The organism is Serratia sp. 1D1416 (genome assembly GCF_003641105.1).
GTDB lineage: Bacteria > Pseudomonadota > Gammaproteobacteria > Enterobacterales > Enterobacteriaceae > Serratia > Serratia ficaria.
This window is the reverse complement of record NZ_CP032738.1, coordinates 1,832,061-1,889,731: the sequence shown is the minus strand read 5'-3', so window position 1 is coordinate 1,889,731 and position 57,671 is coordinate 1,832,061. Positions and strand designations below refer to the sequence as shown.

At 59.1% G+C, this 57,671-nt stretch carries 48 protein-coding genes, 1 tRNA gene and 3 pseudogenes (2 of these 52 cut by a window edge); 16 read left to right on the top strand and 36 right to left on the bottom strand.

Annotated elements, in window-relative coordinates:
* The 6 genes from D7I37_RS08950 to D7I37_RS08925 form a co-directional block, all read left to right on the top strand.
* Positions 1 to 209: the end of an anaerobic C4-dicarboxylate transporter gene (locus tag D7I37_RS08950; RefSeq protein WP_095095405.1), read on the top strand. 1,093 nt of this gene lie to the left of the window's left edge; the window shows 209 of its 1,302 coding nt (coding positions 1,094-1,302); its start codon lies beyond the left edge, outside the window; its stop codon occupies positions 207 to 209.
* A gap of 108 nt (positions 210 to 317) precedes the next feature.
* Positions 318 to 641 (top strand): divalent cation tolerance protein CutA, encoded by a 324-nt coding sequence (gene cutA, locus D7I37_RS08945; protein WP_061800724.1) that lies wholly within the window; start codon positions 318 to 320, stop codon positions 639 to 641.
* The gene (locus D7I37_RS08940) at positions 617 to 2,329 is read left to right on the top strand and encodes a protein-disulfide reductase DsbD (RefSeq protein ID WP_129543569.1); all 1,713 of its coding nucleotides are present in this window, start codon (positions 617 to 619) and stop codon (positions 2,327 to 2,329) included. Before cutA ends, D7I37_RS08940 begins: the two co-directional genes overlap by 25 nt.
* A 158-nt stretch (positions 2,330 to 2,487) precedes the next feature.
* Complete coding sequence (locus tag D7I37_RS08935) at positions 2,488 to 3,063, top strand: transcriptional regulator (RefSeq protein ID WP_061800727.1); 576 nt, start codon at positions 2,488 to 2,490, stop codon at positions 3,061 to 3,063.
* Positions 3,064 to 3,222: 159 nt separating this feature from the next.
* A tRNA-Phe gene (locus D7I37_RS08930) sits at positions 3,223 to 3,298 on the top strand.
* 660 nt (positions 3,299 to 3,958) lie between these two features.
* Positions 3,959 to 4,762 carry a DUF4225 domain-containing protein gene (locus tag D7I37_RS08925; protein WP_095095195.1) on the top strand — a complete coding sequence of 268 codons (804 nt, stop codon included), beginning with the start codon at positions 3,959 to 3,961 and terminating at the stop codon, positions 4,760 to 4,762.
* Here D7I37_RS08925 and D7I37_RS08920 read toward each other — a convergent pair.
* The 4 genes from D7I37_RS08920 to D7I37_RS08900 all read right to left on the bottom strand — a co-directional run bounded on the left by D7I37_RS08920 (position 4,740) and on the right by D7I37_RS08900 (position 8,321).
* Positions 4,740 to 5,054 (bottom strand): hypothetical protein, encoded by a 315-nt coding sequence (locus tag D7I37_RS08920; RefSeq protein ID WP_129543568.1) that lies wholly within the window; start codon positions 5,052 to 5,054, stop codon positions 4,740 to 4,742. The two genes, D7I37_RS08925 and D7I37_RS08920, sit on opposite strands and share 23 nt — an antisense overlap.
* Positions 5,055 to 5,495: 441 nt before the next feature.
* On the bottom strand, positions 5,496 to 6,848 hold the full coding sequence (locus D7I37_RS08910; RefSeq protein ID WP_242502887.1) for an ATP-binding protein: 1,353 nt from the start codon (positions 6,846 to 6,848) through the stop codon (positions 5,496 to 5,498).
* Positions 6,817 to 7,485, bottom strand: a complete 669-nt coding sequence (locus tag D7I37_RS08905) for a response regulator transcription factor (RefSeq protein ID WP_242502885.1) — start codon at positions 7,483 to 7,485, stop codon at positions 6,817 to 6,819. The genes D7I37_RS08910 and D7I37_RS08905 overlap by 32 nt, the downstream gene beginning before the upstream one ends.
* A 17-nt stretch (positions 7,486 to 7,502) precedes the next feature.
* Positions 7,503 to 8,321: a MipA/OmpV family protein gene (locus D7I37_RS08900; protein WP_242502883.1), complete on the bottom strand. Its 819-nt coding sequence runs from the start codon at positions 8,319 to 8,321 to the stop codon at positions 7,503 to 7,505.
* Positions 8,322 to 8,580: 259 nt separating this feature from the next.
* On the opposite strand from D7I37_RS08900, the gene D7I37_RS08895 reads away from it, so the two are divergent.
* From D7I37_RS08895 to D7I37_RS08875, 5 genes and pseudogenes are all read left to right on the top strand, one after another.
* Complete coding sequence (locus D7I37_RS08895; RefSeq protein WP_207205558.1) at positions 8,581 to 8,811, top strand: YtcA family lipoprotein; 231 nt, start codon at positions 8,581 to 8,583, stop codon at positions 8,809 to 8,811.
* 27 nt (positions 8,812 to 8,838) lie between these two features.
* Positions 8,839 to 9,902 (top strand): annotated as a pseudogene (mdtN, locus tag D7I37_RS08890) (multidrug transporter subunit MdtN).
* Entirely contained in the window at positions 9,880 to 11,982 is a 2,103-nt protein-coding gene (locus tag D7I37_RS08885) for an FUSC family protein (RefSeq protein WP_129543564.1), read from the top strand. The pseudogene mdtN and the gene D7I37_RS08885 overlap by 23 nt, the downstream one beginning before the upstream one ends.
* Complete coding sequence (locus D7I37_RS08880; RefSeq protein WP_129543563.1) at positions 11,979 to 12,515, top strand: TetR/AcrR family transcriptional regulator; 537 nt, start codon at positions 11,979 to 11,981, stop codon at positions 12,513 to 12,515. The genes D7I37_RS08885 and D7I37_RS08880 overlap by 4 nt, the downstream gene beginning before the upstream one ends.
* Positions 12,516 to 13,019: 504 nt before the next feature.
* Positions 13,020 to 13,826, top strand: a complete 807-nt coding sequence (locus D7I37_RS08875) for a DUF4225 domain-containing protein (protein WP_129543562.1) — start codon at positions 13,020 to 13,022, stop codon at positions 13,824 to 13,826.
* Here D7I37_RS08875 and D7I37_RS08870 read toward each other — a convergent pair.
* From D7I37_RS08870 to D7I37_RS08850, 5 genes and pseudogenes are all read right to left on the bottom strand, one after another.
* Positions 13,820 to 14,131, bottom strand: coding sequence for a hypothetical protein (locus D7I37_RS08870; RefSeq protein ID WP_129543561.1), 312 nt, complete (start codon positions 14,129 to 14,131; stop codon positions 13,820 to 13,822). The two genes, D7I37_RS08875 and D7I37_RS08870, sit on opposite strands and share 7 nt — an antisense overlap.
* A 160-nt stretch (positions 14,132 to 14,291) precedes the next feature.
* Positions 14,292 to 14,508: pseudogene (locus D7I37_RS27155) on the bottom strand (IS3 family transposase); the annotation flags it as partial.
* Positions 14,509 to 14,536: 28 nt separating this feature from the next.
* On the bottom strand, positions 14,537 to 15,688 hold the full coding sequence (locus tag D7I37_RS08860) for a M20 peptidase aminoacylase family protein (protein ID WP_061799668.1): 1,152 nt from the start codon (positions 15,686 to 15,688) through the stop codon (positions 14,537 to 14,539).
* A 23-nt stretch (positions 15,689 to 15,711) separates the two neighbouring features.
* The gene (locus tag D7I37_RS08855) at positions 15,712 to 16,179 is read right to left on the bottom strand and encodes a YjiG family protein (RefSeq protein WP_061799669.1); all 468 of its coding nucleotides are present in this window, start codon (positions 16,177 to 16,179) and stop codon (positions 15,712 to 15,714) included.
* Positions 16,172 to 16,855: a nucleoside recognition domain-containing protein gene (locus D7I37_RS08850; protein WP_061799670.1), complete on the bottom strand. Its 684-nt coding sequence runs from the start codon at positions 16,853 to 16,855 to the stop codon at positions 16,172 to 16,174. Before D7I37_RS08850 ends, D7I37_RS08855 begins: the two co-directional genes overlap by 8 nt.
* A gap of 375 nt (positions 16,856 to 17,230) precedes the next feature.
* Between D7I37_RS08850 and D7I37_RS08845 the strand changes: the two genes are divergently transcribed.
* Positions 17,231 to 18,127, top strand: coding sequence for a LysR family transcriptional regulator (locus D7I37_RS08845; RefSeq protein WP_095095192.1), 897 nt, complete (start codon positions 17,231 to 17,233; stop codon positions 18,125 to 18,127).
* A 160-nt stretch (positions 18,128 to 18,287) separates the two neighbouring features.
* Here D7I37_RS08845 and D7I37_RS08840 read toward each other — a convergent pair whose 3' ends face one another.
* Positions 18,288 to 19,616, bottom strand: coding sequence for an MFS transporter (locus D7I37_RS08840; RefSeq protein ID WP_095095189.1), 1,329 nt, complete (start codon positions 19,614 to 19,616; stop codon positions 18,288 to 18,290).
* A 267-nt stretch (positions 19,617 to 19,883) separates the two neighbouring features.
* Here D7I37_RS08840 and D7I37_RS08835 point away from each other — a divergent pair, with 267 nt between their 5' ends.
* The gene (locus D7I37_RS08835; protein WP_129543560.1) at positions 19,884 to 20,801 is read left to right on the top strand and encodes a LysR family transcriptional regulator; all 918 of its coding nucleotides are present in this window, start codon (positions 19,884 to 19,886) and stop codon (positions 20,799 to 20,801) included.
* Between the two features lie 54 nt (positions 20,802 to 20,855).
* Here the strand turns inward: D7I37_RS08835 and D7I37_RS08830 are convergent, their stop codons facing one another.
* The 10 genes from D7I37_RS08830 to D7I37_RS08785 form a co-directional block, all read right to left on the bottom strand.
* Complete coding sequence (locus D7I37_RS08830) at positions 20,856 to 21,149, bottom strand: hypothetical protein (RefSeq protein ID WP_095095183.1); 294 nt, start codon at positions 21,147 to 21,149, stop codon at positions 20,856 to 20,858.
* Positions 21,150 to 21,409: 260 nt separating this feature from the next.
* Positions 21,410 to 21,955 carry a LuxR family transcriptional regulator gene (locus D7I37_RS08825; protein WP_061799676.1) on the bottom strand — a complete coding sequence of 182 codons (546 nt, stop codon included), beginning with the start codon at positions 21,953 to 21,955 and terminating at the stop codon, positions 21,410 to 21,412.
* A 146-nt stretch (positions 21,956 to 22,101) separates the two neighbouring features.
* Entirely contained in the window at positions 22,102 to 23,052 is a 951-nt protein-coding gene (locus D7I37_RS08820; protein WP_129543559.1) for a PapG chaperone-binding domain-containing protein, read from the bottom strand.
* A 167-nt stretch (positions 23,053 to 23,219) separates the two neighbouring features.
* Positions 23,220 to 23,717, bottom strand: a complete 498-nt coding sequence (locus tag D7I37_RS08815; protein WP_161990708.1) for a fimbrial protein — start codon at positions 23,715 to 23,717, stop codon at positions 23,220 to 23,222.
* A 10-nt stretch (positions 23,718 to 23,727) separates the two neighbouring features.
* Positions 23,728 to 24,315, bottom strand: a complete 588-nt coding sequence (locus D7I37_RS08810) for a fimbrial protein (RefSeq protein WP_129543557.1) — start codon at positions 24,313 to 24,315, stop codon at positions 23,728 to 23,730.
* Entirely contained in the window at positions 24,308 to 24,922 is a 615-nt protein-coding gene (locus D7I37_RS08805) for a fimbrial protein (RefSeq protein ID WP_129543556.1), read from the bottom strand. The genes D7I37_RS08810 and D7I37_RS08805 overlap by 8 nt, the downstream gene beginning before the upstream one ends.
* 48 nt (positions 24,923 to 24,970) lie before the next feature.
* The gene (locus D7I37_RS08800; RefSeq protein WP_129543555.1) at positions 24,971 to 25,720 is read right to left on the bottom strand and encodes a fimbria/pilus periplasmic chaperone; all 750 of its coding nucleotides are present in this window, start codon (positions 25,718 to 25,720) and stop codon (positions 24,971 to 24,973) included.
* A 57-nt stretch (positions 25,721 to 25,777) separates the two neighbouring features.
* Positions 25,778 to 28,309: an outer membrane usher protein gene (locus D7I37_RS08795; protein WP_129543554.1), complete on the bottom strand. Its 2,532-nt coding sequence runs from the start codon at positions 28,307 to 28,309 to the stop codon at positions 25,778 to 25,780.
* Between the two features lie 17 nt (positions 28,310 to 28,326).
* A complete protein-coding gene (locus tag D7I37_RS08790) occupies positions 28,327 to 28,872 on the bottom strand; it encodes a fimbrial protein (RefSeq protein ID WP_095095171.1) in 546 nt (181 codons plus the stop codon).
* A gap of 86 nt (positions 28,873 to 28,958) precedes the next feature.
* On the bottom strand, positions 28,959 to 29,519 hold the full coding sequence (locus D7I37_RS08785) for a fimbrial protein (RefSeq protein WP_129543553.1): 561 nt from the start codon (positions 29,517 to 29,519) through the stop codon (positions 28,959 to 28,961).
* Between the two features lie 458 nt (positions 29,520 to 29,977).
* Here D7I37_RS08785 and D7I37_RS08780 point away from each other — a divergent pair, with 458 nt between their 5' ends.
* Positions 29,978 to 30,739, top strand: coding sequence for a winged helix-turn-helix domain-containing protein (locus tag D7I37_RS08780; protein WP_061799687.1), 762 nt, complete (start codon positions 29,978 to 29,980; stop codon positions 30,737 to 30,739).
* 69 nt (positions 30,740 to 30,808) lie between these two features.
* Here D7I37_RS08780 and D7I37_RS08775 read toward each other — a convergent pair whose 3' ends face one another.
* The 13 genes and pseudogenes from D7I37_RS08775 to fes all read right to left on the bottom strand — a co-directional run bounded on the left by D7I37_RS08775 (position 30,809) and on the right by fes (position 47,439).
* Positions 30,809 to 31,297, bottom strand: a complete 489-nt coding sequence (locus D7I37_RS08775; protein WP_061799688.1) for a hypothetical protein — start codon at positions 31,295 to 31,297, stop codon at positions 30,809 to 30,811.
* A complete protein-coding gene (locus tag D7I37_RS08770) occupies positions 31,278 to 32,057 on the bottom strand; it encodes a winged helix-turn-helix domain-containing protein (RefSeq protein ID WP_061799689.1) in 780 nt (259 codons plus the stop codon). The genes D7I37_RS08775 and D7I37_RS08770 overlap by 20 nt, the downstream gene beginning before the upstream one ends.
* A gap of 193 nt (positions 32,058 to 32,250) precedes the next feature.
* Positions 32,251 to 33,723: a SulP family inorganic anion transporter gene (locus D7I37_RS08765; protein WP_061799691.1), complete on the bottom strand. Its 1,473-nt coding sequence runs from the start codon at positions 33,721 to 33,723 to the stop codon at positions 32,251 to 32,253.
* Positions 33,701 to 34,348 carry a carbonic anhydrase gene (locus tag D7I37_RS08760; RefSeq protein WP_231922109.1) on the bottom strand — a complete coding sequence of 216 codons (648 nt, stop codon included), beginning with the start codon at positions 34,346 to 34,348 and terminating at the stop codon, positions 33,701 to 33,703. Before D7I37_RS08760 ends, D7I37_RS08765 begins: the two co-directional genes overlap by 23 nt.
* A 382-nt stretch (positions 34,349 to 34,730) precedes the next feature.
* Positions 34,731 to 35,360, bottom strand: coding sequence for a DUF2238 domain-containing protein (locus tag D7I37_RS08755; RefSeq protein ID WP_095095161.1), 630 nt, complete (start codon positions 35,358 to 35,360; stop codon positions 34,731 to 34,733).
* Positions 35,361 to 35,478: 118 nt separating this feature from the next.
* Positions 35,479 to 36,543, bottom strand: a complete 1,065-nt coding sequence (locus D7I37_RS08750) for a YncE family protein (RefSeq protein WP_061799693.1) — start codon at positions 36,541 to 36,543, stop codon at positions 35,479 to 35,481.
* Positions 36,544 to 36,623: 80 nt separating this feature from the next.
* Positions 36,624 to 37,478, bottom strand: coding sequence for an isochorismatase (locus D7I37_RS08745; RefSeq protein WP_129543552.1), 855 nt, complete (start codon positions 37,476 to 37,478; stop codon positions 36,624 to 36,626).
* Between the two features lie 3 nt (positions 37,479 to 37,481).
* Positions 37,482 to 39,109, bottom strand: a pseudogene (locus D7I37_RS08740) ((2,3-dihydroxybenzoyl)adenylate synthase).
* 7 nt (positions 39,110 to 39,116) lie between these two features.
* Positions 39,117 to 40,322, bottom strand: coding sequence for an isochorismate synthase (locus D7I37_RS08735; RefSeq protein WP_095095158.1), 1,206 nt, complete (start codon positions 40,320 to 40,322; stop codon positions 39,117 to 39,119).
* A gap of 143 nt (positions 40,323 to 40,465) precedes the next feature.
* On the bottom strand, positions 40,466 to 41,719 hold the full coding sequence (entS, locus tag D7I37_RS08730; RefSeq protein WP_061799698.1) for an enterobactin transporter EntS: 1,254 nt from the start codon (positions 41,717 to 41,719) through the stop codon (positions 40,466 to 40,468).
* A gap of 174 nt (positions 41,720 to 41,893) precedes the next feature.
* The gene (locus tag D7I37_RS08725; RefSeq protein ID WP_371415259.1) at positions 41,894 to 45,790 is read right to left on the bottom strand and encodes an enterobactin synthase subunit F; all 3,897 of its coding nucleotides are present in this window, start codon (positions 45,788 to 45,790) and stop codon (positions 41,894 to 41,896) included.
* Positions 45,791 to 45,869: 79 nt separating this feature from the next.
* Positions 45,870 to 46,076: an MbtH family protein gene (locus tag D7I37_RS08720; protein ID WP_073970349.1), complete on the bottom strand. Its 207-nt coding sequence runs from the start codon at positions 46,074 to 46,076 to the stop codon at positions 45,870 to 45,872.
* Complete coding sequence (fes, locus tag D7I37_RS08715; RefSeq protein WP_129543550.1) at positions 46,051 to 47,439, bottom strand: enterochelin esterase; 1,389 nt, start codon at positions 47,437 to 47,439, stop codon at positions 46,051 to 46,053. Before fes ends, D7I37_RS08720 begins: the two co-directional genes overlap by 26 nt.
* A 285-nt stretch (positions 47,440 to 47,724) precedes the next feature.
* Here fes and D7I37_RS08710 point away from each other — a divergent pair, with 285 nt between their 5' ends.
* On the top strand, positions 47,725 to 50,007 hold the full coding sequence (locus D7I37_RS08710) for a TonB-dependent siderophore receptor (RefSeq protein ID WP_095095149.1): 2,283 nt from the start codon (positions 47,725 to 47,727) through the stop codon (positions 50,005 to 50,007).
* Positions 50,008 to 50,066: 59 nt separating this feature from the next.
* Here D7I37_RS08710 and D7I37_RS08705 read toward each other — a convergent pair whose 3' ends face one another.
* The 3 genes from D7I37_RS08705 to D7I37_RS08695 all read right to left on the bottom strand — a co-directional run bounded on the left by D7I37_RS08705 (position 50,067) and on the right by D7I37_RS08695 (position 56,417).
* Positions 50,067 to 51,299, bottom strand: a complete 1,233-nt coding sequence (locus D7I37_RS08705) for a YncE family protein (protein WP_061799702.1) — start codon at positions 51,297 to 51,299, stop codon at positions 50,067 to 50,069.
* Between the two features lie 47 nt (positions 51,300 to 51,346).
* Positions 51,347 to 54,235 carry a condensation domain-containing protein gene (locus tag D7I37_RS08700; RefSeq protein WP_129543549.1) on the bottom strand — a complete coding sequence of 963 codons (2,889 nt, stop codon included), beginning with the start codon at positions 54,233 to 54,235 and terminating at the stop codon, positions 51,347 to 51,349.
* Positions 54,236 to 54,323: 88 nt separating this feature from the next.
* The gene (locus D7I37_RS08695; RefSeq protein ID WP_061799705.1) at positions 54,324 to 56,417 is read right to left on the bottom strand and encodes a TonB-dependent receptor; all 2,094 of its coding nucleotides are present in this window, start codon (positions 56,415 to 56,417) and stop codon (positions 54,324 to 54,326) included.
* A gap of 535 nt (positions 56,418 to 56,952) precedes the next feature.
* On the opposite strand from D7I37_RS08695, the gene D7I37_RS08690 reads away from it, so the two are divergent.
* On the top strand, positions 56,953 to 57,671 hold the 5' portion of the coding sequence (locus D7I37_RS08690) for a condensation domain-containing protein (RefSeq protein ID WP_095095140.1). 892 nt of this gene lie beyond the right edge of the window; only the first 719 of its 1,611 coding nucleotides appear in the window; its start codon is at positions 56,953 to 56,955; the stop codon falls past the right edge of the window.

Sequence of the window (57,671 nt, the reverse complement as noted above, 5' to 3'; positions counted from 1 at the left end):
CGCTGACCGCCGTCGCCTCTTTCGCCGCCGTATCCGGCCTGTTCATCCTGCCGACCTACCCGACGCTGGTCGCCGCGGTGCAAATGGACGACACCGGCACCACGCGCATCGGCCGCTTCGTGTTCAACCACCCGTTCTTCATCCCCGGCACCATCGGCGTGATATTGGCGGTGGTATTCGGCTTCCTGCTGGGCAGCCTGATGTTGTAATCCCCGACCGGGGCTGCGGCCCCGGTTTCCCCTTTGGCGATAAACTCGCCTTCTAGCCAATCCGCCTTCGGGGTATAGTGCCCACACGACTCAATGAGAGGGCTGAAGATGTCTGATTGCGAAGCTGTCGTCATACTTTGTACCGCACCCGACGAAGCCAGCGCCCAGGAACTGGCGGCGCGGGTACTGGGCGAAAAGCTGGCGGCCTGCGCCACGCTGCTGCCCGGCGCGACGTCGCTGTATTACTGGGAAGGGAAACTGGAACAGGAATACGAGGTGCAGATGCTGTTCAAAAGCGATCGCCGCCATCAAGAGGCTCTGCTCAACACCCTGAAACAACATCACCCGTACCAGACGCCCGAACTGCTGGTGCTGCCGGTGATGGCCGGAGATAAAGACTACCTGTTATGGATCAACGCCTCATTAAACTGATTTTGCTGCTCTGCAGCCTGTTTTTCCTGCCGCAGGCGGCGCAGGCCTCGCTGTTCGGCCAGAGCGGCGGCAGCCAGTTCGTGCCCGTCGATCAGGCTTTCGCCTTCGATTTCAAACAGCAAGGCAGCCAGCTGACGCTGAACTGGCAAATTCGCCCCGGCTATTACCTGTATCGACAGCAGATCAAGCTGGTGCCGCAGCGGGCGGAGCTGGGCGCCTTTACGCTGCCGGACGGGCTGAGCCACCGGGATGAATTCTTCGGCGAGGTCGCCATTTTCAAGCAGCAGCTTAACCTGAGCATTCCGCTGCGGCAGGCGGCGGCCAACGCCAGCCTGAGCGTCACCTATCAGGGCTGCGCCGAGGCCGGCTTCTGCTACCCGCCGGAAACCCGCACGATCCCGCTGGATGCGGTGAGCGCCGCCGTACTGCCGACGCCCGTACCCGCAGAGCCGGCGCCCGCCAGCCTGCCGTTCTCGCCGCTGTGGGCGCTGCTGATCGGCATCGGCATCGCCTTCACCCCCTGCGTGCTGCCGATGTATCCGCTGATTTCCGGCATCATCCTCGGCCGGGAAAGGCCGCACGGCAGCGGGCGCATTCTGGCGCTGGCGCTGGTTTACGTGCAGGGCATGGCGTTGACCTACACCCTGCTCGGGCTGGTGGTCGCCGCCGCCGGGCTGCAGTTCCAGGCGGCGCTGCAGCACCCCTACGTGCTGATCGGCCTGTCGGTGCTGTTTATCGCCCTGGCGCTGTCGATGTTCGGCCTGTACTCGCTGCAGCTGCCTTCCGCGCTGCAGACCCGCCTGGCCAACTGGAGCAACACCCAGCGCGGCGGCTCGCTGGCCGGAGTATTCCTGATGGGCGCGCTGGCCGGGCTGATTTGTTCGCCCTGCACCACCGCGCCGCTGAGCGCCATCCTGCTGTATATCGCCCAGAGCGGCAATATGTGGGCCGGCGGCGGCACGCTGTATCTTTACGCGCTGGGAATGGGCATTCCGCTGGTGATCGTCACCCTGTTCGGCAACCGCCTGCTGCCGCGCAGCGGCCCCTGGATGCAGTATGTCAAAGAGGCCTTCGGCTTCGTGATCCTGGCGCTGCCGGTCTTCCTGCTGGAGCGGGTGATCGGCGAGCTGTGGGGATTGCGGTTGTGGAGCCTGCTCGGCCTGGCGTTCTTCGGCTGGGCCTTCGCCCTGAGCCTGAAATCTTCCCGCGGCTGGGCCAGAGCGCTGCAGCTGCTGTTGCTGGCGGCGGCGGTGATCGCCGCACGGCCGCTGCAGGACTGGGCGTTCGGCGCCACTGGCGCGCAACAGGCCAACCTGCCGCACCTGAACTTCACCCGCATCGAGAACGTCGGGCAGCTCGACCAGGCGCTGCAGCAGGCGCAGGGCAAGCCGGTGATGCTGGATCTGTACGCCGACTGGTGCGTCGCCTGCAAGGAGTTCGAGAAATATACCTTCAGCGATGCGGCGGTTCAGGCTAAGCTGGCCAACGTGGTGCTGCTGCAGGCGGACGTTACCGCCAACAACGCCGAACAGGCGGCGCTGCTGAAGCGCCTGCAGGTCCTCGGATTGCCGACCATTCTGTTCTTCAACGGCGCCGGCCAAGAGCTGACCGCACAGCGGGTCACCGGCTTTATGAATGCGCCGGCGTTTAACGCGCATTTGCAGAAAGCGGTGCGACATACGCTATAGCTTTCGAGTTGCAGCTAGGCGGCAAGCACGGGAGTCCCCAGGAGCTTACTAAAGTAAGTGACTGGGGTGAGTGTGAGCAGCCAACAACGCTGCGGCTCGAAAGATGACGGGTATAGTAAATAACACTGATGATCTGAACCGAATTGGAGGAAGCACAAGTGCAACGTGAACACGTCCTTGATACGGCACTGGGGCTGTTGGAACAACAGGGCCTGGCGACCACCACGCTGGAGATGCTGGCGGAAAAACTTGCGGTGCAGCCCAGCGATCTCAAACGGTTTTGGCCAGACCGCGAAGCGCTGCTGTATGACTGCCTGCGCTATCACGGCCAGCAGATCGACACCTGGCGCCGCCAGCTGCTGCTGGACGAAACCCTGAGCCCGCAGCAAAAGCTGCTGGCGCGCTATGACGTGCTGGCGGAATACGTGCAGCATGACCGCTATCCCGGCTGCCTGTTTATCGCCGCCTGCAGCTTCTTCCCGGAAACGGATCACCCTATCCACCAGCTGGCGGAACAGCAAAAGCTCACCTCGCTGGAGCTGACCCGCGACCTGCTGCGCGAAATGGACGCCGACGACGCCGATATGGTGGCGCAGCAGATGGAACTGATCCAGGAAGGCTGCCTGAGCAAACTGCTGGTAAAACGCCAGCTCCAGGACGTATCGGTCGCCAAACGGCTGGCCGAAGACATCTTGCAGGTGGCGCAGTGCCGCAGGAACGGCGCTCTGGGCTGAGCGGCCGATTCACCCGGGCCAATCGGCCCGCGGTTACGGCCTGTGCGGGCGCATTTTTACGCCCTTTGACTGAAAAGCCAGCAACCGGACGCATTTTCAGGTATTTCACGCATAAAGCCGTTGACGGCCCCCGGCCAATACGGTTTAATGCTGCCCGTTGCCCGGATAGCTCAGTCGGTAGAGCAGGGGATTGAAAATCCCCGTGTCCTTGGTTCGATTCCGAGTCCGGGCACCATATTTAGAAGAACCCGCCCATGGCGGGTTTTTTGCTTTCTGGGCCGCGGACTCTCCATCGAACTTCGTTCGATTATTCGGCCTGAAGGCCTCCCCCTGCGGGCCAACGCTGAAGCGTTGTTCAATCCGGCGCACAGCGCCGGTTTTCCGAGTCCGGGCACCATATTCAGAAGAACCCGCCCATGGCGGGTTTTTTGCTTTCTGGGCCGCGGACTCTCCCTGCGGGCCAAGGCTGCGGCGTTGTTCAATCCGGCGCACAGCGCCGGTTGTCCGAGTCCGGGCACCATATTTAGAAGAACCCGCCCATGGCGGGTTTTTTGCTTTCTGGGCCGCGGACTCTCCCTGCGGGCCAAGGCTGCAGCGTTGTTCAATCCGGCGCAAATTCCGACCATCATTTCTCTGATGTTGTTCGGTACCGCAGGCCTCGCCAGTGGCTGATACTCCGGCAGAGTTAAACGGAGCCTGTATAAAGACGAGGATCTCTAGTTTTGGTTTGCACTGAATTTGGACCAAGGTCAGGAGATCAGAAGCACGCGGAAGCGTTATTGGCTCGTAGAAACTTCCGCTACGCCGGACCTGCGCCGCAAGAACATATGCGAACGAACACACCTTGTTATATGCTTTTGGCCGACGCTATCACAAATCGTTAATAAGGATATAAATGGATATTTCACTCCTTACAGGACAACGGACTAACGCTTGGTCGGCGACCATGATTAATCTGGAAGCTCGAAAACTCATTAATACCGCGAACATGGTGGCGGCTAATCACCTCCAGGATGGGCTCACCAGAATTCAGTTTATGGAAGACATTAAGTCTTTCATCACTCAGCAATTTTCTCTTGCCCGCAAAGCGAAGTCCGACGAAGAAGGTATTTCCTATTTAAAAAATCTAAGGGCAGAGAACGAAAGCCTCCTTGAACAGGCTCGCTTACTCAAGACGAAAGCAGCACAGCTTTATGCCAAGGTTGAGTTCATCAAAGAAGACAACAACGTTGTTGGCTATGTAATCTCAGCAGTACAGGTTGTTTTAGCTGGCCTGCAGGCTGCAGGTGGGTTGATCCTTGTGAGTTCCATGACACCTGTAGGCGTCTTGTTAGGCGCTACACTCGTGGTCGACGCAGCTAATACCGTATCCAGAGAAGTGAATCACCAATTGTTGAACAAAACTGACTCGCAGGGATTTGTTGCGGACACAGCGATGTCTGTAGCGGAATTTATGGGGTTTCGTGGAGATAGTGGCCTGGCAGCCTATAAAACGGTAAGTCTTGCTGCGAATGCGTACAGTGTTTTTGGTTTACTTCGAAAACCTGGTGCCTGGCGTTTGTTCTATTTTGTGCGCTCGGATTTTTACAGAAAAATGGACTCAATGAGCCGACCAAAACTTACCATGAAAGTCATCGGATACGGTATAAACGCAAAAATCGTTTTTGACTTGCTGACTATCGATAATAACCCCTCTTAAAACGCCAGGCTTTGTAAGCCAGTTTGAGTGGGGTCATCCAGCAGAAGATACCAAAGATAAACAGTACTGAAACACCCGATGAGATAATATTTTCTGGGGAAGCGAAGCATACCGCCAGAATGAACAAAGCCATAAGTATGGCTGAGAGAATACCAATCCCTTTGAAACGATTTGCAAGCGCAGGGAGCAAAATATCAAGTGTAGAACCTTGAGAGTCCATATAGTACCTGAGTTTTTGCAACTCTTCTTTTGTGAAACCAGACCTAAGCAATGCTTCTTCAGTTATCGTCACGCAATACCCCCTCCCTGTCAGCAAAGCCAGTATACCGTGATCTTAGTAAAAAAACCGGCCTACTGGCCGGTGGTTTATGCTGTAATCCCTAACAAGCCTAATTGCTCCCAAATCTCTCGCACAAATCGCCCAGGTGGAGCAACAGATACATCACATCAGCTACATCCGGCACGGTGAGATATCCGCACGGGTGGTCATATTCCTCCGGCTGGGGCCATAACGGGCTAAAAAAACCAACATTTAACAACTTAACAACAAACGCAGGAATTGAAAATCCCCGTGTCCTTGGTTCGATTATTCGGCCTGGAGGCCTTCCGCGTCACTGCGATATCCCACTATGAGGCCACCCTAATTAGAGATTATGGGCATGAAAAGCGCTGAGGGCATTAGAGTCGAACCTTTGCGGTCAAATAAGCAATCACGTGGAATCGCGATAAATAATCAGTTCATCACCACCATGATCAATCCCGGGTGGCCGTTCCGTGCCGATAGCGACCATTCATGCGCTAACGCTATTTCCCGACATATCGCCAAGCCTAACCCCGCGCCAAGATCCCGCCGATGGTCGCCTCGCCAAAAGCGTGAAAATATCAAAGATAGCTGCTCAGGCTCAACGCCGGGCCCCCTATCCCGAATGCCGATGCCGTTTGAGTTTATTTCGATCGAGATTTCTGTCGCAGCAGGCGCATGTTGAATTGCATTTTCTATTAAATTCTTCAGCAGCGTGAATAGCGCCCCGCGATCGGCCTGCCACTGGATTTTTTCGCACCGGTTTCTGATGATAAGTTTTACGTTCGCATCGTCGGCAATTTTTTGTAAAAAGAAGACGGCATCATGGGCAACTTCGCCAACGTCAACATCCTGAAAACGGTAACTGAGGGGTTCACTTACCTCAGCCAACAATAAAATCTGTTGCACATGCCGAGCAAGGTGCGCCACATGCATCAGTAACGGCTCTTGCGGCGACGTGTCTCCTTCCATCGTTTCCACTTCAGCCCGAATCAAGGTCAGGGGAGTTTTCAACTCGTGCGCCGCTTTAGCTAAAAAATCTTGCTGAAGCCGATATCCTTTCTCGAGCCGATCAAGGGCGTGATTAAAACTGTTAATCAACGGGACTATCTCAGAGACAACACATTGGGTGGGCACTCTGTCACTGAGCGATTGCGGCGTGATCGAGGCAGCAATCCGCGAGGCTTCACGCAAGGGGCTTAAGGCGTATTTCAGGCTTACATAGGCGCAAAGAGAAAAGACAAAAAGCAACAGCACGCTGAAGACCGTGATACCGAGCCGGATAAAAGGCAAGGCAAATTCTTGGTGAAGAAAGCTGACGATCCTTGAACTGACCGTCAATTGCATAAACCAGATTTTTCCATTGTATTCAAATGGTTCAGTAGCACCTTCATAGAAGACGCCGTGGTGGGTGAATTCAAAGCGGCGCCGCTCCCGTTCAGCCATTGACGCAAGGTCCGGCCAATTTTTTACCCCTGGGGACATCAGCACGATATCGCCGCGATCGTCCATAACCCTAAACGCCGTCTCCTCACTCAGGCTATCGTAGAGCCAGTGTGGATGCTCCGCATCGCCTCTAAAACCGATGGGCTTACCCTTTCCGTCGAACTCCAGCTTTCGCACCAGATGAATTGTGCGTTCCGCCAGATCCATTCCGGGCAAACGATCTTTTACCATCGCCCCGAACAGCAGTAAAAAACCAATGCTCAACAGGATACCGCTGACAAAAGTCAGTAAGATCCTAAGGGATAAGCTATTTATCCACAGCGTTTTTGCCAAGAGCATAGCCATACCCCCTTATATTAATAATCTGCAGGCTGGAACCTACGGCCGTAAGCTTGCGTCGTAAACGATGTAAAGCCACATCAAGCGCGTTGGGAGTGATAGCCACGCTCAATCCCCATCCAGCGGCTTCCATGGCACTACGGCGCAACACCTCGCCTTGCCGCTGGATTAAAGCCAACATAATTTGCATCTCGGCGGGCGCAAGCGTGATGCTTTTATCACCGCATCGCATTGCGCCTGCTTCCAACGACAAAATCACATCTTTATAAGTGGGCTGAAGCGATTGATTGATGGCGGGGCGGCGCAGCAGCGCCCGAACACGCGCAACGAGCTCGGCCATCGCAAAAGGTTTCGGCAGGTAGTCGTCCGCCCCCGCCTCAAGGCCTTCGACACGATCGTGCAGGGCGTCTCTGGCGGTAAGAATCAGGCAAGGAATGAGGAAGCCGGCCTGACGCAAGCGCCGCAGAAGAGATAATCCATCGCCATCGGGCAGTCCCCGGTCAATGATCAGCCCCTGATAGGACATTTGCTGGGTTGCTATCCATGCCAATTCGCTCCGGCCCACCCGATCGGTAGCGATCCCCGCAGCGCCTAATCCCTTGCCGATCAGTTTCCCTAACTGCTCGTGATCTTCCACTATTAGAATTCTGCTCATCAGAAGTAGTACGCGTATCCCAGGAAAAGGCGATTTTCAGTTGTTCGGTCTGTTAAGGGACTATTCGCTATCTCGGAAGATAGGCGTATCGCCTGCATGTCTAGCATTATCGAGTGATGTTTATTGAATGCGTAGAGTCCCTGCACGCCAATTTCAACGTCAAGGCTGGAGGAGGCTCGATAGGCAGGCCTGTCGATACGGACTTCATCTGACCGCACGCCATAATAGTAATCAGTATATTTACCGTCACGCCAGGCCATGCCTATGCGGGGAGTAAGAGTAAAATCGTTGCCTATCAGCCAAGATTGGTTTGCCTCTAACTTGACCTGCTGGCCCTTGCTGTTACCCGAGACGTCATGCGTCCAATCGGCGCGTACGTTGGCGAAAGCGGTTTGCCATTCAACTTTCACTCCCGCCCAAAGCCCCCCTTTTCTCTCTGCCATGCCGGCCAACGCCGGCGAATCGCCAGCTTTATAACCTGAACCCTCGTATCGCCCGATTAGACCAAAATTAAGCCGCTGAGTTTCACTCAACGCCAGCTCAGGCAATTTGGCCTCTATTCCGGTTCCAAAGAAACGGAAGTACGGGTTATCAAGATGGAGCAATGGGACTGGCGTGGTGTCGCGATCTATAGATTTATAAGCCTTTTGGGTGCTGGCGACGCCAACGCCCAATCCCCAGACATTTTTTTGCTCGGGAGCCTCCGCGTTCGCCATAACCGCAAAAGGAGCGCAACAGAACAGAGCGAACGCGATGCCTACGGCATGTCGCCTGGCAGCGATACGGCTGCCCATTAACGGGCAAAATAGAAAGCTCATGGTGGTCCTCCTGAATGCAAGTGGGCCCATCATCAGGAGATTTTTCTTACGCTTTACTTACTGAAGCCAGGCGGTCGCAAATAAAGTAGAAAATTTCAATGTATTCATTGGAAAAGAGGGAGCAGAGCAGTGCACGCACTCAATAGCCTTACCATATACAAGGTTGTATGTTGCGAAAAACTTGGCGTATGATGCCGACCCTCTTTCCCGTTCACTGGCCTATTAGTAAATGATACGCAAGCTTATTCGGAAAGCAGGAATGGTGATGCTGCTCAGCGGCTGCCATTCCCGCCCCCCCTCGATCAACGTCCTCGGCGCCTACTTCCCTGATTGGCTGTTTTGCATTTCTGGCGGTTGCCTCACCGCGGCAGCGATTTATATGCTGCTGACGAAACTGAAAAGAAAAGAGTGGCTTTCTCCTTACATCCTGACCTATCCCCTGCTGATCGCCTTTTTCTCAATGGGTTACTGGATCCTTTTCTTTTATTAATGAAGCTGGTTTTTCAAGGAAATAAAGATGTTGTCTAACCTGGGTAGCGCCATTAAAAAACGTTTGTTCGTCATCCTGCTGGCGGTAATTACGCTGGCGATCTTATTCTGGGTGATCAAGGTGTTCGATGAAGCCCCGCGAACCGATGACGCTTATGTGTATGCGGATACCATCAATGTCGCCCCTCAGGTCAACGGCCTGATTATTGATATGCCGATTAAAGAGAACCAACTCGTTAAAAAAGGCGACGTGTTGTTCCGGATCGATCCACGGCCGTATCAAGATGCGCTAACGCGCGCGACGGCGAGCCTGGCCCAACTGGAACAACAAATTATCCTGGCCCAGCGCGACGTGAACGCGCAACAATTTAACGCTCAGGCCGCGGAGAAACGCATTGATGCCGCCCGCGCCACGGCTGAACAGGACGCCAATACCCTGCGCCGCATGGAGGCCCTGCGCCCGCAAAACTACGTCTCCAAAGAGGCTCTCGACCAGGCGCGTGCCGCACAGCGCGCATCAACGGCCCAACTGCAATCGGCCAAGCTGCAGGCGCAGCAGGCCAACGCCGCCGTCAGCAGCGTTGCGGCGCTAATGGCGCAGCGTGAAGTCATCAAGGCCGATATCTCCACCGCGCAATTCAATGTGGGACACACCGTCGTCAAAGCCCCTTCAACGGCCGCATTGCGTCGTTAAAAACCACCGCGGGCCAATATGCCGGCATTGGGCAGGCGGTATTTACCTTGATTGACAGCAATACCTGGTACGTGGTGGCTAATTTTCGCGAGTCTGAACTGGAGAACATTCACGACAACGCCAGGGTCGACGTTTACTTGATGAGTCACACCGGCAAGACCTTTAGCGGCGTGGTCGACTCCATCGGTTACGGCGTCTACCCGGATGACGGCGGCGCTATCCAAAGTGGCCTGCCGAACGTATCGCGCAATATCAACTGGGTGCGCGTAGCCCAGCGTTTCCCGGTTCGGATCCGCATCACCACCCCGGACACCGGCATATTCCGTATGGGAACCTCCGCCGTGGTCAGCATTCGTTCCGGCGAAATTGTCCCCCATGAGCAGGATAAGGCACTATGAATGCGCCGGCTGCCTCTGGCATGCCCCCGGCTCCCTGCGCCGCTTTCTGCAACAGGAGTTGAGCGTTTTTCCCGGGCGTTACAACGCGATGCTGCGTTACCTGCTCTCGTCGGTGATTGTCATCGTCATTTCGATGGCGCTTAACGTCCCACAGCTGTCTTATTCTCTGTTGGTGATATTTTTCGCCACGCAGCACAATATCGTATTAACCCGGATGATTTTCCCGTTGTTCATCCTCGTTAATACGGCGGCGGTCGGATGCGCGATCCTCATTCTGAAATTCACCATCGATTACCCGATGCTGCGCTTGCTCTCGGCGGCGATCACCTTGCTGCTGCTGCTGTATCTGATGCGTTCGTCCAAGAAATGGGGCTTTTTGTATTTTGGCGTGGCCATCACCGTCACCTATGCGCAAAGCTTTGTTGATCTGAGCTCAAACGGCGAAATGTTGGTACGCAATTGCCTGTGGACCTGGGTCGCCGGCTGTTATGCCACCGTGGTGGCGCACATCGTCAATACCCTGTTCCTGCCGGTTGAACCCGTCAGGCAGTTAAAGCAGGAGATGGAAAGGATACTCACCGTGGTAAGCCGCGCGCTCGATGCCACCGCGGCGGGCAAGCCGGTAGCGACAATCGGGTTGGAAGAGATCCAAAACAGCGTGCTGACGTTACATAAATTCCTGAAGTTTTCGGTGATGCGCGATGCCGGCTACCGTGAAAACGAAGGTACCCATCTGGCTGAAATCGCCACGGCCGAGCGGCTCTATTCCGCCACGCGTAATTTGCATCGGCTGGCGGCCGCGCGGCTGCCTGCGCAGGTTGCCGACCATTGTCACCTGTTGGCGCAAGAGTGCCGCGCTTTGCTCCAGAGCATACAGCACGACGAAGCCTACCGGCTGCGGCTGCAGCAACGCGAGCAGATTAAGGCTCTGCCAGACTGCCTGCAAGAAATGTATAGCGCCCTGTTCAGCATCTCCTTACTGGCTGAACATGAGCAGCAACCTGCGGCCTCAGGCGGCCCGGTCCCTGCACCGGCAAATCCCAAGAGCGGGATTGCCTATGATTACATCAAGTACGGGATCAAAACGTTACTCTCGGTCGCCCTCTGCTACATATTTTATACCAGCGTAAAATGGCCAGGCATTCATACCTCTATGCTCACCTGCATCATCGTGGCCTTGCCTGGGCTTGGCGCATCCGTGCAGAAAAGCCTGTTGCGCATCGGCGGCTGCCTGGTGGGCAGCGCATTGGCGTTATTTTGCACCGTCTTCATCCTGCCGCATATCGACTCGATCACCGGATTATTGCTGATGGTAACCCCGGTGATTGCCCTCAGCAGTTGGGTGGCTGCCGGTTCAGAGCGCAGCAGCTATGCGGGGATCCAAATCTTGTTCGCCTTTTCACTTGCCATGTTTACCCACTTTGGCCCCAGCCCGGACCTGCCGGAAATCCGCGACAGGCTGATCGGCATTCTGCTGGGTATCATCGTCGCGACGCTGATACACAGCCTGATCTGGCCAGAAACGGAAGGGAAAACGTTGCGCCAGTCTCTCGCCGGCTTGTTCGTTTACTTTGCCGAAAAGATGAGCCCGATTATGCTGGACAAACATGCGCGGGCCAATGGTTGGGCGAAACTCGACGCCACGCAAACCCTGCTGGCGCAGGTCGCGCTGGAGCCGAACTGGCGCAGTAACGATAATGAACAGCTGACGCTGACCTGCCAAACGTTGCTGGGTAAACTACGCGAATTGCACGTGGCGCTTTACCGGCTGGAGATCGAATATGCGTTAGCGGCCGAAGACGCACAGCAAAGCGCGCTGCTGGCACCGATCGAGCGCATCATGCAAAGGCTTGCGGCGGGTATGAAGGCCTACGGTGAAGGTTTGCAACAGGACCCCGTCATCTCGGCCAGGGTGTGCGGCAGCCTGGGGCAGGAGTTAGAGGCCGCATCGGCCGGCGTCGCGGTCGCGGGGAATACACCGCTTTTGCTTAGTGCTCAAGAGGTTATTACTATATGCAGTTCTATTCCCGCCTGGCCGGAGGACGGTGAGGTGATTTTATCCAGAGTGAGATCGTCATGAAGATAGACGCGATTCGCCGCAACGCCGACGAGACCAAAAAAAAACTGCTGCTCGCCGCAAGAAATGTACTTGCCGAGGAGGGTTACATTGCCTTCAGCGAAAATAAAATTTGTGATTTGGCCGGCGTGACCCGTGGAGCCCTGCGGCATCACTTCCCGGCTGGGCGCTATGACCTGATTAAGGAACTGACATGGTCGTTTTTCCAGCAAATACCGGCCAGCGCAACCCAGGATGGCAAGGCGCGTATTATGGAACTGATCGCGTTTATGCATCAACAGCCCGAGCAGAACCCGTTGGTATTGATTATGGAGATTTGGCTGGCCAGCTTTGCCGACGAACGCCTGGCGGCGTCGGTGAAAGAGGCATTTGATCAACGCTACCGAATATTCTTCAACGTTGATTCGCTGGATGAGCTGCCTGACGATCTTATACCTTACCGGTTCATGTTTTGGGGCGCTATTTTATCGATGCACCATCAGGGTAAAGACAACCGCAGTTTACCCAAGGTGCTAGATTTCCTCGAAAAACATTGAGTGAGGGGGAAGACCAAACTCCTGCGGAGTCTCGCAAATAACCATGGGTTGTTATTCAAGCTATAGTGGCGGAAGGATCTAACAAGATTTATTTAGATGAACCCGCCTATGGCGGGTTTTTTTGCTTTCTGTGGGACGACTCTCCATCGAACTTCGTTCGATTATTCGGCCTGAAGGCCTCCCCCTGCGGGCCAAGGCTGCAGCGTTGTTCAATCCGGCGCAAATTCCGACCATCATTTCTCTGATGTTGTTCGGTACCGCAGGCCTCGCCAGTGGCTGATACTCCGGCAGAGTTAAACGGAGCCTGTATAAAGACGAAGATCTCTAGTTTTGGTTTGCATTGAATTTGGACCAAGGTCAGGAGATCAGAAGCAACGCGGAAGCGTTATTGGCTCGTAGAAACTTTCGCTACGCCGGACCTGCGCCGCAAGAACATATGCAAACGAACACACCTTGTTATATGCTTTTGGCCGACGCTATCACAAATCGTTAATAAGGATATAAATGGATATTTCACTCCTTACAGGACAACGGACTAACGCTTGGTCGGCGACCATGATTAATCTGGAAGCTCGAAAACTCATTAATACCGCGAACATGGTGGCGTCGCACCATCTGCAGGATGGACTTACAAAGATTAAATTCATGGAAGACATTAAGTCATTCATCTCACGGCAATTTTCTCTTGCTCGCCAGGCAAAATCGGATGAAGAAGGCGTTTCCTATCTAAAGAACCTAAGAGCCGAAAATGAGAGTCTGCTCGAGCAGGATCGTTTGCTCAAAACAAGGGCGGCACAGCTGTATGCGAAGGTCGAATTTATTAAGGAAAATAACAAAATCGTAGGCTATGTCATCACTGCGGTTAACGTCGTCCTCGCTGGGCTGGAAGTAATGGGGGGATTTGCGATAGCAGCCACGGGAACCCCTATCGGGGTCATGGCTGGAGTAATTCTCATTGCCGACGGTTTCAATACTCTTTCGCGAGAATTCGAACAACAGGTACGAGATAAGCCTGCATCAGAAGGTATTATCGCGAATGGTGCAATGGCGACAGCTGAGTTTATGGGATTCAGTCGTGATAGCGGTCTCGGCGCTTTTAAAGCCGTATCCCTCGCGGCTAACGCTTACAGCATCTTCGGTCTACTAAAAAGGCCAGGAACATGGCGACTGTTCCACTATATCCCCACTGATTTTTATCGCAAAGTCGAAACCATGAACAGACCTATGCTAACAATGAAAATTGTGGGGTATGGACTGAAGGCAAAAGTTGTATTCGATTTAATGACGACGAAAACAGATTCAGCTCACTGATTCTGTTTTCTGAAGCGCCAGGATTTATACGCCAAGCCTGCGGGGACAGTGAACCAACCGATTGCCAACACAAATAAACCAGCAAACACGCCAGATAGGGCGCTGTCAACGGAGCCTAGAATCAGCGCTATCAAACACACTACAAAAACACCCAACGTCACCCAAACATTGACCAAAAATCGGTTTGCCAAGTCTGAAACGATGACATCTACCGTTGAGCCATAATTGGCACTATTATTCCTGAGCTTCTGTATATCCTTCGCCGTAAAGCCTGACTTCGATAATGCTTCTTCAGTTATCGCCACGTCCACCCCCTCCGATAATCCAAGCCAGTATACCGCTATCCTGACAAAAAAACCGGCCTACTGGCCGGTGGTTTATGTTGTAATCCCTAACAAGCCTAATTGCCTCCAAATCTCTCGCACAAATCGCCCAGGTGGAGCTGTAAGCTCACCCGATTTAGTTCTACACACTTTTTGAGGTTTCCGGTTTTTCTGTCATCAGCCGGTACTCTTCCGGTGTCAGGCTATTCAGGGATTCATGAGGCCGCTCGCTGTTGCATTCCGTCAGCCAGCGCTCTGTGATTTCCCGGTTTGATAAATTCCAGCATCACGCCATGCTCTTCGGCCCACTGCGCCAGCAAGACCAGTTCCGGGCCGTTGTCCATCCGCAGTTTCAGCGGATAAGCGTTTGCCTCATCCGGCAACAAATCACTGCTTATTTTTCAGATCGTGGACCGAAGGCGCAGCGTCGCCGGATCGGCCCAGCACATCCTGAACACAGGCTTTAAACACTTTAACGCCGAGCGCCAGTGCGTCGCGATCAAAGTGCATTTCCGGGTGATGCAGCCCTGGCGTCAGGTTGGCTCCCAGCCCCCAAAAACCGCCCTTAACCTGCGGGCGCAAACGCAGGTAGTGGAAGAAATCTTCACTGCCCGGTGTCGATTTTGGCGCGGTCAGCCCGGCGTCTCCGAACACGCTGCGAATAGCGCGGGAGACAACTTCGGTTGCCTCGTCATCAATGATCGCTGCCGGCATCTCTTTCAGAATACGTATTTCAGCCCGTGCGCCGTAGGCTGCTGCACTACTCTCGATAGCGCGCAACACCTGCGGTTTTAACGCATCCATGGCTTCGTTTTCAGCCGCTCGCAGATCCCAGCACACCAGCGCTTTGTCCGGAATAGAGTTGGTGACCCCGGCATCGCAGAGAAAACGCGTGGCTTTCGCGCTCCAGGTCAGCGATGGCGCAAGGTGAATACCGTTGACCGCCTGTACCGCATGAGCGGCAGCATCTAGCGCATTCACGCCAAGATGAGGGCGCGCGGCGTGCGCTGCTTTTCCATGGAATATAACTTCAACGGTGGCTGAGGCTGAGTAATACATCGCCGGCACCGCCTGCCCCAGCGGGCACTCTTCCAACGGGCGCAGGTGGAAACCGAGCAGCATATCAACATCCTCCAGTACGCCGCCCTCGGTCAGGGCGATTGCACCGGTGCCCAGCTCCTCGGCCGGCTGGAAGATAAACTTCAGTTTGCCCTTTTTCACCAGGCCCTCCGCTATCACTTCCTGGGCGGTGGTCAGCACCACAGAGGAGTGACCATCGTGGCCGCAGGTATGGCGCGCCACATGCTCGCCATCAATAATATGTCCGAGCGCATCCATATCGGCACGCAGCGCCAACACTGGCCCCGGTTTGCCGCTATCCAGAACGGCCATGATACCGGTAGTTCCATTAACCTGGCGCGTGACCTGGTAGCCCACGGCCTCCAGTACCCCCGCGATATACGCGGAGGTTTTATACTCTTCGAACCCGAGTTCCGGGATCTGATGCAGGTAATTAAAGTGATCTAGTGTGCGTGACACGTCTTACTCCTTATGTGCTTCATTCAAGCAATAACTCGCATTATCAGCATAGAGATAACCGCGTTGAGAATGCTGACGACCATCAGTAGCGGCCAGTACTTCTTCGGGACATCGGCTACCCCCAAAAGACGGCCCATATACTGTAGCTGCGAACCCATTAAAAAAATGGCTGGCGCGAGGATGGTGATCTGCCCGATATCCAGCGTGCCTTTGCTCAGCAGGCTGATAGCAACGCCAGTGCCTGCCGACGACGAGAGCCAGGCCGTCAGCAACACGGAGATAGCTTCGCCCGGCAGGCCGAACACCCCCATTAACGGCGAAAAAATATGACCGATGGCCTGCATCACGCCGAGTAAATTCAGCATTTCAGCAATCACATATGCCATTAATACATTCGGCATCAGGTTATTGATGGCGATATTAAATCCTTTACGCGCACCAATAACAAAAATATCGAACGGGTTACCAGAGACTTTTGTGGTATTACTCATTGTCGAAATCCCCCCTATACACAGTATTTAATGCCAGGCGAACCATGACGGCGCCAACGAACTTCATAACGAACATCAGCACCAATGGAATAATTATCGGGATGGTCAGCGAAGCGAACATAGCCGAACCGATGGAGAAATAGTTGTTAATTAACCCGGCACCTGAATATTGCCACGCCCCCATAATCACCACGTCTTTACGCGTAATTTTTTCGCTGTCATACAGCTCTTTAGTCAGTGCCGCGCCGGCATCGGTACTTTGCAAATCGGTGATCAACGCCAGCCCGGTGTAACCCGGGATCCCGAGCAGCGGTTTCAGTAGCGGTGTCAGCAACTTATGCGCCGCACGGATCGCTCCGTAGTGGGTGAAAATTTCCAGCAACCCCAGCGCCAACATCACCGTGGGCACCAGCGACAGCGCAAAAAGAAAACCGGCTTTCGCGCTGATGCCGCCGCTGCCGATAAAGGTGTTGGTTTCCGGTGACTTCATGGTGCCGAACGCGCCGCCCAGCGTAGTGAAGTCGAACGCCCCCAGCCACGCCATACCCTCGACTTTGAAAAAGAAGCCGGAGAAAACCAGCAGGACAATAACCAGGGAGAGCCAGGCGCCAGGCCCGACTTTCCACTCATCAGCAGGCTCTTTTTCGGGCTTCTCCAAGATTTTCGATTCGCTCATAACATCTCTCTTCAAAATAATCAGATGACAATCCCCTGTTACCAAGCAGGATCCGTGCCTGAATAGCCGGTAGATAAAATTAAAACCTTTTTCCGGGATTTTTTACGCGACAACCCCCTCCCATAAAATACAGAGAACAAAAAGAAACATTAACGAAAAATCATTTAAAAAACGCCGAACACACGCTCTAACAAAATGCCCGCTCACCATTGCCGGGCCCCCTTTTGGGGCGAATCGGTTTTTTCAGCAGTGTATTTTCATTCATATCAAGAAGTGAGCGGTTAATTCGATTATCACCATTCAATCATGATGATAAATATCCGATTAATGATGTTATTGTTGCCCTCAGGTCAACGATCGGGGAGGAAGGTAAAAATGTATCAGGACAGACAGGTCGGCTATCTGTATGAAGTTGGCAACCAGGGCGGTATCCGCCGTGCGGCAGATATTCTTGGCGTTAACCCGTCGGTGATTAGCCGACAGATTGCCCAACTGGAGCGGGCGCTGCAGTTGCCGCTGCTGGAGCGGCGTGGGCGAAATGTGGTACTGACCGAAGCTGGCCGCTTGCTGGCAGAGGACCATTTTACCAGCCGCCAGAGACGTGAGAAGTTGGAAAGCCAGCTCAAAGACCTACGCCATATGCGCGGAGGTACCATATCCGTACGCATCGGCGGCGGGCTTATCAGCGCATTTATCGAAGGGGTGATGCGTGAGTTTGCCCGGTCTTATCCTCAGGTTTTTGTCGACATAGTGGTCGGCAGCATGCAGGAGATGCTCAACGATATTGTCAGCGGCGAAGCCGATATGGCTCTGGCATTCGGACCGATTGGCACGCCGGAACTTAAACGGCACAGCGTTCAGTGGGGGCCAATCTGCGCGGTAGTCTCGCCGCAGCACCCGATTGCCGGGCGCAGTAGCATTACCATTGAAGAGCTGGTCGATTATCAGCTGATTGCGCTGACGGAAAATTTCGGTCTTCAGCGGCACATGAATGCGATGTTCAAAAGTCTGGGCTTGCAATTTCACCCGGCGTATCGCTGTAATCAGTTTTCCACCGCCATGGGGCTGAGTCAGGCAGGGTTGGGGATTTCGTTTATGACTGCCTATGCCGCCGCCGATCCTGTCCGGCAGGGTTCTCTGGTGGCGGTGCCGCTCGATCACCCCATCGCCAGCAGCGCCCAGTGCCATCTGCTGCGCAGCTCTGACCGGCGCTTTACCCCGGCGGCTCATCATATGTGGCGACTGCTGCACAATGCATTTCGCGACAGGTAACGCAGGGTGATATACCGGCTTGAGGGCCAACGCTGAAGCGTTGTTCAACCCGGCCAAACACTGGTCGTCCGGGTCCGGTCGCCCTATTTAGCACAACCCGCTTAGGGCGGTTTTGTTGCTTTCCGGGGTATGGCATCGCCATAAGCCCCCCATGGCACTTTCAGGATGCCGCCAGCCGCGGATTGACGAAAAACAGGCAGACGGCCGCCAGCAGCGAAGGCAGTGCGAAAGCCATAAAGTTTTGCTGCAGCGTCAGCTCCCCGTCAATCAACAGGCCGCCAACGAACGGCCCCAGAATGGCGCCAATGCGGCCAATGCCCAGCCCCCATCCCAGGCCCGTTGAGGTCATGGTTCCGGGGTAAAAACGCGCGACATAGGAGCTCATCGCTATTTGCGTACCAATGGTGCTGGCACCCGCAACAATCAGCAGCGAATACAGCATGAGTATCGGCGCCTGAATGCCCAGCAGCAACAGAGTGATGGCCCCCAGCAAAAAATAGCCGATGAGCACGCGCCTGCCGCATAGCCTATCCATCAGCCAGCAGCTGCTCAGCGCGCCGGCGATGGTCCCCAGGTGCAGGGCAAACAGGAACGACAGGCTCGAACCTAATGGGTAACCGGCCTGCAGCATCAGCTTGGGCAGCCAGGAGGTCATGCCGTAAATGACAAACAGCGACATGAAAAAGACCAGCCAGAACATCAGGGTGCTCAGGCCCCGGCGCTGCGCAAACAGGTCCTTCAAGGTTGCCCTTCCCGGCTTTAGACCCGTTGCCGACGGGTTGATAAACTCGGTCCCGGGCTGATGGATATAGTCGGGGGCTATCTTTTCCAGCAGGCACTTTAAACGGTCAACCTGTCTGGTTTTAACCAGAAAGGCGGCAGACTCAGGCAGGTGGATCAGCATCCAGGGCAAGAAAATAAGGGGTAACGCCGCAATATAAAATATAGATTGCCAACCGGCGAGCGGAATTAAATAGATACCGCACAGGGCGGCGAGCATCCCGCCGATAGAATAACCGCTGAACATTAACCCAACCATCAGACTCCGTTTGTTTTTAGGTGAATATTCGCTCGTCAGGGCCGTCACGCTGGGCATTACGCCCCCCAACCCCATGCCGGCGATAAAACGACACCAGCCGAATTGGCCGGCATTAACGCTAAAACCGCAAAGAAAAGTAAACAGGCTGAAGATAATAATGCAAAGACTGATGGTTTTCTTTCTGCCTATTTTGTCTGAGAGCGGGCCTAAAAAAATCGCCCCGAGCATCATGCCAACCAGCGTATAGCTGCCCAGCAGGCCGGCCTGTACGGCGGTGATGCCCCAGTCGGCCATCAGTCTGGGCAACACCACCCCCAGCACAGCGAGGTCGAAACCGTCAAAAACAATAATAAAAGCGCACCAAAACACCGTCAGTCGGTGCGTATTATTCAGCTTTGCATTATCTATTATTGGGTTAATATCCACGAAACATATATCATCCTGAGACATAACGGCTCCTGAGCAGTGCATCCGCGCCCAACCATGAACACATCGCAAATAATAAATAACAGGTTGAACTTATACGTTCCATTTATATATAAAAAGAGTAAACATTAACGATGATTTTACTCTGTAGTAAAAGCCAAAAAACGCCTATGATGAGTTGATCAATTCCTGGGTTAATTAGCCCTACCCGTGCATTCACGACGATATCGCCCACGGCGGCGCTCGTCTAACATTCATTTTGCATCGTATTGATACCTTGAAGGCATAATCGTGGAGCTGCGTCATTTACGCTATTTTATCGCCGTCGCCGAGGAACGGAATTTCAGCCGCGCGGCGGAACGCCTGCATATCAGCCAACCGCCGCTCAGCCGGCAAATTCAGCAGTTGGAAGCCAGCCTGGGGGTGACGCTGTTTGAACGCGGTTCCCGCCCGCTGGCGCTGACCGAGGCCGGGCGCTTCCTCTATGGGCACGCGCTGCAATTTCTGGCCCACAGCCTCGAATTGAAGACCATGACCCAACGCGTGGGGCTGGTAGAGCGCCCGCTGTCGCTCGGTTTTGTCGCCTCAACGCTCTACGACATTCTGCCGCGGCTGATACGCCGTTTCCGCACCACCCACCCCGAGGTGGGCCTGACGCTGCATGAAATGACCACCCTGGAGCAGATCCGTGCGCTTAAAGAGGGGAAAATCGATGTGGGATTTGGCCGTATTCGCCATGATGACAGCCATATACGCCGCATAATCCTGCGTGAAGAAGCCTTAATGGCGGCTTTAGCGGCCGATCATCCGCTGGCGCGTTCGGCGGGATTAACGCTGCGCGCGCTGCAGGCGGAAACGCTGATCGTTTACCCGCAGGCGCCCCGGCCAAGCTTTGCCGATCAGGTGCTGGCGATATTTCGCGATCGCGCGCTGGTGCCGCGAAGAATTATGGAAGTACGGGAGCTCCAGGTCGCATTGGGGCTGGTCGCCGCAGGCGAGGGCATCGCGTTGGTGCCGCACTGCCTGCACAGCCTGCAACGCCCGGACGTGGTCTACAACGCACTGGACGAGCAACGTCTGGTTTCCCCGATTATCATGAGCACCCGAATGCTGGATGAGTCGGAAGATATCAGGACGCTGTTGCGGATGATCTACGCCTTATATGACGAGCAAGGCATCGCCTATATAAAATCGGGGCCGGCGAATTGAAAAGCCAGCTAGCCTAAAAAGCCCGCCACAGAGGCGGGCTTGCTCACATTAGCCTTACTGACAGATGGCAGCGTATTTCTTCATAAACGGGCTGGCGCAAATCGAGGCGTAAATGTCTTTTTGCAGCTGGCTGGCGGAGGAACCCGGTTTCTGAGCGCCGTTTTGGCCGCCGATGTTCACCCCGGTGCCGTTGTTGCCGTTGGTGCTGCCGTTAATGCCAACGTCGACGGAGCTTCCGCCGCCACCGCCGGTATTGCCATTAATGCCGCCCTCAATTACCAGGCCGGCATAAGACAACTGGGAACACACCAACAGCGCGCAGCCCAACAGCATGGTCTTTTTCTTCATACTTTCTCTCCTTTTACCTTGTTGCATAACCCGGTGTGGGTTATTTCCCTGTGGTACAGATGGCGTAAGCGGTGATTGTCAGCTTTACATATTATCGGCTAACGCCTGTCGGAAAAAACTTTCCTTTTGCTTATCGCCTTGAAATGCATACGAAATGAAAACACGCTGATTAATAACAAAAACAGCGACAGTAAAATAAAAAATAATCAGACATATTTCTAAACCAAAGATTAAAATTACCAAGCCATGCAGATAAATAACTACTCGGCGGCCTGCCCGTTAATCATCCAATGAATAAAGTCGTGTTTTTTAGAGATGTTCATTTTCTGCATCACCGAACGTTTATGGCTATGAACCGTCTTCACGCTGACCCCCAGCACCCTGGCGGTTTGCGATTGGCCGAACCCACGCCGCAGGTAGCTCACCACCTGCTGTTCACGCTGCGTTAACCGGCGAAGCGTGCTGGCGCGCGCGTACTGCGCATGGGCGAAGATTTTCTCCAGCAGTAAAAACAGCTCGCTTTGCCGGGCCGTTCTGCGCAATATTCGCCGGGTATCCCTGGAGACGGCGCTTCTTCTCTCCTCAATGGCCACGTTCTGCGCCACTGCGCCGGCGTGCCATGGCGTACAACCGCGCTGCGCGCAACGGGTGGATGAGGCGAACAGCACGTCCGGGCATTCTTCGCTGTCCGGCGTTAAAAAACAAACCGCCTTATTATTGGCCCGCGCATATTCTGCAATACTCAGCCGCAGGCCCGCGGCGAAATAGCGATTGTCGTCATCAATAATAATATTAACGGTTTTCATTTTTAACCTCACAGCATAGAAATTCGAACGTAGCGTTCCAAAGACGCGGCTTCCTTTCGAAAGCCGAGACTATTTCCGGCACCACTCGGATGAGTTTATTTCATAGAACACTTCAGTTTCATACTGACCTTGAAATTAGCCATTCATCAATAGTTATTAATCACCAGAATGGCCGTACCGCTAAAGGCCCCGGCTTCAACATTGCCAACGGCGTGCAGCGTGGATTCCAGATTAATGGTCGCGCCTTCCTGAGGAATGTTTATTTTTTTACCGGTGATACCGGCGACACCGTCTATCGTCACAGTCGAATACAGGCTATTGTCGCTTTTCAACATGATTTTTTCATTGGCGTCGTTGCTGTAAACGGCCAGGTTGGCATTCGCCGGGTAAGTACAAGAAATTCGTACGTTCTCGCTTTTCCGGTGCCCATTCACCGCATCGGTCGTTAACTCCCCGTGATTTAACGTCACCGAACCGGCATCCACGTGGCATTCATTATTTGGCGGCGTAGGGCCGATGCATTCTTGCCCAGGCACCGGTTCAAAAGGTCCGGTGCCACCGTAAGCCACGCCATAAATTAATACGTAGCACACCTTGGAATAAGCTTCCCACTGATTGGAATTAAATATGCATCCATCGCCAGGAAAAGTGGGGTCGCAATAGTACGGGCGATTATATCCCGTCACAGTGTAGCCGGCATTCAGGCCACGTTGTTGCAATGCCCGATATAGCTCCCCCAGCGTTTTGGGGTGGCTGCCTGGGTTGAAAAACCACACTTTAATCTCGTTGGGCTTATCATACCCCGCAGCCACATAAGTATATGACTTTGAATTGGTAAACACATATATACTAAAAAAACACTGGGTGTTTTTTTCATAGCAAGGGTTAGGCCTCTGATCGTTATAATCAACGCTAACCAGTTGCCCTTTGCCACCGGCAGGTCCCGAGTTAGCGCTGATAATATTGCCATTAACCAGTGGTGCGTTGAGCGTTTTCCATACCATTCCCGCCGTTGCATTGGGCAACGAAATAAAAGCGAATACTGCGGATAAAAACACCAGGGATTTAATTAACCAGGCTACTTTTAACTTAGACATAGCTGTATCTCTAAAAATTATAAAACCACCTTAATATTCGCCGGAATATCAAGTATAAAAACAGCACTGTCCCTCGTGCATTTTCCGCCGCGCGCCGGCGCAATCGCCTTTAACCGATACGATGAATCGGCACCGGAGCATCGCTTCCCCGATGCCAGGCAAAACTCCTACTCATACATGGCGGTCATGGTGGCCGAACCGCTGAAATCGCCTGCGGCCAGCATGGCGCCAGGGCGGCCGATCGGCACGGCATAAAGCTTGGTCGGGTTAGCCTCGTCGATCGACAGCTTGGTCTTGCTGACGTAGGTGGTGTCCCCCGCACCCTGAACGATGCGCAGCCCAAGGTTGGGAATGGTGGTCTGCAGCGGGTTGTAATCCCCCCAGGAAACCGGAACGAAATCCAGCATCACCTTAAGCTGGCCGCTGTTCGGCGAGCCGCCGGAGCAGGAGACGGTATAAGGAATTTCCATTTTCTTGTAGCTAACGCCGTCGATCTTCTTGACCGCGACATCGGCAAAATTAACCGCGATATCTTTACCCGCGTTCAGCACGCAGTCTGGCTGCTCCACCAGCCTGCCGCTAAATTTCACCTCTACCGCCTGCGCAACGCCGCCGGCCAGTAACCCCATGCAGGCCAAGGCGGCCAACCCCGGAAAGTGTTTCATGTTCATCTCCTTATTGAACCTCTACTAGTAATGTGGCGGAACCGGAAAAGTCCCCCCCTCGCAAAGTGGCGCCGCTGCGCTTGATCGGTACGGCATGCAGTTCCGGCAAAATGGGATAGTAAAAATTCAGCCATTCATTCAGCTTCAGCTGCTGGGTATTTTGGAACAGCAGCTTGATCGCCAAATTATTGTTGTCGGTGCGCAGCAGGCCGTCGCCAAAATCCGGGCCGTTGCCCTGCAGTTTCACCTTCATAAACCCATTCATGCCGGAGGTATCGCCATTGCAGACCACCTGATAGGGGATCTTGCGTTTGCCGTAGTTGACGCCGTCGATATCCGCGATATTCAGATCGCCAAACGACACCTCTATGTCCTTGCCGCCGTTGATTTCACACTTTGGCTTGGCGATCACCACGCCTTTTACCGTGATATCCACCGTGGCGGCTCGGGCCGGCTGGCCGATGAACAGCACCGCCAGCAGGGTTAACGCCGAGGCGGCGGCGGCGGTCGCCGCCAGCGTGCAGCCCAGGCGCAAATATTCAGCGCCGGTTTGCAGCCTGCGTCGCCATAGGTAGCCCATTGCCTTCACCTCAGTCATAGTTCATCCGAAAATCAATCGCGGCGCGGTAGGCCCCCGCCACCAGCGGCGCGCGGGTGCGTTCCGCCATCACGTAAAACCGCAGGCCGTTATCGCCCAGCGCCAGCAGCTGCGGCCGGCTGCGGCTGCCCAGCCGCACGTCTTGCTTATCGGTATCCAGCAGGCGCAGCCCCAGGCCGCTGGCGCCCTGTACCCGCACCAGCTGCGGGTTATCCGCATCGGCCGGGGCGGTGAAGCTCACCGTCACCGCCGGCTGGTAGGCATCCCACAGCCGATAACCCAGGCGCGGATCCCTGATGGCGGCCCCCATGCGCATGCAGTCGCGCAGTCGCAGCTGGAAGGCCACCGGTTCCGTACGGCTGCCGGGCGTGGCCAGGCTGCCGGTGGTGGCGTCGCCCAGCCAGATATCCTGGTGGGCCGAAGACATTTCCAGCCGGCAGGCGCCTTCGGTCAGGGCGCCATGCACCAACAGCATGCCGTTATTGCCTTGCTCCGCCTGCACCTCGGGGTTCATCATCAGGGCCAGCGCCAGCAGCGCCATCTGGCCTGCTCGCCCCGTTCCCCCTCCTTTCCTGTGGCTGCCGTAGCCCGTGCCGTTCCTTTTCATTATTTTCCCCTGCCGCTTCAACTGATGGAGCGCCGTTGCCGGCTCCGGTTACCCTTGCTTCTCTGGCACCGCCTGGCATTCGCCGGCGCCGCACTTGAAGGCCAGATCCGGGCGGCCGCCGTAGTCGTTGACGTAGGTCAGCACCGGCGCGTTGCCCAGGCCGGAAGCACCCAACGCCACGCTGCCCTTCGGCGGCACCATCAGCGGCTCAAAGCCGGCGGCGGTTTTGCCGCTCTTGCTGCTGCGGGCATCGACCAGCGTGATGTAATACGGGGTCGGGTTATTGACCTTAAAACCGTCGCCCTGGCGGGTTAGCGTGAGTTGCTCCTGCCACGGGGCGAACGCGCTGCTTTTGCTCGGCACGATCGCCGCCGGGCGATAGAACAGCTTGATGCGCGTTTGCAGGGCGATCTGCAGCGTGTTGGCCTTGCCGCTCTTTGGCGGGATCTCGCGCAGGTTGAAATAGAACAGGCTCTCGCGGTCCTGCGGCAGCGCCTTAACGCCCGGCAGCGCCTGCACCTTGACCTGGCTCTGCGCGCCCGGCTCCACCCGTTGCACCGGCGGCAACACGATCAGCGGGCTGGTGATCTTGTCACCCTGCTCGTTTTCCAGCCAGCCCTGCGCCAGATAAGGCAGCTGGGTATTTTTATTGCTGATGGTCATGCTGACCGCGCTATCGCCGCCGTTTAAAATCACCCGGGTGCGGTCCAGCGCGATGGCGGCCTGCGCCTGGCCGCTCAGCAGGGTGGTGGTCAGCAGGCCGGCTACCGACAGCGTGTTTACAGTGTTGTTTCGCATAAAAAGGTTCCATTTGGTCAAGGTTGCACTTACTGGTTTTCAGGGGGCGGCTGCGGCTTAGCCTTCCTGCGCCGCAGTCACCGGCCGGCACGGCAGCAGCAGGTCGCTCAGGGCGACGTCCGTGCGTACCGCCGGCAGGTCAATCTCGCATTGCGCCTTCCCTTCCCAATGCACCGTCATCCGTTCATCGGCGCGGATACCGCTCAGGTACACGCTGCCGCCATCGTTCACTATCCCGGTCTGCTGCCGGCGGCGGTTGAACACCTCGGCGCCGAACGGCGGCGTGGAGCCGTCCGCCAGGCGGATCACCGCCATGGCTTTCTGGCCGGCGATCACGTTGAAACGCCGGTAGCCAATCGCGCCTTCGGTGAGCGTGGCCTGCACCATCGACTGCGTCGCCTCGGCATCGTCCGCCAGGTTGTTCAGATCGATGCTCGCCCGGCTGCGGTAATAGCTGCTGACGTCCGCCACCACCGCTTTGCCGAACATGTTGGTGCGGGTGGTCGCGCCATAGCCGCGCACCGGCACCCCGGCTACGCCGTCGGTGTCCAGCAGCAGGCGGGTGCCGCCCAGGGTGCCGTTGCGGTGCAGCGCCGCCCCCTGGCCGGTGAAGGTCGCGCCTCCCTGCAGGCTCATGCCGACGGAGGAATACTGGCCGCCCTGATAGTTGACGTTGGCGTCGATACGCGCCGCGTCGCCCTCATGGCTGTAGAACGCGCTGGCGGATTCGCCGCTGCGCGAGCTGCCGGCGCTCAGCTGATAGTTGTTGTGCTCGTCCAGCCGTTGGTAATACCCCACCCGCTGGCTGTTGCTGTTGCGATTCCACGCGCTGCTGTAGCTGAGGTTGGAATCCACCCCCCACGGCACCGACAGGCTCAGATACATGCCGTCGTCGTTGGCCCCGCGGGCCTTATTGCGATAGGCGGTTAACGACGCGCTCATGTTCCTGAACGAGCCCAGGTCGAAATAGCGTGACATCGCCAGGCTGTAGCGTTCGCTGGTCGGCTTATCCCAATAGGTCTGGTGGTCGTAGTTGAGATAGGTGCTGACCCCCAGATCGCGGAACTGCTTGTTAAAGGTGATGGTGTACATCTCCCGGCTTTTACCGTTTTGCAGGCCGTGATAGCGCGCATCCAGGTATTCGCTCATGGTCATGAAGTCCTGCTCCGAGAAGCGATACCCGGCGAAGGTGACCTGGCTGTCGTATTCGTCAAAGCTTTTGGAATAGCTCAGGCGGTACGAGCCGCCGCTTTTGGTGCCGTCTTCACTCGGCAGCCTGGCCCGCGACTGGGTGGTATCGAACGACAGCGCGCCGAACGCCAGCAGGTCGCGCCCCAACCCCAGCGACAGCGCGTTGTAATCGCCGCCGGCGATGGCCCCGCCGTACAGCGACCAACCGTTGCTGACCCCCCAGGAGAACTCGCCGGCGGCAAAGGTTGGCCCCTGCAGGTTATGCTCCCAGTTCGACGGCCTGCCGCCGGCGAGCTTGTAGCGCACCATGCCGGGGCGGGTCAGGTAAGGAATGCTGGCGGTATCCACCTGGAACTGCTGCACGCTGCCGTCCTGTTCTTCCACTTTCACGTCCAGCTTGCCCATCACCGAATCGCTGAGATCCTGGATGCGGAACGGCCCGGCGGCGACCTGCGCCTCATAAAGTACCCGCCCCTGCTGGCTGATGGTGACCTTGGCGTTGGTTTTGGCGATGCCCGTCACCTCCGGCGCATAGCCGCGCAGGTTGGGCGGCAGCATGTTGTCGTCCGACACCAGGCTGAAGCCGGTAAAGCGGAAGCTGTCGAACAGGTTGCTCTGCAGATAGTCCTCGCCCAGCGCCAGCCGCGCGCCCAGCTTCGGCAGGGCGCGAAATGCGTAGTAACGGCTCCAGTCAAACGTCTTCTGGCTCGACTCGCCCGAACCGGTCTGATGATTGAGACTGGTCTGCCAGTCGGCGCGCAGCCGCCAGGCGCCGAGGTTGGCGCCCACCACGCCATTGCCGCCCAGCCGCTGCGTCTGGCCGCCGCCGTTTCTGTTGCTCTGCGCCTGGCCATTCAGGTTGTAGTCCAGCAGCAGCCCGGGAATGCCGTTGTCCCAGCGCGCCGGCGGATCCCAGTCCGGCGAGGAATATTCCAGATAGGCCTGGGGAATATTCAGATACAGCGCCGATACCGCCAGATCGCCCCGCGCCTCGATACCGTTGAGGCTGGCGAGATCCAGGCACTGCGCGTCACGCCACCAGCGCAGCTGCTTGAGGAACTCGGCCTTAAAGCCCACTTGTTCAACCAGCTGCGGCGAAACGCAGGGCACGCTGCTGTCGGGATCGTTTTCCGGCGGATAGAACGCCACCGGCTGTTCATCCAACGACTGCTTGTTCATCAATACCGTCATGTTGTACTTGCCCGGCATAATAAAGGCGCCCTTGGAAAAGCGGCTGAGATCGATATTTTTTCGATCGTTTATATCCAGGATGTCGGTATTGAATTGAATCGCGTCATCCGCCCGGCCCTGAAACGCCAGGCTGCACAGCGCCAGAGAAATGCATAGTCCTAATAAGCTTAACGGGAGTGCGCCCGATTTTATTTTTTTCGCATCCATGATTCCGCCAACCTTTATCAGTAATAATCCAATTTAAAACGAATGGCGGATCGGTAATCCCCTGCGCGTAATACCTGGCGGTTAGCCACCAGTTGCATTGAATAATTCAAGCGATAATCTTTGGTCAGGGTATTTTCTATCGACATCGGTACCCCGGGATAAACCTCTTTGCCCGCGCTGTCGGCAATGCGCAATGCCACGCCGCGGGCATCGCCGATTACGCCGAAGGTTTTCCCTTCTGCGTTGCCGTCAAATATCATGCGAAAGTGCTGGCGCCCTGAAATAGCCACATCATCACCCGACAGCCCGCAGTTCACTAATTGCACCGTGAAGGGTCGGGTTAACCCGTGCCCATCGCGGAATATTTGCTCCACCGGCAGGCTTTTCATATCGATGGTCTGGTCACGGCTTGCCGATTCAATTGCACAGGCTGCGTTAACAATAGCGCCTTCCATATTGACCCTTCCCCAACCAATAACCGCAGCCGTCGCCGGCATCGTTTGAGTCATAAAAACTACGGCCAATAGGGAAGGCGCCATTAAACTTTTGCCAATGGGGGCCATATGCGTTATCCCTTATAAAAATGAATCCATTCCGGGGAAAAAGCATGCGGGGTATCCCGCATGCTGGCATCAATGGGGTAAAACTATTACTGGTAGCTCAGCGCGAAGTTAACCACGCTGGTGAAGGCGCCCGGGGTGATGGTGTTCAGAGAACCGCCGTTACCTTTCAGGAAGGCGTGGTATTCCAGATCAGCGCCAGTGGCGCCCGCCTTGATGACCTGGCCGGCAGTTTTGGTGCCCAGCTCAACCACGGCGTTAGCGTTGTGATCGTCGGTGATCACGATGCTGGCGCCCTTGGCGGTGCTGCCGCTGCCCAGAGCGAGCATCTTCATGTCTTTGCCGTCGGCGCCGCCAGCTTCACCGGTGAAGGTGGTATGAACCATCTGAGCGGTAGCGGAAGTACAGTCTTCCAGTACGATTTTGAACGGCTGTTTAACTTCAGACTCACGGCCGTCTTTCAGGCTCAGGTTGGAAATCTGGCCCAGAGGGATGGTCTGGTCGATATTGCCTGGGGCGATGGAGCAAGGCGCATCAATGATTTCACCGGTGAAGGTAACGCTGCCGCTGCCCTGGTTCGCTGCCTGAGCCATCATGGAAGAAGCGCCGAAAGCCAGTACGGCTGCCATCATAATTTTATTCAGTTTCATAATAATCCCTTACATTCCTTAGTAAGCAGAGGTTGTAATAAATGACAATTAATTCGATAAGCAACAGGCGGCTCCTGTGTTTGCGCCCGGTGATTATCGCGCTCGGTTAGCTGTTTAATTGTCGGTGCATCGGTTATCTCGCTGACACACGGCATTTCCACGCTCCGTATCAGTGGCAACAAATTTACCGCCCTCAACGCCAAAATAAAATGTTATATCGCAAAAAGACAAAAACACAGGATTTGTACAAAGATAATGCAATTTACATAGGTTTTAATGCTGATAATTATCCATTAAATATAGAAGATTATTTTTTTAAACTTATAATTCCGCATGCGCCTAATAGTAATTATAGAAATATAGGGATAAATCTCATTGACCGGTATTGGAGAGGATTGAAAAAAGAACACACAGGTCTCAGAATCATCTCTCGACAGGTAAGTTGATAGGTTGAAAAAATGATTTTCTATATAAACAACAATGTCCTCTACAATGAGGAGGAGTGCGCGCTGGCGCATATCGATAATTCGACGACTAAAATAGTTCTGCTCAAGCCCAGCGCCAGATTGCTGTCGCTGTTTATCCGCAATAATAATGTTCTATTGCTGCGCGATAAGCTGCTTAATGAGGTGTGGGTAGAGCATGGGTTGAAAGCGTCCAACAATAATCTGAATAATTATGTTTCTGGGCTGCGCAAATCGCTGGCGCAGTTCGGCGAAGAGGAGCTTATTATCACCTACCCGCGCCAGGGCTTTAAGTTTACTGCCGATATCATTCATGAAATAAATACTAATGACGGCGGAAGCGTAAAAGGAAAGACCGCGGAGGAGAGCGCTGCGCCGAATGAGCCGACAAGCTCGGGGGATAACACGCATGGCGCGCCGCGCTCGCTGCGGCGAATGATCATGACGTTCCTCGTCTGCCTGGTGCTGTTTTCCGCCATGATGATTTATCAGAACAGCACCCGCGTCAGCATGTACCCATTAGGCAATTATGAACGTTGTCAGATTTACGGCATGAATTATGGGGGCGGGGATCTGGCGAAGATAAAGCAGATTATTCGGCAGGCCGGTTTTAACTGTCGGGGTAAGGCCGACGTGTATTATTACGATAATATTCGCGATGAGGCTACGCAGAACGACACCGAGCTGCTGACCTTCTGCCCAAGAGAAATCAACAGCCCGTGCATTTACAATTATATCGATAAAAAACAGCCTTGATATTGTAAGAATTATCCCGCCAGGTCCCTGATGTACTCGATCCCCTTGGCATCACCAAGGGGATTTTTCTTAGGGTGCGACGCACACGTAAAACGGCGCATGGTTATCGGCCACCAGGAAATGCCGGCTGTCGATCTGCTCAATACGCAAATGCAGCCGCTGGCCCTTCTCCGGCAGGCGGCGGTTCAGGTCCGCGCGTTCCACGTTGTCCTGCGATTTTTTGATATTTTCCTTCACCAACAGGGAATAGTTGTTTCCCTGCCGCTGGTAGTCCATCACCAGGGCGCGTTCGACCACGTAACGATCCTTTCCGTCGGCAATCCTGCCGTTCAGCAACACCGTCAGCTGCCGGCGGCCATCGGGCACCAGGCTAATCAGCAGCACGCGTTCAATGGTGCGCCCGGCAACGTTGTCGGTCAGGTGTTCAACCGCCCGGCATTCAGGAATTTGCGGCTTGAAAAATAACAGGTAAGCGGCGACGGCGCAGCCGCCGATAGCCAGCAACGCCGCGGCCCCGTAGCCGTAACGCTTGATCAGATTAGCGGTCCCAGCTTTCATAGAAATTCTCACATTGCGCATTGCCATCCGCCATTTGCGACTGCGGACAATAATAAAAATAGGAGGTTCGGGTCTGTCCGGAGCCGTTTGGCGCTATCGTCTGCGTATCGTAATAGAGCAGCGTCGCCGGTTCCTGGCATTGAATATGCGGCCGGCGCTTGAGCATGTTTCGCAGATGCTCCAAATCGATCTGGCGACTCCCGGGCTTATGGTAAGAGGTGAGGAACCGCACGTCGCAGCTGTCGATTTTGCCCGCATCGATGGCGCTGAGCTGCGGGTAGCCCGTGTCCCGCCAGGCCCAGGTCAGGCTGCCCGCCGCCAGCACCGCCAACGCGGCCAGGCCGGCAAGCCTGCCGCCTGTATGGCGGCGTGGGGGGCGGGGCGCCAAAACGGCGGCCGGCTCAGGCTCCATCGGCGTTTCGGCCTGGCTGTCCGCCGTTTCCAGCGTGGCGGCGGTAAACATAAAGCCCTGCCGCGGCAGCGTGACGATAATCTCCTCTTCGCCGAGCGAAGCGAACATTTTGCGCAGGATAGAAATGGTATTATTGAGGTTGTTGCCGGAGGCGACCTGGCCATGCGCTTCCCAGACCTGCATCAACAGCGTCTCGCGAGACAGCACCTGATTATTGTTTCTTACCAGGGCCGACAGCAGGCGGTTCAGGGTCGCGGTCAGTTGCAACGGCTCGACATGGTCATGCAGCGGGGCCAGCTCTGACCTATCTTCATGATACTTAATATTATTATTAATTATATACTTCATGACTCCCTCGCCGTGAACAGCTAATTAATCAATAATTAGCCCGCATTAAGCAGGGGAATTTTAGCACAGCGCCTGGTATAAGAAAATTCTTACAAAAATAAAAATAATTGATTAATAACAACAAGATAAATTAGTCGCATAAAAAATGGTCACCCGATTGGGTGACCATGACGGCGGCCGATAGGGCGGCCGATTACACCGGCCAGCGGCTCAGCTGAATGCCGCGGTTGGCCGCGCCGGCACCGAAGTCCGCCAGTACGGCTCGGACGTCCGGATCGATATAATCGGCGTTGTCATGCTCGGCGATCACCACGCAGTTATCCGGGATCTGCGCCAGCAGGCTGTGCAGCCGCGGGTTATGCAGAAACGTCAGGTTCTGGTGGAAACGCACCACATAGTGGTCGTCGTAGCGGCTCAGCTGCAGCGCATTGCGGTGGCTTTTGTAAGTGCTGCACAGCAGCTGCGCCATCAGGCCGAGGGCGATGCCCGCCAGCATGCCGAAGACGATGATGCCGCCGACGGTGATGATAAAGGGCGCGAACTGCGGCAACCCCTGGCGCCACTGCGCACGGAACAGCGCCGGCGCCGCCAGCTTATAGCCGGTGTACAACAGCACCGCTGCCAGGCTGGCCAACGGAATGGTATTGAGCAGATCGCTGAACAACAGGCCGCTCAGCAGCAACAGCACGCCGTGCAGCAAAATCGACACCTTGCTGCGCGCGCCGGCGTTGACGTTGACCGAACTGCGCACGATCACCGCGGTGATCGGCAGGCCGCCGAGAAAGCCGCTCAGCATATTGCCAACGCCCTGCGCGCGCATTTCTTTGTCCGGCGATGGCGCCGGCGTTTGCGACTTCAGCTTCTTCAACGCTTCCTGGCTCAGCAGGGTTTCCAAGCTGGCCACCAGCGCCAGCGTCACCGCAATCAGGTAAACCGACGGGTTACGCCAGGCGCCCTGCCAGTCGGGGCGGCTCAGCTGCGCACCCAGCGCTTCGGCGCTGTCGAATTTAGGCAGCGCGATGCGCGGGATATTGCCCAGGCTTTCCGGCATCATCCGCTCGCCAAACACCACCGCCAGGCTGCCCCACAGCACCGCCACCAGCGGGCCGGGAATAAAGCTCATCAGCCGGATGCGCTTGATCGGTGCGGTGGTCCACAGCCACAGGATAGCCAGCGCCACCAGCGTTATCACTATCGATGCCGGCGACAGCAGTTCGCTGCCCTGGGCCAGCAGCGCCGTCAGGCTCTCCTCCCCCTGATAACCGAGCGCCACCGGCACCTGCTGCATTATCAGCAAAATACCGATCGCCGCCAGCATGCCCTGGATCACCGTACCGGGCACCAGCGAGATCCAGCGGCCGGCGCGCAGCAGGCCGAAAATCAGCTGCAATGCCCCGGCCATGATCAGCGCCACCAGCAGCAGGGAAAAGGAACCGAGGGTTTCCATCGCCCCAACGACGATGGTGACCAAACCGGCCGCCGGGCCGCTGACGGCATAACGCGACGGGCTCAGCAGGGTCACCAGGATGCCGCCGATCACCCCGGTCAGCAGCCCGACGAACGGCGGCAGCCCACTGGCCTGCGCGATGCCCAGGCTGAGCGGCAGCGCCACCAGAAACACCACGATCCCGGCGGGAATATCGTTACGCAGAGTGCTTAAGTTCATGGCCCACCTCCGCAGCGTTCTGATGGATAAGCTCTTTCAAATGCCCTTCCTGCAGATCGTAAACGCAGCCGAAAACGTCCAGCGCCTCCCCCTGCGCCCAGCGGCGGCGCACCGGCTCGCTGGCGATCAGATGAGCAAACTGGGTCACCACGTGCGCTTCGATCAGCTGATTCAGGCGGCTGGCGTCGTCGGCGTCCGATTGCTGATAGGCCTGCAGGTTATCCGCCAGCGAGGCGCGCAGGTGCGCCATGCGCCGGGCCAGCGCGCTGTTTTCCTGCGCCAGCGGCATCTGCGGCAGCGCCACCGCCGCCTGAACGCCGCCGCAGCCGTAATGGCCGCACAGCACGATCGCCGAGACGTGCAGGTATTCCAGCGCATATTGCATGACGCTCATCAGGCTATCGTCATCCTCGAGCACCATGTTGGCGATATTGCGATGAACGAACAGCTCGCCGGGGTGTGCGCCGGTCAGCACCTCGGCGGGGACCCGGCTGTCGGAACAGCCGATCCACAGCGCCTGCGGCTGCTGGCCGGCGACATGCTTATGGAAGTATTGGGGATTCCGCTGACGCTGTTGTAGCGCCCAACTGCGGTTTCTGGCTAATAGGGGTTTGAGTATCGTCACAGCAGGCTTCTCTCGTAGGGGGACAAACAGGCTCGCGCCTACCCGCCCAGGGCCAATTACATGAGTAAAAATGATGATTTTCATCGTGGCTTGAAGCTGACACATGGCGTTTTTGACACGCACAGAACCATCCCACAATCGGGAAAGTCCACTATTAACCATAGAGGCTTGGCGATATCTGGCAAGAGGAAATCGCCGAGAACTTTTTACAAAAACACCTAAACAAATTGATTTATATAAAAAATAAAATATGACAGCCCAATTAAAAAACTAAAGTAAGCGGCGCTGAAGATTCTTTACATTGAACCGGATCCCCCGCTGGCAACCGGCATAAAAAAACCCGCCATAAGGCGGGTTTTTAAATAATTATACCTTATTAATATTAAGGTTTACTTGCCTTTAGCGACGTTATTTGCCGATCCTGCCAGCCGCTAAACAGCAACAGGCCGCTCAGCGCGCCCAGCAGCGCGCAAAACATGTCGGACTGGGTATCCCAGGGGTCGCCCTGGGTGCCGAGAAACTCATCGGCACCCTGCCCCAGCGCCAGCGCCGCCCACCACTCGATCAGCTCGTACAGGGCGCTGATGGCCAACGCGATGCAGCACACCACGAAGCCCAGCATCTTGCGGCCCCGCACATAGCCGCCGCGCTGCAGGATCTCGCGCGCCGCCAGCGCCGGCACCAGCCCCTGAAAGAAATGCCCCAGCTTGTCATACGGGTTGCGGCCGAGATCCAGCCAGTGTTGCACTTCAAACCCCAGCGGCACGCGCGCATAGCTATACAGGCCGCCGAAGATCAGGATCAGCGCATGAAAGAATATCAGCGCGTACAGCAGCGGCGTCAGCGGGTAACCGCGCCGGGTGAGCCACAGCAACGGCAGGACGATCAGCACCGGTGCCACCTCCATCAGCCAGGTGGCTCGATCGTAAGGACTGATGCCGCTGTAGGCCAGCGTGGCCAACAGCAGCAGGGTGATGACGAGCAGTAATCGTGGCGATTGATAAACGGACATAGCCGGAGTTCCTTCAGGGCTGAAATGACGATCCAGTATAGCCCGCACGGATTTCAGGCGAAAAAAACGGGCGAAGCGTTGCCGCTGCGCCCGTTCGATCGGCAGGATCCGTATGGGATTACTTCAGCGCTACGCGGATCACATCATCCGGCGCGCTGGCTTCTTTCTCGCGACTGGAGGCCTGCTTCACGCTGACGTACAGCGTCTGGCCGTCCGGCGACAGCGCCAGGCTGTTCGGGTGGGTCGGCGTCTTGACGGTATTCAACAGCTTGTAGCTCTTGGCGTCGATCACGCTCACCTCACCCGCCTGGCGGTGGGTGACGTAAACCTCGTTGCGCGCCGGGTTGAACAGCACCGCCAGCGATTCAGGCACTTCGATTTTGCCGAGGACGTTGCCGTTGCGGGTATCCACCACCAGCACCTGCGGCTGCTTGGAATCAGTGATGAATGCGCGGTGGTTGGCGGTATCCAGGCTGATGTTCAGGAAGAAGTGCTCTTTGGACTCGTCCAGCTTCTTGCGCGACAGCACCTTGTTGCTCTGGGTGTCGATGGTCACCAGCTCGCCGTCGGCGTTGGTGACGTACAGGCGTTTGGCGGCGGCGTCCAGCGCCAGGCCGGTACCGTATTTGCCGGTGCCGGCAATGGTGGCGCGCAGGGTCAGATCCTTGCCGTCCACCACCCACACCACGCTGGATTCACCCAGCCCGGTGACGTACAGGGTGTCGGTGTCGGCATCCGCCACCAGTTCACGCGGCGCCAGCGGCTTCACGGTCTCGGAGCGTTTGCGCGCGTCCAGCACCAAACGGCCCTTCACTTCGCCGGTTTTGGCGTCGATCGCCGTGACCGAGTTGTTCACCGTGTTGCCGAAGAACAGGGTGTCGGTTTTGCCGTTGATGGCGGCGCCGAACGGCTTGATGTCGTTATGGATAATCTGGGTCACGTCCAGCGTGGTCGGATCCAGGCGATACACCACGCCGCCCTTGTCCAGCTTGCGGCTTTGCGAGGTCGCCAGGTACAGCGCGTTCTCGCCCTGGCTGTACACCATTTCATAGGCGCCTTTGCCAACCGGCTTGCGCAGCACTTCCGGCGCGGTTTGCGCCAGCAGCGGGGCCGAAAACAGCAGCGAGGACAGCAGCATCAGCGGGAATGCCGCACGTTTTCCCTTATTAATCATAGCATTCATTATAATTTCCCTAGGGTATCGTTCGAGTCAAATTACCGCCCGGCCAACGCCGGGCGGCGGCAACAACGCCGTGGTCAAAATCAGTTCCGTTCGGCAGAGAGCAGCGCCCACCAGCTGTCGATGGTCGGGTTGCGCGCCAGGGCGATGAAGTCGATATCGCCGCGGATCTTGCGCCAGCGGGTGGCCAGCTCCATGATGCGCACCGAGTCCAGGCCGTAGTCGATCAGGTTCTCGTCGTTGCCCATGTCTTCGCTGTCTTCATCCAGCAGCGGCAGAATTTGCTGACGCAGCGCCTCTTTGCTGGCGATGCCCGGCAGCAGTGAGGCGGTGGTCACCACCCGGCCGCAGCGCCCGGCGGTGTAACGCAGCGCCATCAGGTGCTCTTCGCGCGAGAAGTCCGCCAGGCCGTCGGCCACCATGAACGGTTGGATGTTGCGCATGAAGGCGTCGATGGCGGTGGTCAGGCAGCCGATGTGGGCGTACACGCCGCAGATGATCAGCTGGTCGCGGCCGGATTCCTCCAGGATTTCCTGCAGCGGCGAGCGGTGGAAGGCGCTGTAGCGCCATTTCACCAGCACGGTGTCGTCCTGGTCCGGCGCCAGCGCCGCGGTGACCGCCTGCTGTTCCGGATGCTTGTTCAGGCCCGGCCCCCACATGTCGTTCAACAACGCGCGGTCTTCATCGCTCTGCTGGTTCGGCTGAGCGGTATAGAACACCGGGATGCCCTGTTGCTTGCAGTAGCTGCGCAGCTTGGCGATGTTTTCCACCACCTGTTTGATCAGCGCGCTGTCTTCGCCCCAGAAGTTGAGGAAATACTGCTGCATGTCGTGGATCAGCAGCGCCGCGCGCTGAGGCTCCAGCTGCCAGCTGACCTTGTTGTTAGGCAGTTCGTCTGCTGCGGGCAGCGCGTAATCATTAAGTTTCGGAATGGCCATCGATTAATCTCCCTGAGCCTGAGTCTGTTGTTGCGCGTCGAGACGCTGGCGCAACAGTTTTTTGTCCACTTTGCCGACCGGTGTCAGCGGCAGGCTGTCCACCTGAATAAAACGGTCCGGCAGCTTGAAGTCGGCCACGCCCTGCTCGCGCAGGTGGCGACGCAGCACCACCGCTTTCAGCGGCGCACCGGCGATGATATAGGCGCAGCTTTTTTCGCCCATCAGAGCATCCGGCATCGACACCAGCGCGGCGTTGATCACCTCCGGGTGGCGCAACAGCAGATTTTCGATTTCCTCGGCGGCGATCTTCTCGCCGCCGCGGTTGATCTGGTCCTTCTGGCGCCCCTCGACGGTGATGTAGCCGTCTTCGCTGATGCTGATCAGGTCGCCCGAGCAGTAGAACCCTGCCGCGTCAAAGGCGCCGGCGTTGTGCTCCGGGCTCAGGTAGTAGCCGCGAAAGGTATAAGGGCCGCGCGTCATCAGGCGCCCCACCGCGCCCGCCGGCAGCGGGTTGCCGTCGTCATCCGCCACCCAGACTTCGTCGTCCGGCGACATCGGCCGCCCCTGGGTCGCCAGGACGTGCTGCGGGTCATCGTCCAGACGGGTGTAGTTAACCAGCCCTTCCGCCATGCCGAACACCTGCTGCAGCCGGCAGCCGATTTCGTTCTGAATGCGCGCCGCCAGGGTCTCCCCCAGCTTGGCGCCGCCCACCTGCAACAGCGCCAGGCTGGCCAACGCGGCATTGCTGCCCCACTCTTCGATCGCCTGCAGCCACAGCGTCACCGCCGGCGGTACCAGCGCCGTCACGTTGATGCGGTGCTGTTCGATCAGGCGGAAACACTGGGCGGCGTCGGGATCGGCGGCGAACACCACCTGCCCGGCGCCGTAGAACACGCCCAGCACGCCCGGCGAGCTCATCGGATAGTTGTGGGCGACCGGCAAGGCGCACAGATAGCGGGTCTGCCGGTCAAAGCGGCAGATCTCCACGCTGCGGCGGATGCTGTAGTAGTAATCGTTGTGGGTGCGCGGGATCAGCTTCGGCGTGCCGGTGCTGCCGCCGGAAAGCTGGAAAAACGCCACCTGGTCGGCGGCGGAAGGCACCGCGACAAAGCCGTCGCAGGGTTCCTCCAGCCAGTCGGCCAATGCCTGTTCGCCCTGCGGCTGGTTGCGCAGGCCCACCATGCGCAGCGAAGGATGCTCGGCGCGGAAGGCGTTGAGGAATTCGTCATCGGCAAACAGGCCGTGCTCGCGATCGGCGATCAGCAGCGCGGGCTTAATTTGCGCGGCGTAGGCGTGCAGCTCGCTGCGCTGATGGCTGAACAGCGCGTTGACCGGCGCCACGCCGATCTTCAGCAGCGCGAAAAACGCCACGTAAAACTCCACCACGTTGCCCAGCTGCACCAGCGCGGTCTCGCCCGGCCGTACGCCGCGGCGCTGCAGGGCGGCCGCCAAACGGTCGGAGAGCAGGTTCAATTCACGGTAGCTCAGGCTGCGGCGGGCATCGGTGATCGCCACGGCGTCGTTGTCGGCCTGGCGGTCGAGAATATCGGTCAGCGGCAGGTCAATCCAATAGCCGCGTTCGCGGTAACGGCTGGCGAACTCCGCCGGCCAGGGGTAAAGGCAATGCTCATCTTGTCGTTATCCTTGATTCAAACCAAAGGCACGCAGAATAGTGCTGAGTTTGGTGCCTGTTTCGTGCCATTCAGATTCGGGGGAAGAGTCCTGGACGATGCCGGCGCCGGCAAACAGCCGCACCTGGCTGCCATCGACGGTGCCGCAGCGGATGGTGACCACCCATTCGCCATTGCCTTCGGCGTCGCACCAGCCGACGATGCCGCCGAACAGGCCGCGATCGAACGGCTCCAGCTGCCGGATCAATGCGTGCGCCGCCGGGGTTGGCGTGCCGCACAGCGCCGGCGTCGGATGCAGCAGGCAGGCCAGCGACAGCGCGCTTTCGTCGCGCGAAGCCACTTCGCCGTCAATCGGGGTGGAAAGGTGCCACAGCGTGGTGGTGGTCAGCAGCTCGGGGGTTTGCGGCACGTTCAGATAGCGGCTGCGCCCGGCCAGCACCCGGCGCATGCCTTCGGTGACGATGCGATGTTCGTGGCGGTCTTTCTCGGAGGCCATCAGCCGCTCGCCCACCGCCAGATCGCGTTCGGCATCGGCCTCGCGCCGGGCGGAACCGGCCAGCGGGTTGGAGTGGAAGTGGCCGCCGGCCTGGCGCAGCAACAGCTCAGGGCTGGCGCCCAACAGCGCCCCCCGCTCCAGCGGCACGTGGAAATGGAAACCGTTGGGGTTTTGGGCGATAACCCGCGCCATCAGCGCATGGCGGTCTACCGGCCGGCGAGTCTCGATCTCCAGCAGCCGCGACAGCACCACCTTGTCCAGCTGCCCGGCTTTCATCGCCGCGACCGCATCGCTCACCATCTGCATAAAAGGCTGCTGCGTCGGCACCTCGGCAAGGCCGGCAATTTCCGGGCCGCTCGCCGCCGGCGAGACGCCGGCCATAAAGGCGGCGCGATCGAACCAGCGGCTTTCATGCGGAACAAACAGCGCCGAAGGCTGACGGGTATCGAAGGGAATGGCGCCGCACAGCAGCGGTTCCTTTACCCCGGCGGCGCGCGCCTCGGCAAACGCCTGGCGCACCTGCCGCTGGAATTCGCCGTGCAGATCGGCGCCGTCCGCGGCCGGCTGGGTCACCCGGCTAAAGCAGCCGGCGGTAATCAGGCTGCGGAACGGCGAGGTGAAGAAGAAGCCCGATGCAGGAGAAAAATCAGCGCCGAACGGTTCATCCGCCCGCTCCTGAAGTTCCTTTCGGTTGGCGCCTTTCACGGCAATGTCCATCGCTACGTCCTCAAGTCGCTAACTGATAACCAATATAATAATGATTATCATTTAAGTTAATTCCGCGCTAAATTACTCGTCGATATTTGCCATGTCAACCTGCCCGTCATCTTTCGGGCCGCCGCGTTGCCGACTCCGCACCGTTACTTTTCGGCGACGGGCTGCGGTTCCGGTTTGTTCAGGGTCACCTGGCGCAGCCCGGTCATGGCGAAGGCCAGCAGGATGCCGAAGGCCGCGGCGCCGAAGCCGAAGCTGCCGGCGCTGCTCGCCGGCAGCATAAACGCCCCCATCGCACCCAGCAGCAGCGCGCCCAGCGCGTCGCCCACCACGTTCTGCGCCGTCCACAGGCCGTTGATGCGCCCCAGGAAATTATCCGGCGTCAGGCTTTGAATCAGCCCGTACTGCAGCAGCGAATTCAGCGCGCTCAGGTAGCCGAAGGCCACCAGACACAGCAGCGCCAGGCTGTACCACGGCATCAGGCCGAACAAACCGATGGCGACGAACGCCGCGATGGCGGTCAACAGCATCACCCAGCCCGGGCGCGCCACGTGCGCCACCCGCCCGCTGGTGAAGGCGCCTATCGCCGCGCCGAGCGGCACGGCGGCGTACATGAAGCCGAGATGGGAAGCGTCGACCTGCCAACCGCCGGCCATCGCCGGATAAAGCACGCGCACCGCGCTGGCCATGGTCAGCAGCGCGCCGATCAGCGCCACCATGCCGATCACCTTGTTCTGGAACAAGAAGCCAAAACCGCCCGCCAGCGCGCGCAGCGGGTGTTCGCGCGGCTGCGGCGGCGGCATCAGCTGCGGCAGGCTCAGCAGCGGCAACAGCGTCAGCAGGGTGCCGAACGCCGCCAGGCCGTAGTTCCAGGCAATGCCCATGTTGGCGATCACCAGGCCGCCGACCGCCGGAGAAAGAATCGAGCCGAAGCGCACCGTCAGCATGCTGATGGCGCCGGCCTGCACGATGTTTTCCCGCCCGACCAGCGCCGGCGTCGCCGCCAGCAGCGCCGTCACGCCGACGGCGCCAAAGAAGCCGTCCCATACCGCCAGCAGGTAAATCGCCGTCAGGGAAGGCGCGGGCAGCGCGGCGTTGACGCACAGGCCGACAAAGCCGATGCCGCAGGTGGATCGCGCAAACAGGATCAACCGCCGGCGCTCGTAGCGATCCGCCAGCACGCCGCCCATCAGCAGCCCGGCGAACATGCCGCCGCCCGCCAGGGTCACCGCCAGGCCGACCAGCAGGGTCGAACCGGTCAGCGCCTGGATCTGCACCGGGATGGCGATCGCCATCAGCCCCAGCGCCAAAATGGAAATAAAGCGCGCGCAGAATACCGCCCGGAAGGACCGGTTGCTCTTCAGCAGGCCAAAATCAAGCAGGATAGAGGGTTTACTCATCGGTTCATCACTAATCGTTAAAAGGGTATTGCGTCAGGGCTGCAACAGCGTGGGGACTCATGCTAGCACAGATGATGGGAGCAATAATGATAATAAAACTCATTGATATTCAGCAAACGCCGCCAAACGCCGGGATCGCTTCCGACGTTTGGCGGCCGACGTTGGCGACGCCGGTTACAATGCCCGCAGTATGCGGTTCAGCAACGGCCCCAGCACCTTGAACGACGCCGGCGAGACGATATCCACGTGCGCGCAGTCCAGCTCGTGCGCCTGCAGCGCGTCAACGTACTGCGACCAGGTCTGCTGCACGTCCATCCCTTCCTGCAAGGTGCGTTTGGCGACAAACAGCGTCGCCAGGCCGTTGAAACGCGCGGTGCGGGTATGGGACAACAGCCGCACCGAATCGGCGTAGTTGGCTTCGATATTGTCGAACATCGCCACGCGGGTTTCCCCCAGCGCCGGATCGAGCGTGTCTTGCGACACCGCCAGGAATTGCTCGCGCTCGCGCTGCACTTCTTTCAGCACGTTGTCGTCCAGCATCACGTCCCAGTTCTGGGTTTCCGGCGGGTAGGTGTCCAGCAGGCCGAGGAACGCCACCTGCTCGCCGCGCGCCTGCAGCCGGGCGGCGATGCCCTGCGCCAACGTGCCGCCCAACGAGTAGCCGATAAAGTGATAAGGCCCGTGCGGCTGTACCTGCAGCACGGTCTGCAGGTGGGCGTCGACCACCTGATCCATATCCTCGCTCAGCGCCAGCGGGCCGTCCGGCCGCGGCGACTGAATGCCGACCAGCGACCAGTGCTGGTCGATGTAGCGCGGCAGCACGCTGAACTGCCAGGAGAAGCCCGAAGCCGGGTGCAGGCAGAACAGCGTCGGCCCGTCGGTGGCGCGCAGCGGCAGCACGCTGTCGAAGCCGCAGCGATCCGCCTCTTCCTGGGTGCGCTCCTCAGCCAGCAGCTGCGCCAGTTGTTCGACGCGGGACGCCACCATCACCTGCCCGACGGAGACCGCCTTGCCCAGATCGCGGCGCAGCTCCGCCGCCAGGCGCATCGCCAGCAGCGAATGGCCGCCGAGGGCGAAGAAGTCGTCGTCGGCGAACACCTGTTCGCGCTGCAGCAAACGGGCGAACACCGCGGCGATGTCGGCCTCCAACCCGGCCTGCGGCGCGCGGCCGGCCTTGCGTTCACCGCCCTGCGGCTGCGGCAAGGCTTTACGGTCCAGCTTGCCGTTGGCGCTCAGCGGCAGCGCGTCCATTTCCACCAGCGCCACCGGCACCATGTGCGGCGGCAGGCGGTCGGCCAACGCCGCGCGCAGCGCCTCCAGGTCCCAGGTCACGCCCGGCTGCGGCACCAGATACCCCACCAGCTGGCGCGCATCGCCGCCGGCGTCCACCGGCGTGCCCTGCAGCACCAACGCATGGGTCACCGCCTGGCGCACGCCCGGCAGCGACAGCAGCGCGTGGTCGATTTCACTCAGCTCAATGCGCTGGCCGCGAATTTTCAGCTGATCGTCGCTGCGCCCCAGATATTCCACTTCACCGCCCGGCAGCCAGCGCGCCACGTCGCCGGTGCGATACATGCGGCCGCCCTCGCCGTAAGGGTCGGCCACAAAGCGGCCGGCGGTCAGCTCCGGCCGCCCCAGATAACCCTGCGCCAGCTGGATGCCGGTCAGGTATAAATCCCCCGCCACCCCCGGCGGCACCGGGCGCAGACGCGCATCCAGAATGCGCAGGCCGGTGTTCCATACCGGCAGACCGATCGGCACGTTGGCGCCGGTCACCCGCGCCAGCGCTTCGCCGTAGGCCGGATGCCAGGTCACGTCCACCGCAGCCTCGGTGGGGCCGTACAGGTTATGCAACGGCACCGCAGTGCGGCTCTGCCACAGGCGGCACAGCTCCGCCGGCAGCGCTTCGCCGCTGCAGAACACCTGGCGCAGCGAACCGCAGGCGGCGACCGCCTGCTCGCCGTCCAGCGCCGCGACGAACGCCGCCAGCATCGACGGCACGAAGTGCATCGTCGTCACCCGATGCTGGGCAATCAGCTGCTGCAGCTGCTCGGGATCGCGGTGCGCCTCCGGCGGCGCCATCACCAGCCGGGCGCCGACCATCAGCGGCCAGAAGAACTCCCACACCGAAACGTCAAAACTGCACGGCGTCTTCTGCAGCACCACGTCGTCCGCCGCCAGCGGGTATTGGTGTTGCATCCACAGCAGGCGGTTGACGATCGCCTGATGGCCGACCAGCACGCCCTTCGGCCGGCCGGTAGAGCCGGAGGTAAAGATGATGTAGGCCGCATGATCCGGCGTCGGGCCGTTGACCGTCACGCCGGCGGCGTGATCGGCGGGCAGCGGCGCGTCATACAGCAGTATTTCGCCCTGGCCGGCGAAACGCGCCTGCTGGGCCGGGCTGGTGACGATCAGACGCGGTGCGGCGTCCTCCAGCATCATCGCCAGCCGCTCGTCCGGATAACCGGTATCCAGCGGCAGATAAGCGGCGCCGGCCTCGACGATGGCCATCAGCGCCAGCGACAGAAACACCGAGCGCGGCAGCGCGACCGCCACAATGTCGCCCGGCCGCACGCCCTGCGCGGCCAATTGACGCGCCAGCGCGCCAACCTGCTCGCGGGTTTCGCGGTAGCTGAAGCTGAAGTGGGCGTCGGCCAGGGCCGGCGCGTCCGGCGTGCGCTGCGCCTGCTGCGCCAGCAGGCTGCTCAGCGTCGTGGCGGGTACCGGATGCGCGGTGTCATTGACCCGCGCCAGCAAGGCGTGGTCTTCCGGCGTCAGCATGTCGGCTTCGCCGATCGGCAAATCCGCCCGGGCGGCAAACTGCGCCAGCAACAGCGGCAAACGCTGCAGATGGGCCAGCAATTCCTGGCGGCTGTAACGTTCGGCGTTGGCCAGCAGCTCAACCTTCAGCTGGTTGTTCCCGTCGATGAACAGCGCAATCTCCAGATCGCGCACCGGGCCGGAGGCCAGATCCCGGGTAATGCCCTCGATGCCGGCGAAATCCAGTTGATAATCAAACATTTTGAAGTTGAACACCGTGCCGTACAGCGGCTCGCCGTCGCCGATGCGGCCCAGATCGCGCTGCACCTGTTCAGCATCGTAACGCTGGTGGCGGCGCACGCTCTTCAGCTCGCGGCTGATGCGGGCGGCGGCTTCATACAGCGTGGCCTGCGGCTCGAGGTGCATTTCCATCGGCAGCACGTTAATCACCGGGCCGGCGGCGCACAGCGCGGCCGAGCCGGTACGGCGCATGAAAATAAAGCCGGCGCTGAAGCTGGGTTGGCCGCTCAACCGCGACACCCACAGCGCCAGCAGCGCCACCGCCATATCGGCGGCGTTGAGCTTCTGCTGGCCGCCGATTTGCACCAGCGCAGCAAAGGTTTGCTCGTCGCAGCGCTGCTCCAGCCGGTGAATGCGCGGCGTGGGCACCTGCCCGGCCAGCGGCTGCGGGCACAGGGTCGCCGGCGGCGGCAGTTGGCGCGCCTTCTCGAGCCAGAAATCGGCATCGCGCTGCCAGGCCGGCGCCTGCCGATAGGCCTGATACTCCGCCACGACCTCGCTAAACGGCGTGAACGGCGTCGGCTCCAGCGGCTCGCCGCGGCGCAGATGGCTGTATAGCGCGGCGATGCGGCGGGCGATGGCGGTGAAGCTGAAACCGTCCACCAGCATGTGATGATAGCGCTGGTACCAGAACCAGCGCTGGTCCGCCAGGCGCATCAGCACGTGGCGGTACAGCGGCTTGCCGCTGCCGGCGCGCAGTTCGCCGGCCAGGTCGATATCCATCAGCGCCCGCGCGGCGGCTTCGGCGTCCGGCGAGTCCGCCAGATCGACGAACTCCGGTTCGCGTATCGCCAGCGATGCGTCCAGCCACTGCACCGGCACGCCGTCGCGTTCTTCAAAACGCAGCCGCAGCGTATCCACTTCGTTGAGGCCCTGGGTGATGGCCTGCAGCAGCAGAGCGGCCTCGATCGGGCCATTGAGCTCGATGCAGTGCGCAACCGCATAGGCGTTGCGATGCGGGGAAATTTGATCGGCCACCCAGATGCCGGGCTGAGCCGCCACCAACGGCATTTCACCGGCGACCGTTGGCCCGGTGGTGGAAATTGGGGTCTGTGACACTGCTGTTGCTCCCGTTATTACCTGGTGCCGATCACGCCATAGGCGATGATACCGGCCGAATATCCTGCCAATGCCGCTCCAGCCAATCGACGCATTCCGCATGCGCCGTCGGGCCGAAAGCTACCGTCCAGTGAGCGGGAATTGCGCAGAAATCCGGCCACAGGCTGTATTGTTGTTGTGCGTTGCGCAGCACCAGGCTGCGCTGTTGTCGATCATCGAACGGATTCGGTTTTTCCATCATGCGCTCCTGACGCCGTTGAACGAGCGGCGTCCGCGGGAGCGGAATAGCCGGTGGCGAAGGTCGCGGCCCACGCCGCCTGCAGCCCGTCGGTCAGGCCCCCACGCCAGCACAGGGCGTCGTGCCCGCCCTCCACCACCCGGTAATGCACCCGATGCCCGGCGTTGCTCAGCAGCGTCGCCATCTGGCCGCTGACCCTATGCACCAGCTTTTCATGCGAACCGGCCTCCATAAACACCTTCAGCGCGCCGTGGCTGCCCAACTCCCGCCGCTCTACCTGCTGCATCAGCCAGCAGGCATCCTCGGGGACGGTCGGCTGCTGCAGCATGTCGCGCCGCGGCCACCAGTAAGAACCGGACTGGCTGATCACCGCGCCGAAGCGCTGCGGCCAGCGCAGCCCGGCGTACAGTGAAGCCAGCCCGCCGAAACTCTGCCCCGCCACCACGGTGCTCGCCGGGTTGTCGCTGTGCGGCGCCCGCTCGGCCAACTGCGGCAGCAGCTCTTCCTGCACCGCCAGCCAGAAATCGTCCTTGCAGGTCAGCTCGCGCGCCCGGTGCTGCAGATCGATGATGTCGATCAGCACATACACCGCCTCCGGCAGCGCCCCCTCGCGCGTCAGCTGCATCAGCGGCTCCCATACCGGCATTTGCTGCGCCCAGAACTGGCCGTCGAGCAAAATGGCCAACGGGCGTTCGCTCGGCCGGCTGTCGCCGGTGGTGTAGATCCAGACGTTGCGGCTGTTGCCCAAGCGTTCGCTGTGCCAGGTATGGCGCTGCAGACGCGCCGGCAGCGGCGGCGTACAGCGCCCGCTGGCGATTTCATACTCGTCGAACGCGCGCCATGCCGGCTGCGGCGGCGCTTCCGGCATATGCAAACCGGACAGGCAACCGCCGCCGGTACCCGGCCAGGCGCGATAGGGATTGAGCAAATCGTGGGTGGCGCTGGTGAATACCTGATGCCACCAATGGCGCACGTTGTGCATATTGGCATGCGCGTCGTCGCCCGCCAGTTCCGGCGGGCGGGCGTCGAGGGAAGGAATAAAACAGTAGCTGCCGCGCCAGTCGCCGTTCAATTCGGTTTGCCAGTACCAGACGTCGGTGCCGTCCAGACGCTGCAGACTCTGCGGCGGATTCGGCTGATGATGGTCGGTCAGGCAGTTGATGTTGATCCACACCCGCCGGTAAGCAGAGGTCAATTCGCACCCCTGGGGATCGCGCCAGAAAAAGGTGGCTCGCCACCGGCCGTTGCCCGCCGGTTCTACCCAGGGCGTGCCGCGCCGGGCCACTTTCAACCACCACCCTGGACTGCCGGCATTGCTGCTGGCCAATAACCTGCTGCTTTCTGACTGAAATTCTGTATTCACAACGCCTACCCATTTTGTAGTTGGCGGTTTAAACAAACGCCGGCCTATCCGTATCGCCAGCCACCGCCCGAACGCACTGTAGCTCGAATACTATTGATAATTATTTGCATTTGCAATAGTGTGTGAGGCTTGGAAATCGTGCTGGTATTGCGCGCAACGGACAGGGAGCGGGGATATGACACATGGCATCCCTTGCCGCAGCCGATTTTCTATTCCTGACTACACAAAAACTACAACCGCCCTTCCCCCTCTCGGCGCGGAATGGCAGCAAGGTAGGAAGCTCACATGAACAGCAAATTATCACGTTATTCTTTAGCCACGCTCATCGGCTTGGGACTGGGCGCGTCGGCGTTCGCCAACGCCGCACAGCAGGCCGACACCACCGCCACGGAAGAAAACGCCAGCGCCGCCGATAAAAAGCAGCCGGCGGAAGACACCATCGTGGTCACCGCCGCCCGGCAGAACCTGCAGGCGCCGGGGGTGTCCACCATCACCGCCGACGAAATCAAAAAACGCCCGCCGGCGCGTGACATCAACGAACTGATCCGCACCATGCCCGGGGTCAACCTGACCGGCAACTCCACCAGCGGCCAGCGCGGCAACAACCGCCAGATCGACATCCGCGGCATGGGGCCGGAAAACACCCTGATCCTGATCGACGGCAAGCCGGCCACCAGCCGCAACTCGGTGCGCCAGGGCTGGCGCGGCGAGCGCGATACCCGCGGCGATACCGCCTGGGTGCCGCCGGAAATGATCGAACGCATCGAAGTGCTGCGCGGCCCGGCCGCGGCGCGCTACGGCAACGGCGCCGCCGGCGGCGTGGTCAACATCATCACCAAAAAGGCCGGCCAGGATCTGCACGGCTCGTTGAACACCTATTTCAACGTGCCGCAGCACAAGCAGGAAGGCTCCACCAAGCGCACCGACTTCAGCCTGTCCGGCCCGCTGAGCGATCGGCTGAGTTTCCGCCTGTTCGGCGGCTACAGCAAAACGCAGGCCGACGCCTGGGACATCAACGAATCCCACAAGTCTGAGCGCGTAGGCGCCTATGCCAACAGCATTCCCGCCGGCCGCGAAGGCGTGGTCGACAAAAACATCGACGCGATGCTGCACTGGGACTTCGCCCACCTGCAGTCGTTGGAATTCGAGTACTCCTATGGCCGCCAGGGCAACCTGTACGCCGGCGATACCCAGAACACCAACACCAATGCGCTGGTGCAGAGCAACTACGGTAAAGAGACCAACCGCATCTACCGCGAAACCTTCGGTCTGAACCACCGCGGCGCCTGGGACAACGGCGTCAGCACCAACAACTACATTCAGTTCGAGCGCACCCGCAACACCCGCCTGAACGAAGGGCTGGCCGGCGGTACCGAGGGCATCTTCGACACCAAAAACAGCGGCTTCGGCACCACCAAGCTGGACGACTTCCTGGCGCACAGCGAAGTCAGCGTACCGTTTGAATTCGGGGTGGCGCAAACCGCCACCCTGGGCACCGAGTGGAACCAACAGCGGATGAAAGATGGCACCTCAACCAGCCAGACGCTGATGGGCGGCACCATTCCGGGCACGGATACCGGCACCCGCAGCCCTTACGCTTCCGCGCATATCTTCTCGCTGTTCGCCGAAGACAATATCGAGCTGACCGACAGCACCATGCTGACGCCGGGCCTGCGTTACGATCTGCACTCCGAGGCCGGCAACAACTGGAGCCCGGCGCTGAACCTGTCGCAGGAGCTGGGCGACAACTTCACGCTGAAAATGGGCATCGCCCGCGCCTACAAGGCGCCGACCCTGTTCCAGACCAACCAAAACTATTTGCTGTACAGCAAAGGGCAAGGTTGCGCGTCCAGCGATACCACAAATGGCTGCTACCTGCTCGGCAACGACGATCTGAAGGCGGAAACCAGCGTCAACAAAGAGATCGGCCTGGAGTTCCACAATGAAGGTTGGCTGGCCGGAGTGACCTACTTCCGCAACGATTACCGCAACAAGATCGAAGCGGGCAACTCGCGCATCGCCACCAGCAGCACCGGGACGGCGGTTTATCAGTGGGAAAACGTACCGAAAGCGGTGGTTCAGGGCCTGGAAGGCACGCTGAACGTGCCGGTCAGTGAAACCGTGGCCTGGAGCAACAACGCCACCTACATGATCGAGAACAAGAACAAGAGCACCGGCGACTACCTGTCGGTGATCCCGAAGTTCACCATCAACTCGACCCTGAGCTGGCAGGCCACCCAGGACCTGTCGATGCAGTCGACCCTGACCTGGTACGGCCGTCAGAAGCCGAAGAAGTACAACTACCAGGGTAAACCGGCGACCGGCGGCGAAACGCGCGAAGTCAGCCCTTACGCCATCGTCGGCGCCAGCGCCACCTATGACGTGACCAAAAACGTCAGCGTCACCGCCGGCATCGACAACCTGTTCGACAAACGCCAGTTCCGCGCCGGCAACGCGCAGAACGTCGGCGATCCGACCACCGGCGCCATCAACATAGCCGGCGCCGGCGCGGCGACCTACAACGAACCGGGCCGCACCTACTACATGAGCATCAATACGCACTTCTGATCCTCATGAACCCATGAAAAGGGGCGCCGCGGCGCCCCTTTTTACATTGCCAATCCCGGTTATTTATCCTGCAGTTGAATGCGCACCACGCTCTCCGGCTTGCCGGCCTTGGTGCCGGCGCCGTCGTTCTTCACCGTCACGAACAGCGCATTGCCGTGCGGGTCCAGCGCCAGGCTGTTCGGGTGCGGCGGCAGATCCACCGTTTGCAGACGCTTGAGCGTTTTGGCGTCGAATACCGTCAACGTCCCCGCACCATGCTCGACGCGTACCCCTTTGCGGTTGGCGACGTACAGCCGCTGGCTGCGATCGTCGAGCAACAGGCCGATCGGCACTTCATCCGTCAGCTCGCTGGCCAGCACCTTGCCGCTGTCCGCATCCAACGCGAACACCCGGTGCCCGCTGCTGCGCTTCACGTAGTCGCGGCCCAAATGGTGATTGCGGTAGCCGTCGCGGTCGATACCCTGATCCACCCCCAGCAGGCGGTTGCTCGCCGGGTCATACACCAGGTTCAGCAGTTGGTCCGCCTGTACCTCATGGGTGGCGGCGATCTCCAGCGTATCGGCATTCAGCGTAATCAGCTGCCCCTGCATGTTGGAAACGAACACCCGACGCCCTTTTTCATCCAGCGTGATGCCGACCGCGTTGTAGCCGAAGCCGGGGATCACCTTCTCCAGCTTGCCGGCGCGGGTATCCACCACGTACAGCACGCTGTCGACGCCGAAGCCCAGCCCCGGCAAGAACAGCCGGCCGGTGTGCGAGTCATACTTTATCTCGCGGATGCGGTATTGATAGTCTTCGGTGATTTTGAATTTCTTCAGCTCTGCCAGCAGAAAATCCAGCCGTTTGCCGCTGATGCCCGCCTGCTTGTAAGCCTGCTCGAGCACCACCTTGTCCAACAGTTTGATGCTGCCCAGCGCATGATTGGTGGCGGTATCCACCACCCCGACTTCACCGTTGAAACCCTGGGTCAGGTACAGCCGGTTGCCGGCATCGTCCAGCGCCACGCCGAAGCCTTTGACCTTCAGCGGGATCTCCGCCTTCACCGCCAGCGTATTGGGATCCAGCCGCAGCACGCGCGAGCGCGCCTCTTCCTTCCAGTCGGGCGCGCTGACGAACAGCGCCCGCTGCGTTGGGCTGTAGGCCATTTCCACCACCGCCGACGACAGCGCCTGGCGTTTGATATCCTGCGGCCCGATGCCGGCGTCGTCCGCCTGCGCCACGCCGGCGACCACCAGCGAAGCCGCCACCAGCAGCGACAGTAACGCGCGGGGAGTTGCTATTGTTCCAGACATCCATCTATCTCCTTGAAAATCATGCTTTCGGTTAGAGTGAAACAACGTCATGCCTGCGGCGCGGACGGCAGGGCCGCCACAGCGATATCGCCAGCCGTAGGCTGGGCAAAATGGGTAAAGACGTGCTGAACGGTGTCGGCGATCAGATTGGCCTGCTCGGCGCTGTAGTGATCCTGACGGTAGGTCATCATCACCCGCAGGGATTTCACCCCGGCCAAATCTTCCTCCATCACCTCGAACTGCAGGCCGAGCAACGACTCGGCTTTTTCCGGTTCCACCTGGCGGTAGGCGACCGTGCCGCCGTCCTGCAGCCGGAATTCGCCGTTCAGCTTGATGCGGCTGTGGATCTGGATAAACACCTCGAACATGTGGTTCTTGCGGTCGGCATCCACGCCGAACAGCCCTTCCTCCACCAGATCGATGGGGATATCGCTGTAAGGCAACGAGCCGTTGATGGTGTTTTTGACCTGCTCGATCAGCCCCGCCACCGTCAGCTCATCGCCGAAGCGCAGCCGATGCACCACCACGGTGGTGAAGTAGCCGACGGTGTCGAAGAACTCGGCGTCGTTGCGGCCGGAGGTGGAGGTGCCCACCAGCAGATCCGCCGGGCCGCCCAGCAGGCGCAGCGCCGAGGTGATGCCGGCGTAGACCACGTTGAACAGCGAGGCGCTGTTGCGGCGCGACAGCCGGTACAGGCCCGCCGCCACCGCGGGCTCGACCTCGAACTCCAGCCAGCCGCCGTTGACGTCCGCCGGCGCCGGCACCGCCGGATGGGTGGAAGGCTCTTGTCGGAAGATGGGCAACCCGACCGGCGCGCCGCGCAGGTTATCCAGCCAGTAATCCAGATGCCGCCTCTGCACGCCGGACGCCCGCTGCTGCCGGGCGAAGGTATGAAACTGCGGCGGCCGGCCGGCCCACTGCGGCGCCTGCCCCGCCACCCGATGGCGATAGGCGATCCCCAGCTCGTCCATCATCAGATTGAGCGACCACTCATCCAGCACCACGTGATGGAACAGCAGCGAGAGCAGCTGCTGGCCGTTTTCCGCATCGCGCAACAGGGTGACGCGCAGCGGCAGCTCGGCGCTCAGGTCGAAACGGTGCTGGCCCGCATGAGCCAGCAAGGCGCCGGCATCGCCGGCCGGGGTTTCATGGGAGAAGCGGAACCAGCCGTAGTCCGGCAATTCGGCCGCCGGCACCACCTGCTGGCGCACCTCGCCCTGACGCTCGACAAACCGTGAACGCAATGCGCTATGGCGCGTCATGACGTCGATAAACGCCTGACGCAGCGCCGTTTCATCCACCGGGTCAAAGAAACGGAGGGAGAACGGCAGGTTAAAGATCTCATCGTGGCCGAAGGCTTCATACACCTTCCACAGCGACTCCTGCGCCAGCGACAGCGGCGCCTGAACCGCTTCGTCGGCCCCGGCCCCGGCCGCCGCCGTTGTCGGCAGCGCCGTCGCCTGACGTTTGGCGTAACCCGACAGCCCGCGCGCCGTCGGGTGGCTGAACAGATCGTTAATATTGAGTTCCAACTGATGCAGGCTCAGCAATCTGCCGATGACCCGGGTGGCGACCAGCGAATGGCCGCCGCGGTCGAAGAAGTCCTCATCAGCGGTCATTTCGGGCGCCGCCAACGCCTCGCGGAACTCGCTCAGGATCAATTGGGCAATGTCGTCATCGCCGGCATAATCCGTCGCAGGGGCCTGGCCGGCCGCCGGATCGGCGTCTGCGATCGATGCCGTGATGACCCGCTGCCCCGCCAGGAAGGCGACAAACTGCTCCAGCAGGAAGGGCGCGGCGTGCGGAGATAGGCGCGGATCCGCCACCAGCTCCAACGCCAGCGACGACGCATCCGGCAGGCTCAGCAACAGCGCCAGTTCAAACGGGGTATGCAGCGGCGGCAACAGCAGCGGTTCGGCGCCGACGCCGTCGAGCCGCAGCCCGGCGGACATATCCTCGCGCCAGCACACCAGCAGCTGCGCCAACTGCGGATCCTGCGCTTGCGGCGTCGGCCGGGCCCGTTCGGATGAAACGTCGCCCTGGCGTAGGGTCAGGCGTTTCAGCGGCGGCGTTGCTATGCCGATCTCCACCCCGGCGGTTTCGCCCGTCTCCGACTGCGGTACGCACAGCTGCACCGCCTGCCCGCCGGCCTGGGCGGCGATAAAGCGGCCGAAGCGCGCCGCCACCGCCGTCAACAGCGCCAGCGGCGTCTCGGTCGCAGGAAGCTGCGAACGCGCAATGCGGGTGACGATGCGCGATCCCGCCGGCGGCAGGCCGTGGTCCTGACGATAATCCCGCAGTTGCAGCGGCTGTCGCGCCCAGGGCAGCTTAAGATCGGCGTGTTCCGGCGGCGCGCCGGCCGCCGCCGGCATCGCAACCTGCGGTACGGCCTGCGAGTTATACAGCGCCGACAACGCGGCCGGCAGCTGCCGCCAGGGCAGCGTTTCGGCCAGGATATCGTGCATCACCGCGCCCAGCACCGCCGGACCGCGCTCGACCATCAACAGCAAGAAACGCAGCGGCGCTTCCCGATCCAGCGCCAACGGCGTCGCCTGGGTTTCCAGCACCCGGCGGATCGCCTGCGGCTCATCCGCCAGCGTCTCGATGGTGACCGGCGGCAGCGCCGAGTCGCCCGGGCGTTTATGCAGCCCGCGCTCATCGTCAAAACAATAGCGGACGTCGAGGCCGGGGGTCAGACGGATCAGCGCCTGCAGCGCACCGGCCAGGCGGCCGATATCCGCTTCGCCGTTCAACCGCCAGGCCAACGCCCGCTGCCCGTCGGCGCCGCCGCTCTGCACGTGGCCGAACCACGCCTGCTCTTCGCTTTCGCTGACCGGCAGGCTGTCGCCCGCCCCCCCCTCGCCCAGCGCCAGAAACGCCCTGTCCAGACGCCGGGCCTCTTCATCGCTCAGAATACCGTCAAAATCACCGCTCACTGCTGTATCTCCTTTTGCCCGGCGCGCCGGGGTTGCAGGGAAATCACGCCATAAAAAGGGGGCCGGGCCCCCCAACGTGGCAATAGCCTTAGAAGTTCAGCTCAACCGCCGCGCCGATCAAACGCGAAGGCTGGACAGTCGCCGTGTAGATATCGTTGCCTCTGACCATCTCGCGGCGATCGGCATCGAACAGGTTCTTGGCGAACAGGGTGGCGCGGCCGTAGGCGAAGGTGTACGCCAGCTGGGCGTTCGCCGACCAATAGGAGCCGATGCGCCCGCGCGAATCGTTGTCGTACTGCGAGTAGTAGGAATCGGAGAACGCCACGTTGCCGCTCAGCTCCAGCCCACTGAACAGCTGGTATTTGGCGCCCACGTTGGCGGTATAGGCCGGCGCGCGCGCCAGTTCGTGCCCCTCCACGCCACTGCCCGAGAACTTCTTGATGTCGGTTTTCAGCAGGCCGAGGTTGCCGAACAGTTCGAAGTCCCAGCGCGGCTGCCAGGTGGCGCCAATTTCCGCGCCGTAGGTCTCCACCTTGTCGGCGTTGCGGATCACGCTGGAGTTTTCACCCAGCGAGTAAGGCAGCTGCATGTCCTTGTAGTCGTTGTAGAAAACGTTGCTGGTCAGCACAACGTTGGCGTCCTTCAGGTGATGACGGCTGTACAGCTCATAGTTCCAGACATATTCGGAACCATAGGTGTAGCTGACCACCGGCGTGCCGATGGTGATACCGCCGCCGCCGGCGTTATAGCCGCGCGCCACCTTGGCGCCGTAGGTCTGGGCGTCCGTCGGTTTCCAGGCCACGTCCAGCTTCGGCAGGAACACGGTGTAGGTTTCGTCGAAGTCGATGCGCACCGCATTGCTGCCGCCGTTGCGCTGGCGGTGTTCCCGCTCCAGACGGCTGGCGGCGGTGATGTCCACCTGCGGCGTGAGGGCGTAGGTCAGCTCGGCAAAGGCCGAATGGGTGTCGGTTTTGTCCTTGAAGGCGGCGCCGCCGAAAATGTTGACGAACTCGTCCTGTTTGGCGTGGAAGTAGCGCAGCCCGGCCAGGCCATGCAGGCGGCTGTCCGCCGCGCCAAAGCGCACCAGCGGCTCCACGTGCACCTCTTTACCGTCGATTTCGGCGTACTGAATGTTGTAGGCGGTAGGGCGGTTGATATTGAAATCGGTATAAATCAGGCGGTTTTCCAGCGTTACCGCCTCGGATGCCTCCCAGGCCAGATCCCAGATGCTGCTGTTCATGTTGCTTTTGAACACCGCGCGGCGCGAGTCGTAACGCGGGTTGGTCGGGTGCGGCTGCGGGTTGAGGCTTTCGTTTTGCGGTGAGGTGCTGCCGAAGTGGTTGAAGGTCAGCTTGGTGGTCAGGTCTCGCAGGCCGGCCGGGTTGAACAGCAGCTTGGCGCGGGCGGTGGTGGCTTCAACCTCACGCGGATCGCCGACCGGCGCATAGGCGGGCAGATCGGCCTCGCTGCGGCGGCGCTGGCGATCGACGCTGACGCGAAACGCCAGCTGATCTTCCACCAGCGGGCCGGAGGCCATGGCGGACAGCTGCGAAGAGTGCTGGTTGCCCGCGCCGCCCTTGAAGGCGCTTTCCCACTCGAAGGTCGGATCCTTACTGGCCATCACGATCGCGCCGGCAATGGCGTTGCGCCCCTGAATATAGCTTTGCGGCCCCAGGAATACTTCGACGCGATCCAGATCCCACAGCGACTGCGGGCCGAACGCCTGTTCGTTGTAGGTCAGCGAACGGCCGTCCAGCGACAGGTTGAGGCGCGGGCGGGTGCCGCTGAGGAACGCATTGGCGCCGGTATTCGGGCCGGAGCCGTCGATGCCGCGCACGGTGGGCAGATCGTTGCCGATGCCCAGATCCACCACGTTGGGGGTCATGCGCAACAGGTCGGGAACCTGCAGCGCGCCGGGCATGGAAGCGATGCGGTTGCTGTCGAATACCTGCACGCTGGAGCCGGTATCGAAAATGGAGCGTTTAATCTTCTCGCCGGTCACCAGCAGCGTTTCCGCATCCTGGGCCGTTTCGTTGCTGCGGGTTTCCGCTGCGCTGAGGTTGCCGATCGACAGTGTGCAAAGGCCGAAAAATAATGAGGAGAACGCCCCCATGGTTTTCAAGCCCGTCTTTTCCCTGTCGCCTACGATTTCATGCCGTTGAGCCGCTGAATGCTTGCTCATAGAGGTCTTCTCCTTCATCCCAGAGGTGCATAAAATTTGATTTTTTACATAGGTAAACGCCGACACTCACACAGACAATGGCACTCGCGGCCTTCCTGGCCTTTGTGTCGCTTATCCCTGCAGCAGAACAACTCCCTTCCCGGCCGAACGGGTTCACCCCAGCCACGGCCAGTCCCCGGCGCGCTGCCGGCAGATTTTTGTATGGAAACGTAAAATAATGTTAAGAATGATAATATTTTGCATTTTCTAATGCAAATCATTATCAATAAAGAGCTGTGCGATGGCGTACAAGCCGCGACAAAAAACCGATGAACCGGCAAGAAAGGCTGGCGATAAAACAACAATGAATTATTGCAATGATAAGAATAATATAAATAAATAGTTTCACCATGCCGTTAACCGGCCGCATTTTTTTTCCAGGCGCCTTACTGATAGCACTTCCCTGCCGATCCGATCAAATAATAATAATTTTCATTCTTATTAACATTTGGATATATTCTTGCTGTCTCGTTCGCTGAAGCAAAATGGATACCTGATGCAAGCCTTGACCACCATGCAGGCCGCCTACTGGGTCGGCCGACAATCCGCCGCGCCGCTGGGGGGCATGTCCGCCCACCTGTATGCGGAGTTCGATGCCGGCGACCTGGACGCCGAACGTCTTAGCCGGGCCGTCGCGGCCCTGTATCTGCATCATCCGATGCTGCGTCTGCGCCTCACCGGGGACGGAATGCAAACCATCGCCGCCCCCGGCCCCCTCCACCGCCTGCATCTGGACGATTGGCGCCATGCCGATGCCGCGGAGCTCGAACGCGCCCTGGCCGCCAAACGCCTGGCGAAAAGCACCCAGCGATTGCCGCTCGAACAGGGGGTGCCCTGCGACATCAGCCTGACCCTGCTGCCGGGCAACCGCGGCCGCCTGCATGTGGATCTGGATATGATCGCCGGCGACGCCATGAGCTTTCGCCGGCTACTGGAAGATCTGGCGGCGTTTTATCACCGATGCCCGGCCGCCCCGGCCCCGGACCGGCCGGTGGCCTATTTCGATTATCTGGCGCAGCGCGCCGCCGAGCCAGGGCTGCCCGAACGACGCGCCCGCGCCCAACGCTGGTGGCGCGAGCGCCTGGCGCAGTTGCCGCCCGCACCGCACCTGCTGCGCACGCCGGACGCCTGCCGCAGCGACCGCCTGGCCCTGCAGCTGAACGCCGGAGAAAGCCAGGCGCTGGCCGCCGCCGCCCAACGGCAGCACGTCACCCT

What these genes read in the sequence shown, in the direction of transcription:
- D7I37_RS08830 (WP_095095183.1), bottom strand. Translation starts at nt 21,149, where the DNA reads ATGAAGAAAAAGACCATGCTGTTGGGCTGCGCGCTGTTGGTGTGTTCC.
- D7I37_RS08815 (WP_161990708.1), bottom strand. Translation starts at nt 23,717, where the DNA reads ATGAAACACTTTCCGGGGTTGGCCGCCTTGGCCTGCATGGGGTTACTG.
- D7I37_RS08710 (WP_095095149.1), top strand. Translation starts at nt 47,725, where the DNA reads ATGAACAGCAAATTATCACGTTATTCTTTAGCCACGCTCATCGGCTTG.
- D7I37_RS08695 (WP_061799705.1), bottom strand. Translation starts at nt 56,417, where the DNA reads ATGAGCAAGCATTCAGCGGCTCAACGGCATGAAATCGTAGGCGACAGG.
- D7I37_RS08820 (WP_129543559.1), bottom strand. Translation starts at nt 23,052, where the DNA reads ATGTCTAAGTTAAAAGTAGCCTGGTTAATTAAATCCCTGGTGTTTTTA.
- D7I37_RS08875 (WP_129543562.1), top strand. Translation starts at nt 13,020, where the DNA reads ATGGATATTTCACTCCTTACAGGACAACGGACTAACGCTTGGTCGGCG.
- D7I37_RS08925 (WP_095095195.1), top strand. Translation starts at nt 3,959, where the DNA reads ATGGATATTTCACTCCTTACAGGACAACGGACTAACGCTTGGTCGGCG.
- D7I37_RS08910 (WP_242502887.1), bottom strand. Translation starts at nt 6,848, where the DNA reads ATGCTCTTGGCAAAAACGCTGTGGATAAATAGCTTATCCCTTAGGATC.
- D7I37_RS08795 (WP_129543554.1), bottom strand. Translation starts at nt 28,309, where the DNA reads ATGGATGCGAAAAAAATAAAATCGGGCGCACTCCCGTTAAGCTTATTA.
- D7I37_RS08845 (WP_095095192.1), top strand. Translation starts at nt 17,231, where the DNA reads ATGTATCAGGACAGACAGGTCGGCTATCTGTATGAAGTTGGCAACCAG.
- D7I37_RS08810 (WP_129543557.1), bottom strand. Translation starts at nt 24,315, where the DNA reads ATGACTGAGGTGAAGGCAATGGGCTACCTATGGCGACGCAGGCTGCAA.
- D7I37_RS08895 (WP_207205558.1), top strand. Translation starts at nt 8,581, where the DNA reads ATGGTGATGCTGCTCAGCGGCTGCCATTCCCGCCCCCCCTCGATCAAC.
- D7I37_RS08755 (WP_095095161.1), bottom strand. Translation starts at nt 35,360, where the DNA reads ATGTCCGTTTATCAATCGCCACGATTACTGCTCGTCATCACCCTGCTG.
- D7I37_RS08885 (WP_129543564.1), top strand. Translation starts at nt 9,880, where the DNA reads ATGAGCAGGATAAGGCACTATGAATGCGCCGGCTGCCTCTGGCATGCC.
- D7I37_RS08800 (WP_129543555.1), bottom strand. Translation starts at nt 25,720, where the DNA reads ATGCGAAACAACACTGTAAACACGCTGTCGGTAGCCGGCCTGCTGACC.
- D7I37_RS08940 (WP_129543569.1), top strand. Translation starts at nt 617, where the DNA reads ATGGATCAACGCCTCATTAAACTGATTTTGCTGCTCTGCAGCCTGTTT.
- cutA (WP_061800724.1), top strand. Translation starts at nt 318, where the DNA reads ATGTCTGATTGCGAAGCTGTCGTCATACTTTGTACCGCACCCGACGAA.
- D7I37_RS08785 (WP_129543553.1), bottom strand. Translation starts at nt 29,519, where the DNA reads ATGAAACTGAATAAAATTATGATGGCAGCCGTACTGGCTTTCGGCGCT.
- D7I37_RS08745 (WP_129543552.1), bottom strand. Translation starts at nt 37,478, where the DNA reads ATGGCCATTCCGAAACTTAATGATTACGCGCTGCCCGCAGCAGACGAA.
- D7I37_RS08790 (WP_095095171.1), bottom strand. Translation starts at nt 28,872, where the DNA reads ATGGCCCCCATTGGCAAAAGTTTAATGGCGCCTTCCCTATTGGCCGTA.
- D7I37_RS08880 (WP_129543563.1), top strand. Translation starts at nt 11,979, where the DNA reads ATGAAGATAGACGCGATTCGCCGCAACGCCGACGAGACCAAAAAAAAA.
- D7I37_RS08805 (WP_129543556.1), bottom strand. Translation starts at nt 24,922, where the DNA reads ATGAAAAGGAACGGCACGGGCTACGGCAGCCACAGGAAAGGAGGGGGA.
- D7I37_RS08900 (WP_242502883.1), bottom strand. Translation starts at nt 8,321, where the DNA reads ATGAGCTTTCTATTTTGCCCGTTAATGGGCAGCCGTATCGCTGCCAGG.
- D7I37_RS08780 (WP_061799687.1), top strand. Translation starts at nt 29,978, where the DNA reads ATGATTTTCTATATAAACAACAATGTCCTCTACAATGAGGAGGAGTGC.
- D7I37_RS08720 (WP_073970349.1), bottom strand. Translation starts at nt 46,076, where the DNA reads ATGGAAAAACCGAATCCGTTCGATGATCGACAACAGCGCAGCCTGGTG.
- D7I37_RS08765 (WP_061799691.1), bottom strand. Translation starts at nt 33,723, where the DNA reads ATGAACTTAAGCACTCTGCGTAACGATATTCCCGCCGGGATCGTGGTG.
- D7I37_RS08850 (WP_061799670.1), bottom strand. Translation starts at nt 16,855, where the DNA reads ATGAGCGAATCGAAAATCTTGGAGAAGCCCGAAAAAGAGCCTGCTGAT.
- D7I37_RS08840 (WP_095095189.1), bottom strand. Translation starts at nt 19,616, where the DNA reads ATGTCTCAGGATGATATATGTTTCGTGGATATTAACCCAATAATAGAT.
- D7I37_RS08855 (WP_061799669.1), bottom strand. Translation starts at nt 16,179, where the DNA reads ATGAGTAATACCACAAAAGTCTCTGGTAACCCGTTCGATATTTTTGTT.
- D7I37_RS08750 (WP_061799693.1), bottom strand. Translation starts at nt 36,543, where the DNA reads ATGAATGCTATGATTAATAAGGGAAAACGTGCGGCATTCCCGCTGATG.
- D7I37_RS08825 (WP_061799676.1), bottom strand. Translation starts at nt 21,955, where the DNA reads ATGAAAACCGTTAATATTATTATTGATGACGACAATCGCTATTTCGCC.
- D7I37_RS08770 (WP_061799689.1), bottom strand. Translation starts at nt 32,057, where the DNA reads ATGAAGTATATAATTAATAATAATATTAAGTATCATGAAGATAGGTCA.
- D7I37_RS08705 (WP_061799702.1), bottom strand. Translation starts at nt 51,299, where the DNA reads ATGTCTGGAACAATAGCAACTCCCCGCGCGTTACTGTCGCTGCTGGTG.
- D7I37_RS08775 (WP_061799688.1), bottom strand. Translation starts at nt 31,297, where the DNA reads ATGAAAGCTGGGACCGCTAATCTGATCAAGCGTTACGGCTACGGGGCC.
- D7I37_RS08725 (WP_371415259.1), bottom strand. Translation starts at nt 45,790, where the DNA reads ATGCCGTTGGTGGCGGCTCAGCCCGGCATCTGGGTGGCCGATCAAATT.
- entS (WP_061799698.1), bottom strand. Translation starts at nt 41,719, where the DNA reads ATGAGTAAACCCTCTATCCTGCTTGATTTTGGCCTGCTGAAGAGCAAC.
- D7I37_RS08735 (WP_095095158.1), bottom strand. Translation starts at nt 40,322, where the DNA reads ATGGACATTGCCGTGAAAGGCGCCAACCGAAAGGAACTTCAGGAGCGG.